This window comes from Micromonospora sp. NPDC047644 (genome assembly GCF_040704315.1).
Lineage (GTDB): Bacteria > Actinomycetota > Actinomycetes > Mycobacteriales > Micromonosporaceae > Micromonospora.
On the sequence record NZ_JBEYSY010000009.1, the window covers coordinates 54,441 to 112,111 of the forward strand.

A 57,671-nucleotide genomic window follows, 5' to 3' on the forward strand; every position below is an offset into this window, starting at 1 on the left:
CCGGGCCGGGACCTGCCGCACGTAGCGGCCCTGCGCCTCGGCCTGCCGGTACGCGGCGTCGAACCGCTCCCCCCACAGGTCGGGCAGCTCTGGCACCTCGTGCGGGTCGAACAGCGACCACGGCTCGTCGGCCTCGACCCGACGCATGAACTCGTCCGGCACCCAGTTGGCCAGGTTCAGGTTGTGGGTGCGGCGGGCGTCCTCGCCGGTGTTGTCCCGCAGTTGCAGGAACTCCTCGATGTCCGGGTGCCACGGCTCCAGGTAGACGCAGGCAGCGCCCTTGCGTCGGCCACCCTGGTTGACCGCGGCGACGCTCGCGTCCAACGTGCGCAGCCACGGCACGATCCCGTTGGACTGCCCGTTCGTGCCCCGGATCAGCGCGCCCCGGGAGCGGACCCGGGAGTACGCGATGCCGATGCCCCCGGCGAACTTGGACAGGTTGGCGACCTGGGCGTACCGGGCGTAGATCGAGTCCAGCTCGTCGAGCGGGGAGTCGACCAGGTAGCAGGAGGACATCTGGGTGTGCCGGGTGCCGGAGTTGAACAAGGTCGGTGAGCTGGGCAGGTAGGCCAGGCTGGACATCAGCCGGTAGAAGTCGACCGCCTCGTCCGCCGTCCGGGACAGGCCGCAGGCCACCCGCAGCAGCCAGTACTGCGGGGTTTCCAGCACCAGCCTGCTGGTGGGGTGGCGCAACAGATAGCGGTCGTACACCGTGCGGAGGCCGAAGTACTCGAACCGGCGGTCGCCGTCCGGGTCGATGGCGTCATCGAGCGTCGCGGCGTGTGCGGCGACGAACGCGGCGGTGTCGTCACCGATCAGGCCCTCGGCGTGGCCGACCCGGATCGCCGCGCTGAACGAGGTGATGCCCTGTCGACGCACCTCCTTGTCGACGTAGCCGGCCAGCAGCCGCGCGGCCAGACGCGAGTACTGCGGCTCCTCACCGATCATCTCGGCGGCGGTCTGGATGGACAGCCGGTCGAGTTCGGCAGTGGTCGCGCCGTCGTAGAGGCCGCTGATGGTGCGGGTAGCCACCCGCAACGGGTCGACGTCGGTCAGGTCGTCGGCCCACCGCTCGACCGCCCGGACGATTCTGTTCACGTCCACGGGTTCGGTGCCGCCGTCGCGCTTGCGGACCTGCATCGGCGTCCGCCGCACTGTCGCGTCGCCGCTGGCCGGGACTACCTCGGTGACTGTCACCACTCGCTCCTCGGAGTTCGAGACCTGGTGGCCCGGACGCGAGGAGACAGACACCGATGGACGCGCGCCGGCAGCGGCGTGGGTCAGGTGGCGTCAGCCGTCCCACGCGGCCTCGGACCGCCGCCCACCCGGGTGCGGGTACGCGGCGCGCTGGCAGGTCTTCGGACTCGCGGGCACGACCGGGCTCGCCGGTCTCCTACTGGCCGTCGCTTCCCAGGCCGAACTGGTGGCCCAGTGCTCATGACGGCTGTCGTTCCCACTCACCGCTGCGGGACAGTCCCGGATTTCCACCGGGTTCCCTGTTGCCTCGACCGCACTGGATGAGCGGCCGAACCAGCTGCGCTCGACACCATATATAGGGACGCAGCCGTTGTCACACCCCACATGTCGGTCTCGGGCGTGTCGACGGCGATGCGGTGACCACCGTCACCAACCCTCGGGAGCACGCAGCGGCCGACCGACGCCGGGCACCGGAGACGGGGCTCTGCGCACGGGTGTCGACATTCGACAAAGATGTGACGTATCGAGGCCGTGGCACTGGAGGCCACGCCTATACGTCGCCGTCGATACGTTGCGGCGAGGTGGAACATCCAATCTCCGGGATCCGCCGCGCGCGTCGAGTTGGCCTGCCAACCGGCATGATCGGCATCAAGGCGGATCGGCGAGAGCGGGAAAACATCATATGTCTGCACGCCAGAAGTGATCGACAACGTTGACGCGCTGGAGCAGCCCTCCGTATACTCCCAGTGATCATCTGATCTTTAGCCTAGCTGGGCGAGGAGCGCATGCCGCAGATCACTGCCGTCACCGTCGAAGACGTCCGCTTCCCCACCTCCCTGACCGCTGACGGGTCAGACGCCATGAACAAGGACGGCGACTACTCGGCGGCCTACGTCGTCCTGCACACCGACGGCGTCGACGGCGTGGGCGCGCCACTCGCGGGGCACGGCCTGACCTTCACCATCGGCCGAGGCAACGACATCGTCGCGGCGGCGGCAGTCCACCAGGCACAGCTCCTCGTCGGCCAGGACGTGGCAACGATGGCAGCGGACATGGGCGCGGTCTACCGCCTGCTCACCTCCGACTCGCAACTGCGGTGGCTCGGCCCCGAGAAGGGCGTCGTCCACCTGTCCCTCGCCGCCGTGCTGAACGCGTCATGGGACCTGGTCGCCCGGGTCGCCGACAAACCGCTGTGGCGGCTGCTCGTCGACATGACCCCCGAGCAACTCGTCGACATCGCGGACCTGCGCTACCTCTCCGACGCGCTGACCCGCGACGAGGCACTGGCCATCCTGCGGGCCAAGGAGAGCACGAAGGCCGCCCGCCTCGCCGAGCTCGACCGGACCGGCTACCCCGCCTACACCACCTCGGCCGGCTGGCTCGGCTACGGCGACGACAAGCTGCGCCGACTGTGCCAGGAGGCGGTCGACACCGGCTACGGCTACGTCAAGCTCAAGGTGGGCGCCAACCTCGAGGACGACATCCGCCGATGCGCCATCGCGCGGGAGATCCTCGGGCCGGATCGCAACCTCATGATCGACGCCAACCAGGTGTGGGACGTCGGTCAGGCCATCGACTGGGTCACCGCTCTCGCCCGCTTCACGCCACTGTGGATCGAGGAGCCGACCAGCCCCGACGACATCCTGGGCCACGCTGCCGTCCGACGCGCCGTCGCTCCGATCGGCGTCGCCACCGGCGAACACTGCCACAACCGGGTGATGTTCAAGCAGCTCTTCCAGGCCGAGGCCATCGACTTCTGCCAGCTCGACACCGGCAGGTTGGCCAGCATCAACGAGATCGTCGCCGTGCTGCTGCTGGCCGCGAAGTTCGACGTCCCCGTGTGCCCGCACGCCGGCGGTGTCGGGCTGTGCGAGATGGTCCAACACGTGTCGGTGCTCGACTACGTCGCGATCTCGGGGGACCTCACCAACCGGGTCACCGAGTTCGTCGACCACCTGCACGAGCACTTCACCGATCCCTGCATCATCCGCGACACCGGTTCCGGCAGCGGATACGTCCTGCCCAGCCAGCCCGGCTACTCCACCCGGATGCGTCCGGAGTCGGTGGCGCTCTACCGTTTCCCCGACGGCCACTACTGGGCGGCGACAGACCCGACTACCGTGTCATCTCCGGAGGCGGCGTACGTGATCGCGGGTGGGAAGGCCACCCCCGCCGGCCGTTAGGGGGGACATGTCTCGCACCGACGAAGTGGTCAACGGCATCAAACGGATGATCCTCGAAGGGCAGTTCCGGCCCGGGGACCGGCTGCCCATCGAGAAGGACCTCGCCGAGCAGCTCGGTGTCTCGCGGGGCTCCCTGCGCGAGGGGATGTCGGCCCTGTCGATCCTGGGGATCGTCAACATCCGGCAGGGCGACGGCACCTACGTCACCAACCTCGACGCGCCGCAACTGCTGGCCCCAATGAACTTCGTGGTGGACTTCCAGGGCCAGGGCGACCCTCGGCACATCCACACCGTCCGCCGGCTGCTGGAGTGCGAAGCCGCCTGCCTGGCCGCGACCAGGATCACCGACGAGGCCCTGGCCCAGGCGGGTGACCTGCTCGACGAGGCGGCCCGGTTGGTCGGCCAGTCACCGCCGGACCACGAGCGGATCATGGAGATCGACATCGCCTTCCACCGGATCATCGCGGTACACGCCGAGAATCCGGTGCTCGTCGGTCTGATCGAAGCCTTCGCCGGGCGCACCCTCCGTGGCCGGCTCTGGCGGAGTCTGCACGAGGAGGGCGCGGACCTGCGCACCCATGACGAGCACGTGGCGATCCTGAAGGCCCTCGTGGCACGGGACCCGGAGCGGGCGCGCACCCGGATGGCCAACCACCTGATCGGTGTGGAGGAGTCGTTGCAGGGGTTACCCGACGACGCTGACGCCAGCATCGAGACGGCCCGGTCGTGACCGACCCTCACGGCTGGACGTCGAGCAGCCCCTCGTCGTACAGCGCCGTCCAGAGTTGATCCGGGACGTCGACACCGGACCGACGCAGGGTCTCGGTCACCTGGGCGTCGTCGCGCATGCCGACAACGGTCGAGACCACGGCCGGGTGGCGACGGACGAACGCCAACGCCGCCTGGGGCAGCGTGACGCCGTACGTCTGACAGACCCGCGCTATCAGGCGGGCGTGGTCGATCACCTCTGCCTGCGCCTGCCGGTAGTCGTAGACGGCGTCGGTCGACGGCATGTCCCGGGCCAGCAGCCCCGAGTTGTAGACACCGGCGACCACCACACCGACGTGGCGGGCCTGCGCGGCGGGTAGCAGGTCGGTCAGCGCGCCCTGCTCCAGGAGGGTGTACCGGCCGGCGCACATCACCATGTCCACGTCGGTCTCCGCCACGAAGCGGGCCAGCATCGCCGACTGGTTCATTCCCGCACCGACGGCGCCGATCACGCCCTGCTCCCGTAGCTCCACCAGGGCCGGGATCGCCTCGTTCGCCGCCTGTTGCCAGTGCTCGTCCGGGTCATGCAGATACACCACGTCGATCCGGTCCAGGCCGGTGCGCCGAAGGCTCGCCTCCAGCGAACGGCGGACGCCGTCGCGGCTGAAGTCCCAGACCCGGCGGTGGTCGGCGGGAACGTCGAACCCCTCCGGATCCCGCTGGTGCGCCGTCTCCGGTGACGGCACGAGCAGCCGGCCGACCTTCGTCGACACCACGTACTCGCCGCGGGGGCGGGAGCGCAGGGCCGCGCCCAGCCGTCGTTCGGACAGGCCCAGCCCGTAGTGCGGTGCGGTGTCGAAGTATCGGATGCCGCCTGCCCACGCGGTGTCCACGGCGGCGGCGAACTGCTCGTCGGACGTCGCCCGGTAGAGATTGCCGCCCTGGGAGGCGCCGAAGCCCAGTGGGCTCAGCCGCGGCGGCGGTGCAGCGCCGCCGCGGCTCGGCGGACCCGCGGGACCCCGGGCACCTCCCTGGACGGCCGCCGTCACCGCTCGTCCCGACCCACGCTGGTGCTGCCGGTCATCGCGGCGACCAGATCGTCGGTGGTGGCCTCGTCGGCGCGGAGTTGGGCCGCGCGCCGGCCGAGGCGCAGCACCTCGACCCGGTCGGCGATCTCGAGGACCTGCGGCATGTTGTGGCTCACCAGCACCACCGACATGCCGGCGTCGCGGGCCCGCCGGACGACGTCGAGCACCCGCCCGGTCTGGACCACCCCCAGGGCCGCGGTGGGCTCGTCGAGGATGACCACGTTGGTCGCCCAGATGATGGCCCGGGCCACCGCCACGCACTGCCGCTGCCCACCGGACAGCATCGCGATGGGGGTGGTGACCCGGGGGATCCGTACGCCCAGTTCGTCCAGGGCGGCGGCGGCGCCGTGGCGCATGGCGCGCTTGTCCAGCAGCCCGAGCCGGCCGAGTGGTCCGGAGCGCAGGATCTCCCGGCCGAGATACAGGTTGGCGGCGACGCTGAGGTCGTCGGCGACGGCGAGGTCCTGGTAGACGGTCTCCACTCCGGCGCGTCGGGCGTCGACCGGGGTGTTGAACTGGACCGGACGGCCGCCGACGCGGATCTCGCCCTCGTCCGGCGGGTGCACACCGGACAGGGTCTTGATCAGAGTGCTCTTGCCGGCGCCGTTGTCGCCGATCAGCGCGACGACCTCGCCCCGGCGGACCGTGAAGTCGGCGCCGCGCAACGCCTCGACGTGCCCGAACCGCTTGACGATGCCGCGGGCTTCGAGGACCGGCGGCTCCGCGTCGGTGGGCTGCTGGTCGCTGTCCGCGGTGGCCGTGGGGATCGCGCCCATCACTGCACCGGCGGGTTGGCGCAGCTGGGCTCGAGCACCGCCTTGATCTCCGCCGAGTCGATGTTCTCCTTGGTGACGAACGTGACGCCGGTGTCGGCCGACGCGAGCGGCGCCTTGTCCCGCAGGTGCTTGACCATCTTGTCGACGCCGAAGTAGCCCATCTTGAACGGGTTCTGCACGACCAGCGCCGAGATCTGGCCGCTGCGTACGCCGGCGATCTCGTCGGGGGCGGCGTCCCACCCGATGATGACCACCTTGCCGGACTTGCCGGCGGCCTGGATGGCCTGCGCGGCGCCCAGCACGCTCGGCTCGTTGGCCGCGAAGACACCCTTCAGGTTGGGGTTCGCGGTGAGGATGTTCTCGGTGACCCGTCGGGCCTCGTTCACGTCGCTCTTGCTCGGCTGCTGGCCGACCAGCTTCAGGTTCGGGTACTGGGCGAGGCCGGCCTTGAAGCCGTCGACCCGCTCGGTGTTGGTCTGCGATCCGGGCTGGAACTCGACCAGCGCCACCTCGTGGTTGCCGGGGCCGAGTTCGGTGGCCAGCAGCTTCGCCGCCTCGGTCGCCGACGCACGGTTGTCGGTGGCGAAGAGGGGCACGTTCGACGGTTGCGGGCTGGTGCCGGAGTCGATCATGGCGACCGGGATGTTGGCGCTGAGCGCCTTGTCGGTCGCCGGCGCCAGCGCGCTGGAGTCGGTCGCCGCGTAGACGATGCCGTCGACCTTCTTGGTCACGAAGTTCTGGATCAGGTTGACCTGGCCCTCGACGTCGGTCTCGGCGGTCACGCCGTCCCACTGGACGGTGACGTCCCCCGCGCGCTGAGCAGCGCACTCGGCGCCCGCCTTGACGGTGTTCCAGTAGTCGGCGCCGACCGCCTTGGGGACGACGGCGAGCTTCAACGGGCCGCTCGCGTCCTTGGCCGCGCCGTCGCCGCCGCCGTCACGGACCTCGACCCCGCCGCAGGCGCTGAGCAGGGCGGTCGCCGCGGCCGCGGCCAGGATCGCCTGCGCGCGCAGGAGTCGTCCTCGCGTCCGCCGGCTGGTGGTGGTGTGTGCCATGGTGTGTGTCCTTCCTCGTTCGGACTCTCGGAATGGCATGTCAACCCCGTGATTCCAGCCGCCGGCGGCGGTACTGGTCGAAGTAGACGGCGGCCCAGATGATCACGCCGACGATCACCTGCTGGTAGTGGATGCTGATGTCGAGCAGGACGGCGCCGTTGCGGACCAGGGCGATGAGGAACGCGCCGATGATGGTCCCGACGATCCGGCCCTGCCCGCCGAACAGGCTGGCTCCGCCGATGACGGCGGCGGCGATGACGTCGAGTTCCAGTGAGATCCCGTAGTTGGGCTGGCCGGAGTTGACCCGGGACGCGGCGATCATGCCGCCCAGCCCGACCAGCACGCCGGCCAGCACGTACACCCCGGTCAGGTGCCGCCCTACCCGGATGCCGGAGCGGCGGGCCGCCTCCAGGTTGGAGCCCATGGCGTAGGTGTACTGACCGAAGCGGGTCTGGGACAGCAGGAAGGCGACCCCGACGGCGACCAGGACCGTGATCACCACGGCGAACGGAATGCCGAGGATCTGCCCGTTGCCGAGCAGTTGGAAGGACCGGGGCAGGCCGTAGACGCCGACCGCGCCGGTGATGATGAAGACCAGGCCGCGGCCCACGGACATCGTCCCCAGCGTCGCGATGAACGGCGGGATCCGGGCCACCGTCACCAGCAGTCCGTTCAACAGCCCGGCCAGCGCGCCGACGCCGATCGCGACCGCCGTCGCCGCCCAGAGTGAGAAGCCGAGGTCGCGCACGACCATCGCGCCCAACACGCCGGCGAGCGCGGCGACCGATCCCACGGACAGGTCGATGCCCTTCGTGATGATGACCATCGTCTGGGCGGTGGCGATGATGGCGATCACCGCCGTCTGGGCCCCGATGTTGAAGAGGTTGTCCGCGGTCAGGAAGTAGGGACTCGCGAAGGTCAAGGCGATGAACAGGACGACCAACGCGGTCGCGGCGGTGAATTCGGAGACGGCGTGGGAGATCCGTTCCCGGAACCAGTCGCTGAGTTCGCCGCGCTGCGTGCCGGCGGTTGCCTCGGCGCTACTCATCGTCGGACCTGACCTCCCCAAGCGTGGCGCCGGCATCCGACGGGGACCCGCCGACGAGCCGAACGTCTGTGAGCGACCGACCCGCTCGGCCGGCGGTGCGGCAAGGTGCCCGCACAACCCTTGGAGATAGGTCGGATGTTTCCCGCGATCAGGCGTTACCTTGCCACGCATTCACGTATGTTGCCAAGGTCTTGCGGGCATGTTTTGCCATCGTTACCTGTGCCGCCGAAGCCATAGGTCTGACCAAATCGACATCGACTGCCACCGCCAGCATGTTATCGATAACATGCTATGTCCCGAGGTCGAAAGGCGCTGCCGTCTCAGGACGGAGCCAGCCGGTAGACACGGCCGGCGGTCCGGCGCCAGATCCCGGCCCGCTCGTCCTCCGACAGCGGGTCCAGCAGGTCACCGAGGACGGTGACCCAGCGGGTGTACGAGGTGGCCAGCAGGCACACCGGCCAGTCAGAGCCGAACATCAGCCGATCCGGCCCGAACACGTCAAGGGCGTGCTCGACGGCGGGCCGCAGGTCCGCCGCGGTCCAGGACGCACGGTCCACCTCGGTCACCAGGCCGGAGAGCTTCGCGGTGGTGTTGGCCTCAGCCGCGAACGCCCGCAGGTCGCGCTGCCAGTCAGCGAGATCGGCGCGCCCCAGCGGAGGCTTGCCGAGGTGGTTCAGGACGAAGCGCACCTGGGGCAGGTCGCGGACGAGCCGGACGGCCGCCGGCAGCTGGTGGTGGCGCACCAGGAGGTCGAAGGCGAGACCGGCGGCACCGACCGCGGCGATGCCGTGCCGCACCTCGGGGCGGTCGAGATAGGTCGGGTCGGGTTCGGACTGGACCAGGTGCCGGATCCCGACCAGCCGTTCGCCGCCGCGCGCCGCGCGTAGTCGGGCGAGGCGACGGTCGACATCGGCCGCGGTGAGGTCGACCCAGCCGACGACCCCGGCGACGAGCGGGTCGTCGGCCGCGATGCCGAGCAGCTCGGGCGTCTCGGACCGAACGGCGACGGACTGGACGACCACGGTCTGGGTGACCCCGGCGGCCCGGGTCGCCGGGGCGAGCTCGACCGGCGTGAAGTCGTCGTCGATCGCGGCCATGGTGTGCGGATCGATCCAGGACTGTGGGTGCCGCGCCCGGACCCAGAGGTGGTGGTGCGCGTCGACGATGCCCGATCGCCGCGCGACCTCGCCGGTCGTCACCGGACCCGCCCCAGCGCGTTCTCGCCCACCGCACACCCCGCCCAGCCGCTGATCGAACCCTCCGGGTCGACCCGGAGCCACGGAGCCGATCTGGCAGATTGACCATGTTAGCGGTAACAGTGTGTTGCCGAGTCCCGAACGCGCGCCACCACCGGCTTGCGACAGTGTCGCCTTTTGGTCTGACGAATCCGCCGGCACCCGCGGCCGGTCGGCCGAGTCGGCGTCCCGGTGTGTGGACGGGTCCGGGGCACGGGTCCGGGTTGACCGCCCGAGGCGGCACCGATACCGTCGACGCACTATCTGCGGCGACGCGAGGGAAGCCGGTGTGAATCCGGCGCGGTCGCGCCACTGTGAGCGGTTCCCCAACCGGGGTCCGCGAGCCAGGACGCTCGGTCGTCCGCAGCCTTGCGATGGGGACGCGTCATCCCTGGGGAGGTTCGTGTATTCATGTCTAGCTCCGCTACCAGCCAGCCGGTGGTGCACCCCGCCGGCAGTGCCCGTCTCCTGTGGACTGCCCTGGCGACCGTTGCCGCGCTCGCCCTGCTGACGTATCTCGTCGCCTTCGACCAGGGCGCGGTGTCGCGCAGTGGGATGTACCTGCACGAGCTGATGCACGACGGCCGGCACCTGCTGGGCGTCCCGTGCCACTGACCACCACCACCCGCACTCCCCCGTTCCTCGCCGTCCTCGTCCGCGGGCTGCTGGCCGGCCTGATCGCCGGCCTGCTGGCCGGGGCGTTCGCGTACGTCGCCGGCGAACCGCACGTCGAGGCGGCCATCGCCATCGAGGAGGCGGCGACCCACGCGGAGCCTGCCGCTGGTGCGCACGATCACGAGGACGCCCTGGTCAGCCGGACGGGTCAGCGTGGCGGCCTGTTCCTGGCCACCGCCCTGTTCGGGGCCGCGATGGGTGGCCTGCTGGCCACGGCGTACGTCCTGCTGGCCCGGCGGCGGCGCGGCGACGACGACGGGCGGTGGGGTCTGCTGCTGGCCGGCGCGGCGCTGCTCGGCGCGGTGATCGTGCCGTTCCTCAAGTACCCGGCGAACCCGCCGGCGGTGGGCGACCCGGCCACCATCAACCAACGGACCGTCACCTACCTGTTGATGGTGGTGCTCGGGCTGGTGGCGGTGTGGGCCGGCTCGCTGGGCTACCGGTCGGTCGGTGCGCACGCGCCGACGTGGCTGCGCGCCGCCGCGGCCGTGGGCGGGTTCCTCCTGGTCACGGCAGTGTCATACGTGGTGATGCCGTCCTTCCAGGAGGTTCCGGCGGACTTCCCCGCGGCCCTGCTGTGGGAGTTCCGGCTGGCCTCGCTGGGCACCCAGGTCGTGCTCTGGACCGGCATCGGCCTGCTGTTCGCGGCCCTGATGCACCACGAGCGGCGTCGCCGGGCCGGCACCGCGCTACCGAGCACGTGAGGGGCACCAGCCTCCGGCTGGTCGCCCACGGTCACACCGCCGCGCTGCGCCGGGCCCGCTTCGGTGGTGCCGACGACGGCCTGGACGAGGGTGGCCTGCGTGCCGCGCTCGCTCAGGCCGGCGCGGGTGCGGACCGGTCTTGGCACCTCGGGGCGTACGACGCCTGCCTGTCCAGCCCCGCGGTGGCCGCCCGACAGACGGCCGACGCCTTCGGCCTGCTGCCGACGATCGAGACGGCGTTGGCCGACTGTGACTACGGGGGCTGGTCCGGGCGGTCGCTCGAGGAGGTCGCCGAATCGCAGCCGCAGGCGCTGCACGACTGGTTGTCCGCCCCGGATCGCGCGCCGCACGGCGGTGAGTCCGTCGTGGACGTGCGGGATCGGGTCGGCGGCTGGCTGGACGCGCGGCACCGGACCGGTGGTCGAGTGGTCGCGGTCACCCACCCGCTGGTGATCCGGGTCGCGGTGGTGCACGCCCTCGGCCTTCCGGTGGCGACGTACCGGCAGGTGGACGTGGAGCCGTTGGCTGTCGTCCGGCTCACCAGCCAGGGTGCGCGCTGGCACCTTCGACTGGGCGGTTAGGCAGCAGGTCGAGGTCACACCGAACGGCACAGGCCGTGCCCACTCGTCGTGGGCACGGCCTGCGTGTGTCAGCCGCCTGCTCAGTGCTGCCGGGTGGGCAGGCGCAGCTCCACCGGCTCGGGCGGGAGGTCGTCGACACCGGCGGCGACGGCCTGTTCGTGGCGGCGGCGCGCCGAGGGCAGGGCGAGTGCCGCGAAGACGGCCAGGACCGCCACGCCGGCGCACACCCAGAAGCCGGCGGTGAACGCCGTGTCGGTGGGTAGCCCCTGTGGAGTGCTGTTCGAGGTGATGACAGCCGCCACGACCGCCGCGCCGATGCTGCTGCCGATGGTGCGGGCGATGGTGTTGACGCCGCTCGCCTCGCCGGTCTGCCCGGCCGGGACGCTCTCGATGATGGCGTTGGACATCGCCGCGAACGCCAGGCCGATGCCGGCGCCGGTGAGCACCCCGGAGAGCAGCACCTGCCAGGTCGCGCCGTGCGCGAGCGCCGGCAGCACGAACGCGACGACGACCGCGACCGTGCCGAGGAACATCGGCACCTTGGGGCCGAAGCGTCGGTCCAGCAGACCCGCGAGGGGACCGAAGACCACCATCATCAGGACGGTGGGCAGCAGGAACAGGCCCGCCTGGGACACCGTCTTGCCGAACCCGTACCCGGTGGCTGCGGGGAGTTGCAGCAGGGTCGGCACCAGCACGAAGGTCCCGAACATCGCGAAGCCGAGGATCAGGGCGACGAGGTCGGTGGCCCAGACGCCGCGGATCCGCATCAGGCGCATGTCGATGAGCGGCTCGCGTACCCGTAGCTCGACCCGGACGAACACCACCATCGCGACCACGCCGAGCAGGAACAGGCCGATGGTCTTCGGCTCGGTCCAGCCCCAGCCCTGTCCCTTGCTCACGGCCAGCAGCAGCGAGACCAGCGACACCGACAGGATGGCCGCGCCGAGCATGTCGAGCCGTCCGGGCGTGCGGACCCGGGACTCGGGCATCCCGAAGATGGTTCCGAGCAGCGCGACGACGACGAGGACCAGTGGCAGCCAGAACAGCCAGTGCCACGACAGGTGCTCCACGATCGGGCCCGCGGCCACGATGCCGACACCGGCGCCGACCCCGAAGATCGCGGACAGCAGGCCGACGGTGACGCCGACCTTCTCCCGGGGCAGTTGGTCGCGGACGATGCCGATCGACAGCGGCAGGATCGCTCCGGCGGCTCCCTGGAGCGCCCGCGCGACGATCAGCACGGTCAGGTTGGGGGCCAGAGCGGCGAGCAGGGTGCCCGCGGCGAGGGCGGCGAGGACGCCGATGAGGACCCGGCGCTTGCCGATCATGTCACCGAGACGTCCGAGAATGGGCGTCAACACCGAGGCGGCCAACAGGTACGCCGTGAGCACCCAACTGATGTCTCCGGTCGAGACGCCCAGTTCCCTTCCGATGGTCGACAGCGCGGGCGCCACCAGCGACTGGAGCACCGCGAACGCCAGGCCGCCCAGCGACAGGTACAGCACCAGGAGACCGCTGTTGGCGCGCGGGGCGGCGCCGGACGCGAAGTCGAGGTCCGTCGACTCCTCGATGGTGTGGGTCATGAGATCCTCGAACTAGATGTAAACGTTTGCTGACTTAGCCAGTATGCGCTGCTCGGCACTCATGTCAACAGTCGTTTACGTCACTCTGAACCCGTAGCGGACCTTGCGGTCCACGCAAAGTCAACGTATGTTTACTTGCTGGGTTCGACCGAGCCGGCCGGGTGGTCGGCAACCCACCGACTCCCGCGCCCGAACGACAGGAAGGACGCGTCGTGACAGCAGAACCGCCCGTCCCCACGACCGGCGACACCGCCGACGAACCGGCCCAGCGTCGCCGTCGGGACGCGGCCGAGACCCGGCAGTTGCTGCTCGACGCCGCCCGCCAACGCTTCGCCCGGGACGGCTACGCGGCCACCACCGTCCGGGACATCGCCGACGACGCGGGCGTCAACGTGGCGCTCATCAGCCGCTACTTCACGTCCAAGGAGGGCCTGTTCGAGGCGTGCCTGCGCGCCGCAGGCGACGAACTGGGTCGAACCACCGGTCAGACACCCGCCGACCGGGTGCCCGAAGCCATCGCCCGGCACATCGCCGGACTCGGCGCGGCGGGCCTGTCGAGCCAGCTCGCACTGCTGTTGCGGTCCTCCGGGGACGCGCAGGCCGACGAGATCCGGCGTGGTGTGCTGGTCCGCTCCAGCGAACAACTCGCAGCGGCTCGCGGGTGGCGTCCTGGCGAACCGGACAGCCACCAGCTCCTGCTGCGCGCCCAGATGGCCCTCGCCGCCGGCATCGGAGTCGCGGTGCTGCGGTCGTCGATCCGGCTGGAACCGCTGAGTTCAGCCACCGAGCATGACCTGGTCGGGCCGCTGCGCGACCTGGTCGACGCGCTGCTACCACCGCACTGAGCGCTGGTCACTGCGATAGCGCGTGGGGCGGGCCGTGACCACGGCCCGCCCCACACTGCGTTGTCCCCGCCTCGGTGCTAGCCGGTGACGGTGAACGGTCGGGACACCGTGGTGCCCGACGCGGCGCCGTTCAGCGTGACGCTGGTCGCGCCCGCCTTCGCCGGGCCAGGAACGCTGACCGTCGCGCCGGAGATGACGCCGTCACCGTTCGCGCGCACGGTGCTGACCGCCAGTCCCGTCCCGAAGGCGATCGTGACCACCTCGTTCGTCGCGAACCCGGAACCGTCGACCATGATCGACGTACCGCGCGGACCCGAGGTGGTCAACAGCGACACCCGGGGCTGGTAGGTCCGCGCCTGCGGCTCCCCGGTGACCTGGACGGTGGCCGTGGCCGGCGTACGCGAGGACGCGCCCGTCGCGGTCACGGCGTACCGACCGGGTTGCGCGTCACCGGCGGTCGGCACCGAAACGCGGACCGTTCCCGTCGCGGAGGCCGCGACCTTCATGGGCCGGGCCGGGTCGGTCCCGACGTTGACGGTCACCTGCTCGCCGGCGGCGAAACCGCTGCCGGTCACGGTGATCGCGCCGCCGGTGGTGACGGCGCCGGACGAGGACAGCGCGATCGCCGGCTGCGATGCGCTCCGAGCCACGGTCACGGTGAAGGATTCGGTGCTGCTCGACAGCGTGTCCCACGCGGTGACGCGCACCGTGTAGGTGCCCTCCCGTGCGTAGGTGTGCTGGCCACTCATCGCACCCGACGCGCCGATCGTCACGTCGTCCGGAACCGTGCCGTCACCCCACTGCACGCGGGCGCGGTAGCCCGTCGTACCGGGAACGCCGCCGGTCACCGCACCGAGGTTCGCCGCGAGGGCCTGGCCGGCGGTGGCCGTCTGGCTCTTCGGGGCGGCGGTCGTCAGCGCCGGGGCGGGCGTGCCGTCGTTGGCCACGGCGAACACGTGGATCCGACCCGCCGAGCGAGGGTCACCGGTCTGCGTCGGCAGGGTCACCGACACCAGCGTCTTGCCTGCCGGGATCTGGTACGGCGCGGTGGCGAAGAGGAACGGCTGGGCGGCGTCGCGGCTCGTGCCCTGCAACCGGTACGCCGTCCGGGTGACGATGATGTTGCCGTAGGACGGGGTGCCGTTGGCGTTGCCGCCCAGCGTCCAGTCACTCAACTGGATCGGGATGCTGGCCGTGCTGCCGTCGCTGAACGTCGCCGTGCCGGTGGTGCTCTGGTTGCCCTGCGTTCCGGCGCCGATGAAGGAGATGCTCGTCGCGTCCTGCGGAAGGTCGAGGACGACCGTCGCCCCGTTGCCGGTGGCGTTGTCCGGCTGCCCGGCCGGGATCACCGGCAGGGTGAACCGCAGCGCCGTTCCGGGCACCTGCTGGCCCTGGCCCTGGGTGGCACCACCGGCCGCCAGGGCGGCCCGGGAGTACGCCCAGGACTTGGCGTCACAGTCCGCGGCCAGGGCCCCTTCGTCGCCGACGCAGACGCTGTCGAAGGCGGCGGTGAGACCCGAGGCCGGGGCGTACGCCACCTCGACGCCGACCGTCGTGGCGCTCTGGGTCTCGCCGTCGGTCACCGTGACGGTCGCCTGGTGGTAGCCGGGCGTGGTGTAGGTGTGCGACCCACCGATGCGGTAGACGGCCCGCGAGCTCAACGTCACGGTGCCCTCGGTGGCCGGCGTGCCGTCGCCCCAGTCGATGGTGGCCTGGTAGCCGCCGGCGTCGCCGCCGGTGACGGTGGCCAGCGGAGACGGGTGCGCCGGTGCTCGCGTGCACGCCGTCCGCCGCGGTGACGGTGATGTCGCCGCCCCCGAGGTCGAGGTCTCCCCCGGCCAGCAGCTCAACCTCGGCGAGGTTTGTCTGCGCGGCGCCGACGGTCTTCGCGACGGCGAGGCGGAACTGTGCGAACCGTCCGGGCTTGTCGATCGAGTACGGGCGGGTCTGGTTACGCCACGGGAACACCTGACCGCTGCGGGAGTCCACTGTGGTCCAGGTGAGGCCGTCGTTGGAGCCCTGCAGACGCCAGTCCGCCGGATCGCCGGCAGCGGCCCCGGACGTGACCGTGTAGTACTTCGGCTTCTGCTTGCCACCACGGAAGGCCCAGGTGATCTGCGGGGTCGCCGAGGCGAAGGTCAGCTGCGTGGTCGACGAGTCGTCGAACAGCTTCGACGCGTCCTGACCGCCGGTCGCGGTCGCGGTGCCGAGACCGGGGCCGGTGACGTCCTGCAACGGCTTCGGCGCCTCGTCACCCTTGGTGAGCGACGGTGGGGCGTCGTTCTTGCCAGTGCCCCACGACGACGCCTTGGACCCCATCTGGAAGTCGATGGTGCCGCCCTTGGCGAGCGTCGCGACGTCCAGGGACAGGCCGCGCTGCTTCTTGCCGTTGACCGAGACGCCCTGCACGTAGATGTTCGACGCGCTGTTGTTCGGCGCGTTGACGACGATGTCGCCGCTGCTGCGGCGCACGGTCATCCTGGTGAACTGCGGCGAGCCGATCGCCCACTCGGACGACCCGGCCTGCAACGGGTAGATGCCCAGCGAGCTGAGGATGTACCACGACGACATCTCGCCGTTGTCCTCGTCGCCCAGGTAGCCCTGGCCGATCTCACTGCCGACGTAGAGTCGCCGCAGGATCTCCCGCACCGTCTCCTGGGTCCTGGCGGGCGCGCCCGCCACGTTGTACATGTACGGGATGTGGTGCGACGGCTGGTTGCTCATGCCGAGCTGACCCATCCGTACCGCGCGCGCTTCGAGCATCTCGTGGATGACGCCGCCGTACCCACCGGGACGGTCGGCGTTCTCCGGAGTCGTGAAGAACGCGTCGAGCTTGTCCCGCAGCGCCTTCTGCCCGCCATACAGGTTGATCAGGCCCTGGCCGTCCTGCTGGGCGGTGAACGCGAAGTTCCACCCGTTGGTCTCGGTGTAGACGCCACCCCAGTCCAGCGGGTCACCGGCGAGGAAGTTGCCGGCGGCGTCGCGGCCCTGGAAGAGCTTCGTCTTCGGGTCGAAGAGGTGGACGTAGTTGCGGGCCCGCTCCAGGAAGTACCGCGATTCCTCGGTGAGCCGGGCACGCTCCGACTTCGGCGTGGCCGGGTCCTTGGCGAGCGCCGCGCCCATGGTGCCGATGCCGAAGTCGTTGATGTAGCCCTCCAGCGCCCAGGACACCGACTCCCCGGTGGACGTCGGCGTGTAGCCGAGGAACAGGGAGCTCTCGATGCCCTTGCGTCCGACCGCGCTGCGCCCGGACGCGACGGTCGCGTCCTTGACGGCCGCGTCGTACGCGGCGAGCGGGTCGGGCAGCTTGACCCCGGTGAGGTACGCCTGGGCCAGCGCCACGTTCGCGCTGGTGCCGGTCATCAGGTCGGCGTAGCCGGGGGACGACCAGCGGGCGATCCAGCCACCGTCGCGGTAGTGCTGGACGAACCCGTCGGAGATCCTGGCGGCGACGTCCGGGTACAGCAGCGCGTAGGCGGGCCACACGGTGCGGTAGGTGTCCCAGAAGCCGTTGTTGACGTAGATCTGCCCGTCGACGATCTTCGCGCCGGTCTGGGTGGCTGTCGACGCGCCGGTCGGCGCCGAGACCGGGCTCGCGTACTGCCAGCGCGGCGCGGCGGCGGTGCCGGTGTTCTCCGACTGCGAGTTCGGGTAGAGGTTCAGCCGGTACAGGTTCGAGTACATGGTGACGAGTTGCGCCTCGGTGGCGCCCCGCACCTCGACCCGGCCGAGCCGGTCCTTCCAGGCGGCCGTCGCGGCGGCGTGGATCTGGTCGAAGCTCTTGCCGGTGACCTCAAGGTCGAGGTTGCGGCGGGCCTGGTCGACGGAGAGGAACGACGTGGCGAGGCGCATCGTCACCTCCCGGGACCCGGAGATGTCGAAGGTGGCCGAGGTCGCGGCGGACGCCGTGGGCGCCCGGTCGAAGGTGCCGGAGACGAACATCCGGCTCCGACCGGCCGACAGGCCGCTGCCGTTGTCGACCCAACCGGTGAACGTGCCGTCCGTGCCGATGGTGAACGTGCCGTTGTGGAAGACGAGGCTTCCGGTCGGCTGCCCGGTGGGGAAGGTGAACTGCATGATCCCGGCGTGGTCGGTGGGCGACATCTCCGCGATCAGGCCGTTCTGGAGCGTGACCCGGTAGAGGTCCGGCTGTGCCGTCTCGTCGTCGTGGGTGAAGGCGAGCGCACGACTGGCCGGCTGACCGGTGAGCGGCCCGCCACCGACCACCGGCATGACCGACATCTGGTTGCGGTCACCCATCCAGGGGCTGGGCTCGTGGGAGATCGCGAGGCCCTGGAGCATGGGCAGGTTGGCCTCGTTGTTCTTCCGGTGGTACTCGTACTCCCACGAGTCGGAGGTCGCGTCGGTCACCGGGGTGAAGAAGTTGAACCCGTTCGGTACGGCGGTGATCGGCAGGTTGTTGCCGCGCGAGAAGCCGCCCGTCGAGTTGGTGCCCCGCCGGGTGTCGACGTAGTTGGTGAGCGTCGAGCCGTCGATCGACGCCGGCGCGGCCGTCAGCTCGATGTCGTCGAGCCAACCCTGGAACCGGGTCTCCCCGGTGGCCTGCGGGTTGTCGTACGCGAGCAGGATGCGGTCGATCGTCTTGCCGCGCGCGACGGTGCCCAGGTCGGCCTGCACCAGGTTCCACTGGTCGGCGAAGAGCACCTTCGAGGCGCCCTGACCGGCGCCGCTGAGCGGGTAGCCGTGTTGGTCGGCGGCCGAGCGGCCACTCAGGTAGCTGCCGTCGGTGAAGCGCAGGTCGACGGCGGTGTAGGTGGACGGGTACCGGCCGTCCCCGCCGGTGAACTCGGGGAAGATCTTGTACGACAGTCGGGTCTTCGGCCCGACCGGGATGCTGACGTCGAAGAGCTTGTTGGTCGCGTACGACCGGCCGTTGCCCTCGGCGCCGCCGGAATAGCGCAGCGCGGCCAGTCCGGTGAACCCGACGTCCGGCTTCGTGGTGTAGCCGCCGTTCGGGCCGGCGGTCGCCTCGCTGACCATCGGGGTGGCCGGCGGGCGGATGTCGGAGCCGTCGCTGATGTTCCAGTCGGCGAGCTGCACGAGCGAGTCACCGGAGTTCGCGGTGACGTTGAGCCGGTAGAAGCCGTAGGCGTTCGGGTTGGTGAAGCTGTACGTGTTGGTGGCGAAGCGTCCGCTGAACTTTTCGCCGGCGCGCTTGTCCAGGTCGGTCCAGGTGGTGCCGTCGTTCGACCCCTGGACGACGAAGTCCTTCGGGTCGCGGGTCGGCGCGTCGTTGGCAGTGGTCAGCGAGTAACGCCGCACTGTCGCCGGCTTGGCGAGCTGGTAGGTCACCCAGCCGGTGGACGCGAACACGAGCCACTTGGTCGACGGGTCGTCGTCGGCGAGGTTCGCGGCGACCTCGCGCGGCGTGTTCTCGTCGCTCGCGGTCACGGCGCTGACCTGGGCGAGCAGGCTGCCGGGGAGGGTGGCGACCTTACCGCTGAGGTTGGCCTGGACGGGCTTTCCGTTCGGGCCGATCTCGACGGTGCTGGTGGCCGGCTGTGGGTCGGCGGCCTCGAAGGATGAGGTGAAGGTGCCGGGGGTGGCGGGGGCGGCGTTCGCCAGGGGCGCGGCGACGAGCAGGCCCAGCGGTAGCAGGGCGGTTGTCGTCGCCGCGATCAGGCGGCGCGAGAGTGGACGCGCAAGGGGGGTGTGCGACATGAGGGACGGAGCCTTTCGACTCGAACCGGGTCGAGTACGTCGAACGTCTGGGCAGTGTGGAGCGGGTGGTGGGCCGAGCCCTGACATCGTTGTCATGAAAGTACGTGAGCAACGGGAGCCGGGCTGTGGACTGCCGCTGATAGTTCCGGGCGCAGCACGGCCGTGTCAACGGGTCGGCCGCGCGGAAACCGCGACCGCCCGCACCGGGGCCCGGCCGCCGACGCACCGGGCCCCGACGCCGCCGGATGACGTACGTCGAGGCCCGGACACGGATCAGCAGTAGAGGTTGGCTCCGGCGGACACGCCGAGGATGCCGACGAACTGCTGGTACCGGGTGACGCGGCTCTGCACCTGGGCGGGGTTTCCGCCGTTGCACTCGATCGAGCCGTTGATGCTGCGGATGGTCTGACCGAACCCGGCGCCGTTGACCATCGCATTGTGGGCGGTCATGGTGCCCGGCCCGTTCTGGGTCATCCAGTACCAGATACCGGTCTTCCAGGCCACCGCGGCGTCGGTCTGCACCAGCCACGGGTTGGTCAGCAGTGGCAGGTTGAGCGCGTTGCCCGCGGCGTTGTAGTTGAAGTTCCAACTGAGCTGGATCGGCCCCCGCCCGTAGTAGGCGGCCTGCCCGGCGGGACACCCGTAGGGCTGGCCGGGGTCGCAGTAGTGCGGGTAGTTGGCGGTGTTCTGCTCGACGATGTGCACGAGCCCGCCGGTCTCGTGGTAGACGTTCGCCAGGAACGCGGCAGCCTCCTGCCGCTGGACGGTGGCACTGCCGCTCTTCGCGAACGCCGGGTAGGCGCTGAGCGCGGCGACGAGACCGGAGTAGGTGTAGAAGGAGTTGCGACCCGGGAACATCTGGTTGAACTGGGCCTCGGTGACCACGAAGCCCCCCGGGTTGGTGGGCGGCGGGGTGGTCGGTGGTTGACCACCACAGGTGTACGGCTCCCAGTACCAGGTGCTGACAACGGGGTCGTACCCGGGATTGTCGTGCTCGGCGATGTAGTAGAGACCGTTGGTGTACCGCACGATCGCCCCGGTGGCGTACCACGTTCCGGCGGCCCAGTTCGGGTAGGCGCAGGTCCCCCCGGTGGGCGGCGTGGTGCCGCCTCCACACGCGCCGAGGTCCTCCCAGACGCCGGTCGTGCCCGGCGGGGCCTCGTTCTGGGTCCACCACTTCGCCCGGTAGTTGCGGCCGTTGTGGGAGACCTGGGCGTCTCCCCAGTAGACGGCCGAGGCCTGCCACGACGCTGAGCAGGCCGCCGCCGACGCGGCGGTGGCCGGGATGATCGCGACCAGTCCGCCGGCGACGATCAGCGCCGCCAGCGCGACCAGCGCGCGGAGTCTTGTCATGTGGTTGCTCCCTTCTCGGGGCTCCAGGGGCCGAAACCCGAGGCGGATATCGACACGAGTGACTGTAACATCTTCTGTTCACAGTCTTTACTAATTGGCCCCCTCGGTCGGCCACAACGACCTGACCGGCGGCCGATACTTCCGATGAATTTCCGGATCATGCCGCTCTCCCACGCTGCGATCGGCGTCGATGGAGTCGGCGGCAGATCGACCTGAACGACGTCCCAACTGGCCACGGCATGTGCCCGCCCCACAAGCCGCCCTGCGCTGTTCCGGAGTGATTCCGGAACTTGTTGACGTGTTCAAATTCTCGCTGTAATACTCCGATCCACTGAGATCGATGCGACAGCAGGCCGCGATCCACCCACCACCACACCTGTCCGGACTGCGCCGTCCGCCGTCCGGGTCTGCGAGAAGGGGCACCAGATGAGCCGACTCCTCCCCCGCACGGCCCTGTGGTCGAGGCGGTTGCGCGCGGCGCTCGCCGTCCTCGCCACCGCGGTCGCCATGTGCGGCGTCGTCCTCGCCGCCACCTCGACCCCGTCGAGCGCCGCCACCTGCAACGGCTACGTCGGCCTCACCTTCGACGACGGCCCGACCGGCAGCACCAACTCGCTGCTCACCGTGCTGCGCAACAACGGCGTACGGGCCACGATGTTCAACGTCGGGCAGAACGTCCAGAACAACAGGTCGGCCGCACAGGCACAGGTGGCCGCCGGCATGTGGGTCGCCAACCACAGCTGGAACCACGCCCACATGACCTCGATGAGCCAGTCCCAGATGCAGTCGGACCTGTCCCAGACCAGCTCGGCGATCCAGTCGGCGACCGGCAGCCGGCCGGTGCTGTTCCGGCCCCCGTACGGCGAGACCAACTCCACCCTGCAGTCGGTGGCGTCGTCGCTGGGCATGCGCCAGATCCTCTGGGACGTGGACTCGCAGGACTGGAACGGCGCCAGCGTCAGTCAGATCGTGTCCAACGCGAGCCGACTCCAGGCCGGTCAGGTCATCCTGATGCACGACGGGATCCAGAACACCCGCGACGCCATCCCCCAGATCATGGCCAACCTGACCAGCCGCAACCTGTGCCCCGGCATGATCTCGCCGTCCACCGGCCGCGCGGTCGCGCCCGACGGCACGACCCCGCCGACCACCCCGCCGCCGACCACCCCGCCGCCCTCCGGCGGCACCTGCACCGCGACCGCCACCACCCCCAACGTCTGGGGCGACAGGTACAACACGTCGGTGACGGTCAGCGGCGCCAGCACGTGGACCGTGGTCGTGGCCCTCACCTCGCCGCAGCGGGTCTCCACCATCTGGAACGGCACCGCCACCTGGGACAGCAGCGGGACAGTCATGACCATGCGGTCCAACGGCAGTGGCAACACCTTCGGCTTCACCACGATGACCAACGGCAACAGCAGCGCCCGCCCACAGATCCGCTCCTGCACCTCGGGTTGACATCGCCCAGGTTGAGTCGTGCGCGGTGGGTGCGCCCGGCACCCACCGCGCACCTGGCGAGCCGGCACGCGGACCAACTGCCACTAGCCTGCACTGATGCGACACACCCTCACCCCGGGGAAGGACAGCCTGCACGGCCACTTCTCCCCCGATCTCCCGCCCGTACTCACCATCGACCCCGGCGACACCGTCACCTGTCGCACCCTGGACTGCTGGTGGTCCGCCGGCCCGTACCCCGGCGGGGCGAACCGGGACCGGCCCCGGGTGCCGCAGCACCGCCCCGATGACGGACACGCGTTGATCGGTCCGGTCGCGGTCCGCGGTGCGCGCGCTGGTCAGACCCTCGCGGTACGCATCGACGCGGTCGTCCCGGGCCGCTGGGGAACCACAGTGGCCGGCGGCTGGCCGAGCGGGTTCAACAAGCACTACGGCGTGCAGGATCACCAGGTGGTGCACGCCTGGACGCTGGACCCGGTCACGATGACCGGCCGCAACCAGCACGGGCACACCGTTGCGCTGCGGCCCTTCATGGGGGTGCTCGGCATGCCGCCCGCGGAGCCGGGGCTGCACTCGACGACCCCACCGCGCCCGTGGGGCGGCAATCTGGACTGCCGAGACCTCACCGCCGGCACCACCCTCCTGCTGCCGATCCCGGTGGACGACGCGCTCTTCTCCGTCGGGGACGGGCACGCCGCACAGGGTGACGGCGAGGTCGGCGGCACCGCGATCGAGTGTCCGATGGACGAGGTGACGTTGACCATCGACGTCCGCGACGACTTCCCGGTCAGCGGCCCGGTGGCCCGTACCCCCGACGCGTGGTTGACCATGGGCGTCGGCGCCACCCTCGACGACGCCACGTTCACCGCCCTGGACTCGATGCTGACGCTGATGCAGCGACTGCACGGCCTCAGCCGCCCGGACGCGGTGGCGCTGGCCAGCATCGCGGTCGACGTGCGGGTGACGCAGATCGTCAACCAGAGCGTCGGCGCGCACGCGGTGCTCCGCGACGACGCGCTGCGCTGGCCGGACGGTTCTGTCGGGGGTCGCCGTTAACGTGTGGTCACTGTCGCCGCGCCGGCCGGATCGCGCCGCTCGCTGACCCTCGGAGGCCCCCCATGTCCCAGGAGACGACCTACCTCGAACTGTCCGAAGTGGACGGTGCCCACAAGTTCTACGAGGTCATCGTCGACAACGCCACGCTGACGGTGCGCTACGGCCGGATCGGCGACCAGGGGCAGGTCAAGGCCAGCGCCTACCCGGACAACGCCCGGGCGCGGGCCGCCGCGGCGAAGAAGATCGGAGAGAAGGTCCGCAAGGGCTACGCGCCGGCGGTCCCCGGCGTCCGCCAGAAACGCACCGTGTCGCGGCGGCAGATCGTCAGCACCCGCTCCACCGCCCACACCGCCCCGGTGCTCTGGCGCTACGACTCCGGCGCCCCCGCCTTCGGCATCTTCGTCGACGGGCAGCACTGCATGGTCGGCAACGAGCACGGAGTCATCACCACGCTCGACCACAATGCCCAGGTGCGCAGCCAGGTCCGCCTTCCCGACGGGGTCAAGTGCATCGTCGCCGACGACGCCTGGATCTACGCTGGCTGCGACGATGGCAACGTCTACGATTTGTCCGGCAAGGTGCCTCGCGTGGCGTACGCGATCGCCCCGGAGATCGACATCTACTGGTTGGACATCCACGACGGCGTCCTCGGCGTCTCCGACGCCGACGGCGGGATCACCGCCGTGGACCACGAGGACGAGTTCCTGTGGCGTCGCCCCGGTCGCGGGCGTTCGGCCTGGATGGTGCGGTGCGACGACGACGCCATCTACCACGGCCACTCGCAGGGCGTGACCGGCTACGAGTGGCGTACCGGCAGCGAACTGTGGCACACCAGCACCGGTTCGGTGCTCTTCGGCTGGCAGGAGCACGGCAGTGTGTTCGCCGGGACGGGCACCCGTGAGGTGGTGCGGCTGTCCAAGTCGGGGCGGCTCGAACGCACCTACCGCTGCGACGCCCCGGTCTTCTCCTGCGCCACCGCCGAGGGCGGGGAGTACGTCTTCGCCGGTGACAGCCAGTCCTCGATCTACTGCTTCGACGCGGCGGGCACCCGGCTGTGGAAGCTCGGCACCGGCTGCGGCTCGGCGTACTCGATGCAGTACCACGACGACCGGCTCTACGTCGTCACCACCGGCGGCCATCTGGCCTGCATCGACGCCAGCGAGCCGGCGATCCGCGCGGCGCAGGCCGGAAACGTGCCCGAGGTACGCGACATCAAGGCCCCCCGCCAGACGCCCCAGCCGGTGCAACCGACGATCGTCGAGGTGACCAGCGACTCGGGCGCGGGCGTTGTCGTGCAGTGCCGTGACGATCGGGGGCGGCTGCGGGTTCAGGTGCTCTCCGACGGCTACCGGCGGGACTGGTCCGTGCAGTTCCCCAAGGGCATTCGCGAGCCGGGTGCCCGCTACCTGGTGACCGAGGTGCGCGAGTCCAGCCGCGGTGGTTACTACCGCGCCTACGGCGACATCCGCCGGCTGCGCTGAGCGGCGGGGGCACCGCCTCGCCACCGAGGGTCCCCGGCCGCGCCCGTCGCTGTCGTAGGGTGCCGCCATGGCACACCCCGTCCGGGCCGACGGCGACGCCAGCGCGGCCTGGTGGGCTGCCCCGCCGATGGGGCGAGTCAGTCACCTGCCGGGCATCGACCCGGAACTGCTGCGGGTGGCGCTCGACCCGTTGCCCCCGGCAGCCCCCGCGATCGTGCACTACCGGCCCACGGTGACGGGTCCTCTCGGTGACCTCGTGGACACTTTGCTCGACCAACTGGACACCGTCGCCCTCGCGATGTTCCCCCGCTGGCTGACGGGGGCCGACCATCTCGACAGTGGGGGCACGCTCGGGGTGGCGGCGGTGCGGGCACTCGCGGCCCGTACCGCCGCCCACTCCCGGCACTTCGGCCCGTTCCTGGCCGACCTCGCCGAGCGAGGGCTGCGCGGCCCGCGCCACCCCGCGAGCCGGTCCCGCTTCGCCCCGGGGGTACGCGCGGCCGGGCTCGCCCGGGTGATCTCCGGCGCGTACGACCGGGAGAGCTGCGTGCTGGTCGTGGCCCTGCCGGACCTGGACGCCGACGCCGAGCGGACGCTGGTGGCCGCCGCCGAGTGGTTCGTGCGCCACGGTGGCTTCACCGTGTGGTTGGCCGGCGGGCCGTTGCGTCACGCCGACCGGGTGCGCGCGGTGCCGATGCCGGTGCCGGCACGGTTCACCGGTCTGACCGGCGCTACCGAACTTTTCCCGGTCACCGCCGCCGAGCCGGACTCGGCGGTGCTGGCCTGGCCGCCGATCGCCGGCGTACCTCGCGGTGACAGCCCCGCCGAACAGGCGTTGGAACGCGCGCTCGCGCCGCACGACTGGGCGCGGGGCCGGCGGTGGAACCAGACCTACGAGTGGCACGTCCTGGCCACGGCGTACCGACTGGATCTGTTTTGGCCCACGGAGGGTCTTGCGGTCGAGGTGGACGGCCCGGAGCATCGTGGGCGAATCGCTTTCGCCAACGACCGGCGGAGAGACGTGCAGCTGCAACTCCTCGGGCTGGACGTGCTCCGCTTCACCAACGAGCAGGTGCTCACCGACGCGCCGGCGGTGGTCGACGGGATCCGTCGGCTGCTGGCCCGGCGACGCGCGGGCGGCACGCACCCCCACGGAGATGAGACATCATGACGAGCCCGGCGGACGTCCCGCACCTGACGCCGAACCAGATCAACGCCCTCGTGGTGCTGATGGTCGAGGCACGCCGACTCACCAACGTCGAGCTGAAAGAGCTGGCCGGTTTCACACTGACCGGCAAGGACAACACGAAGCTCGTCGACCTGGGCCTGGTCGACACCGATCGGACCCACCGGCCGTTCGCCCACGAGCTGACCGAGCAGGGCTGGCGGGTGGCACGTCAGCTGCACACCGCCCCGCCGCCGAAGGCGGGTGGCTCGACGACCCGTTCCCTCTTCGTCGTTCTGTCCAACCTGCACCGTTCGCTGGACCGGCTCCGGGTCAGCCACGGGGACTTCTTCAAGCAGACCGGGGCGACGGCCGCCCCCAGCGAGCCACGACCCGAAGCACCGGCCCCCGCTGTGACAGCGGCGAAGGCCGCACCGGCGGCACCGGCGGAGGTGGAGGCGCTGGTCCGCTCGGCGTACCGGGATCTGGCCACCGCTCCGGGCGCGTGGGTCGGCCTCGCCGACGTCCGCGACCGACTCGCCGACACCGACCGGGCCGCCCTCGACGCGGCGTTGCGGGCGATGGTCGGCCAGGACGACGTCCGCATCATCCCGGTGGCGAACACCAAGTCACTGACCGCACGGGACCGGGCTGCGGCCGTGCGCATCGGGAACGAGGACAACCACGCCCTGGCGATCGGCCCGGCATGATCTCGGAGGACCAGCGGGTCGCGCTGGACGCGGTCAGTCTCAACCCGGCGGTCACCCCGGACGACGTCTGGCGACCCAGCCCACACAACGTGCCGGAGCTGCACGAGAAGGTGGCCGCGGAGATCCTGCGCGGGGTGGCGCGGGCCCGCACCGACGACACGAGCATGCCGCTCGGCGTGGCCATGCAGGGCCGCGCGGGCGCCGGCAAGACGCACCTGCTCGGGGCGGTCCGCGAACGGATCCAGGGCGACGGCGGCTACTTCTTCCTGGTCGACATGGTCAGTGGCAAGACGTTCTGGGAGAGCGTGGCCCTGGCCATGGTGGAGGGGATGGGCCGCCCCCACGTCGGCTGGGGCACCCAGTTGAAGACCTTCCTGCGTCGACTCACCCCCCAGCTCGGCCTACCGGTGGAGGTACGCGACGCGGTCGCCGGCACCCGACCGGTGACCCGTGCGCAGCTCGACACCTTCATCTGGGCGCTTCGCGAGCGTGATCGGGAGGTCGGGCGGGACGCCCAGGACACCGCTCGGGCGCTCGTCCTGCACGGCGCCATCGACTTCGAGGCCCAGGACGTCGGCTACGCCCACCTGATCTCCGAACCGGGTGACCCGGCCGCACGGGCGGCGTGGGGGTTGAGCGCCGCGATCCGCACCCCCCAGCAGGTCGTCCAGGACATCTCCCGGCTGATGGCCCTGACCCTGGACCCCACGGTCATCGCCGTGGACCAGCTCGACACGCTGTTCGCCCAGACCAGCACCTCACTGCTCAACCAGCATCAGGGTCTGGAGGACGGCCAGGCCAGGATGCTCGGCCCGATCGCCGATGGCCTGCTCAAGCTCCGCGACATCACCCGCCGCACGCTGGTCGTCGTCTCGTGCCTGCCGGACACCTGGGTGCTGATGACCCGCGCCGCGCCCACCCCGGTCGCTGACCGCTTCCGTACGGCGACCCTGCCGGACCGGATTCCCAATCCGGAGATCGGGCAGGCCATCGTGGCGAAGCGCCTCGCCACCGCCTACGCGGGCATGTACTTCGGGCCACCGCACCCCACCTGGCCGATCGCCCCCGCCGCCTTCGCCGACGCACCCACCCTGACGCCACGCGCCCTGCTCCGCCGGGTGGACCGCCACATCGCCTGGTGCCGTGATCGCGACGACGTGATCGAGCTGGATCGGCTCATCGACGGCGTCGACTCGACGCCGACCGTCAGCGCCGTCCGTGGCGTCTCCACCGATCCGACGACGGACGAGCGCCGCCTGCACGAGTTGGACGCACGGTTCGCCGAACTGGTCGAGGCCGCGGACGTGTCGACCGCGGTCGACCCGACGGGCGAGGACGAGCACATGCCGCCGCTGCTCGCGGCCGGCCTCGCCGCCTGGATCGCCGAGCAGGCGCCGACCGGCGCCACCTACAAGTACGATCCGCCGCCCGGCCGTAAGCCCGCGCTGCACGGGCGGCTCATCGAGGTGCTCGACGAGGCCACCGAGAACGAGGCGCACTGGTGCTTCCGGGCCATCGCGCACCCCAACGCCATCGCCGTCACCGCCCGGGTCAAGGCCGCCTGCACCCTCGCCGGGTTGGACCGGGACCTGCCACAACGGCGGCTGATCCTGCTGCGCAACGGTCCGTGGCCGACCGGGAAGCGTACGACCGAGGTGTTGACCGGCTTCGACGCGGCCGGCGGCCTGCGGTGTGCCGTGTCGGAGGCGGACCTGCGGGTCTTCGCGGCGCTGCGGGTGATGGCGGGCGAACCGTCCGCGGCCCTGCAGGAGTGGCTGCTGGCCCGCCGCCCGGCCAGCGGCACCGACCTGTTCCGCGCGGTCCTGCCCGGGCCCGACGGGACGCGCGGCGGTGCCCAGCCGCCGACGCCCGACGACGAGCCACCGTCCGGTGGCCCCGAAGCCGACCCGTCGCAGGTGTCGGAAGCCGACGCTCCCGCCGATGTGTCCGGTGCGGCGGCCGGGCTGCCCGTACCCGCTGACCAGGCCGACCCCGTCGTCGGCGAGGGCGCTCGCGCGGTCGGGCTGGGGCGGACCGTCGACGGCGCCCATCCCTTCACGGTTGCCCTGGAGTCGCTGCGTCGCCACGCCGTCGTGTTCGCCGGGTCCGGCTCGGGCAAGACCGTGCTGATCCGCCGGCTGGTCGAGGAGTGCGCCCGCGAGGGGGTCTCCGCGATCGTGCTCGACCCCAACAACGACCTGGCCCGGCTCGGCGACCCGTGGCCCGACCCGCCGGGCGGCTGGGGCCCCGGCGACGCCGAACGCGCCGCCGACTACCTCGCACACACCGAGGTGGTGGTGTGGACGCCCCGGGTCACCGCCGGTCGGCCGCTGAGCTTCCAGCCGCTGCCCGACTTCACCTCCCTGCGGGACTGGCCCGACGAGTTCGACCAGGCCGTGCGCTCGGCCGTGGAGGCACTCGCGCCGCGGGCGGGCGTGGACCGCTCCGGCCGGCTCGCCCAGCAGGGCAAGGCCGTCCTCACCGAGGCACTCCAGGCGTACGCGCGCAGCGGGATGGTCGGCCTGCCCGGCTTCACCGAGTTCCTCACCGATCTGCCCGAGGGGGTCAGTCGGCTGGCCCGCGCCGGGAAGCTCGCCGAGGAGTTGGCCGAGGCGCTCAAGGCGGCGATGGTCACCGATCCGCTCTTCGGCGGGGTCGGCGCGCCGGCCGACCCGGGGCTGCTGCTGACGCCGTCGGCGGGGCGACGGGCCCGGGTTTCGGTGATCAGCTTCGTCGGTCTCACCTCCGACCAGGAGCGGCAGAGCTTCGTCAACCAGTTGCAGATGGCGCTCTTCGCGTGGATCAAGCGGCACCCCGCCGGTGACCGGCCGCTGGGTGGGCTGTTCGTGATGGACGAGGCGCAGACGCTCGCGCCCTCGACCGGCACCACCGCCTGCACCGCCAGTTCGATCGCGCTGGCCTCGCAGGCCCGCAAGTACGGGCTCGGGCTGGTCTTCGCCACCCAGGCGCCCAAGGGTCTGCACAACCAGATCTCCGGCAACGCGACGACGCAGTTCTTCGGGCTGCTCAACGCGCCGGCGCAGATCGACGCGGCCCGCCAACTCGCCGAGGCCAAGGGCGGGCGGCTGCCGGACATCGGCCTGCTCAACAGTGGCGAGTTCTATGCCGCCGGGGAGGGGTTCTCGTTCGTGAAGGTCCGTACCCCGCTGTGCCTGACACACCACCCGAAGGCGCCGTTGACACCCGAGGAGGTCGTCGCCCGTGCCCGCCCGGCTGGGTAGCCTGGGGCCATGATCTTCATTACCGCCAAGTTCCGGGTCCTGGCCGAGCACGCCGACCGGTGGCCGCAGATCGCCGCCGAGTTCACCGAGGCGACCCGGTCGGAGCCGGGCTGCCTGTGGTTCGACTGGTCCCGCAGCGTCGACGATCCCACCGAGTACGTGCTGGTCGAGGCGTTCCGCGACGACCAGGCCGGCGGGGCTCACGTGCAGTCCGCGCATTTCCGCACGGCCCAGGAGACCCTGCCGCCGTACCTGGCCGAGACCCCGCGGATCGTGAACGCCTCGGTGCCGCAGGAGGACTGGTCGCTGCTCGGCGAGATGGCCGTTCCCGAGGGTCGCTGACCGCCACCGCTCAGCGGCCCGCGACTGTCGGCGACGCAGCCGGTCCGGGACCGGCCGTCAGCGCAGCCGGTCCGGGATCCGCCGTCAGCGCAGCCGGCGGGCGGTGAACCGGGCCGGCGGGTCGGCGATCACGTCCTGCGCCGCGATCAGCTGGATCTCCCGGGTGCCCGCCGCGAGAGTGGCCTCGAGGACGGCGTAGACGGAGGCGATGGTGCGTTCCAGCGCGGTCGCGGGTGAGCCGGTCGTCCACAGGTGGGCGAGGTACAGCGCCGCGGTGACGTCGCCGCCACCGTTGGGGTTGATCGGCAGCAGCGGCGTGGTCACCGCCCAGGCGCCCTCGTCGGAGACCGCCACCACCTCCAGCGAGTCCGGGGGCAGGTCCCCGTGGAGCACGCTGGTGACCAGGACGTGCCGTGGCCCGGTCGCCCGCACCACGTCGACCGCGTCCAGCACCTCGGCGAGCGAGTTCGTGGTGCGACCGGCGAGGAAGTCCAGCTCGAAGTGGTTCGGCGTGATGATGTCCGCACGGGGCACGACGGTGTCCCGTAGGTACTCCGGAATTCCCGGCCGGACGAACATGCCGCGGCCGGCGTCGCCCATCACCGGGTCGCAGCAGTACACCGCGGCCGGGTTGGTCGCCTTCACCGTCGCCACCGCGTCGAGGATCACCGCGCCCACGGCCGGGTCGCCCTGGTAGCCGGAGAGCACCGCGTCGGCGCTGCCGAGGACCCCACGGTCCTCGATGCCCGCGATCACCTCGGCCACGTCCGTCGCCGGGAGCAGCGGGCCCCGCCACGCGCCGTAGCCGGTGTGGTTGGAGAAGTGCACGGTCAGGACCGGCCAGACCTCGTGCCCGAGGCGTTGCAGCGGAAAGGCCGCCGCCGAGTTGCCGACGTGGCCGTAGGCGACCGACGACTGGATGGACAGGATCTTCACCGGCCCATCATCGCCGCTGCGACCGGAGGCGCACCGACGGCCCGCCGTTTCTGTCGGGTGGCCCACTCGCCGCCCGTGCGTCGGGACGCCACGAACGGGCGACCCGGACCGTGCCGTCCGGGCCGCCCGAGCGGTGGCGGGGCGGCCGCCGCGCTGGGTGGCCGTCCCGTCGTACGGTCAGCCGCCGAGGCTCGCCGCGGCCGAGGCGATGGACGAGGCGAAGTAGCTCACCTGGGTGTAGACACCCGGGTAGTTGGGCCGGGCGCAGCCGTTGCCCCAGCTGACGATGCCGACCTGGATCCAGGCGTTGGAGGCGTCGCGGCGGAACATCGGGCCGCCCGAGTCGCCCTGGCAGGTGTCCGTGCCGCCGCTGGCATAGCCGGCGCAGATCTCCTGGGCGGGGATGAGATCGCCGCCGTAGTTGGCGTTGCAGGTGGAGTCGCTGACGAACGGCACCGTCGCCTTGAGCAGGTACCGCTGCTGGCCGCCGCCCTCGCGCGCGGCGCCCCAGCCGGCCACGGTGAAGGTGCCGCTGTCGTACGCGGTGGTGCTGGCGATCGGCAGCGTGCTCAGTCCGGTGACGGGGCTGGCCAGCCGGATCAGCGCCCAGTCGCGGCCGGCGCCGTTGTAGCCGGGGGCGCGGTAGACGTAGTTGGACCGGACGGTGATCCGGCTGGACGACTGGAGGTCGACCGTCCCGAGCGTCGCGGTGATGCTGGTGTTGGTGCCGGTCGCGCCCACGCAGTGCGCCGCGGTGAGCACCAGCCGGGGGCTGTACAGCGCCCCGCCGCAGCCCATCGAGAGACGGACCATGAACGGGAACTCGCCCTGCGCGGCGCGGGTGCCACCGACGACGTTCGGCGTCATGGGGCTGTCGGCCGCGGCGGCCGGCGCGGTGAGGGTGAGGCTGGCCGCGGTCACCGCGGCCAACGCGGTGGCCAGCAGGCCAGTGAGGGTACGCCAGCGAACCATGCATTCCTCCGCATCAGGATGGCACGCCTCGTGAGCGCACCGCAGTCGAGATAGCGGTCATCATATTGAGGTCTATGGATCTAGCGGGTCATCCTCTCTGGGTCGTACCACCGGCGGTATGGATCTCGCACGGAGCGCGGGCCACCGGCGGTCAGAGGTCCGGCGTGCCGGTGCTCTCCCGGCGGAGAAGCCGGAACGGTGTCTGCACGGTCAGCGGCCCCGCGACCTGCGCGCCCTCGATGCGGGCGACGAGGCGGCGCACCGCGAGACGGCCGATCTCCCTCTTGTCGGGGGCGATCGTGGTGAGGGTCGGGGCAGTGAACCGTCCCTCCTCGATGTCGTCGATTCCGACCACCGCGACGTCCTCGGGCACCCGGTGACCGGCCTCGGCCAGCGCCCGCAACGCGCCGATGGCGACCAGGTCGTTGTAACCGAACACCGCGTCCGGCGGGTCGCCGAGAGCGAGCAGGTCACGCATGGCGCGCATGCCGTCGAGCCGGCCGAACGCGTCGGTGCGGGCCACCAGCCGTTGTCGGTACGGCAGGCCGGCGGCCGCCAGGGCCTCCCGGTAACCCCGGACCCGCAGGTGGGCCGACTGCCGGTCACCTCCCGGGGTGGCCCCGATGAACGCGATCCGGCGGCGGCCGATCGCCACGAGGTGCCGGATCGCCGCGTGGCTGGCGGCGACGTTGTCGATGGCGATGTGGTCGTGTGGCACGTCGAAGACGCCCTCGCCGATCAGCACGAGCGGGTTGCCGGCCGTCCGGGCCAGCACCTCCTCCCGGCCGACGCGCACCGGGCTGAGGATCAGGCCGTCGATGATGCGCTGCCGTGAACCGTCGAGGAGCGCCAGCTCCGCTCCCCGGTCCGCCGCGGTGTTCTCCATGACGAGCGTGTAGCCGAGCACGGCGGCCTCGGCGATGGCGATCTCGGCGAGCTCGGCGAAGTACGGGTTGGTCAGTTCCGGGACAGCAAGGGCGATCAGGCCGGTACGGCCCCGACGGAGGTGCCGGGCGCCGAGGTTCGGGCTGTAGCCGAGTTCGTCGATCGCCTGCTGCACCCGTTGTCGGGTCCGCTCCCCCACCGGCCGGTACCCGTTCACCACGTTGGAGACCGTGGCCAGCGAGACACCGGCGCGCTGGGCGATGTCCTTCAGGTTGACGCCCATCCCCAACCTTTCGCGAATTCGACGGCCGGGCCGACCGGACAGTGATGAACAAGCATTGACGGGAGGGTCGACGCGGCTCTATAACGTTATACAGGTGATGATGGATGTCAATATTTCCGTCGCCCTTGGCGCGTGAAGATCACACCGACATCCGTCGCTGACGCCCGTCCCCCGTCAATGACCACCCGACGCCCACCACCCACGCGCTTCGGGCCTGGCTGCACCGCCCGCGGCGACTCGCCCCCCTCGGAGACGGCATGACACGTCACGTCCCCATCCGCCCCGCCCTGCCACTGCTGCTCATCCTCACCCTGATCGCCGGTGTCCTCACCGCGCCCACCTCGTCGGCGTACGCCGCACCGGCCAAGACGCCACCACTGACCACCCCCTGGACCAGCCAGGCCCTGACCGGCACCCCACTGCCCGAGTACCCGCGACCCCAGATGACGCGGCCGGACTGGCTCAACCTCAACGGCGAGTGGCAGCTACGCCAGTCGACCACCGACGACGCGCCGCAGTTCGGCACCAACCTGCCCGAGCGGGTCAACGTGCCGTTCCCGGTGGAGAGCGCGCTGTCCGGCATCCAGCGGGCCGCCAACGACAACCGCAACTACCTGTTCTATCGACGCACCGTCACCATCCCGGCGAACTGGTCGGGGCGGCGCACCCTGCTGCACTTCGGCGCCGTCGACTGGCAGAGCACCGTCTGGGTCAACGGTGTCCGCGTCGGCGCGCACACCGGCGGTTACGACGCCTTCACCTTCGACGTGACGCCCCAGCTCACCACCGGGACGAACGAGATCGTCGTCAAGGTCTGGGACCCCACCGACACCCGGCAGAACGGCAGCCTGCCCGCCATCGGCAAGCAGACCAAGACACCCAGTGGGATCTTCTACACCCCCAGCTCCGGCATCTGGCAGACGGTGTGGTTGGAGCCGGTGCCCACCGCCTCGATCAGCAGCGTGGACGTCTACCCCAACCTGGGCAACAACACCCTGCGGGTGCGGGTCTTCACCCGGGGCGACGTGAGCGGCCACAGCGTGCTCGCCGAGGCGCTGAACGGCACCACGGTGGCGGGCTCGGCCACCGGCGGCTTCACCGACTTCAGCGTGCCGGTGCCCAACGCCCGCCGCTGGTCACCCGACGACCCGTTCCTCTACAACCTCCGGGTGACTCTGCGCAACGCCGCCGGCGCCACAGTGGACCGGACGACCCACTACTTCGGGATGCGGGAGATCACCACCGGCCTGGTCAACGGGGTGCTGCGCCCCAAGCTCAACGGCCAGTTCGTGTTCCAGGTCGGCACCCTCGACCAGGGCTACTGGCCGGACGGGCTCTACACCGCGCCGACCGACGCCGCTCTCGCCTTCGACCTGCAGAAGCACAAGGACCTGGGCTTCAACATGGTGCGCAAGCACATCAAGGTCGAGCCGCAGCGCTGGTTCTACCACGCCGACCGACTCGGCCTGCTGGTCTGGCAGGACATCCCGTCGCTGACCGCGCAGAACGTCGACCCCACCGACGCCCAGCAGGCACAGTTCGAGGCCGAGGCACGCGAGATCGTCGACGAGCACCGCAGCTCACCCGCCGTGATCGCGTACACGCCCTACAACGAGGGCTGGGGTGAGCGGTCCCTCGCCGACACCCGGCGGGTCGCGCAGAACATCAAGAACCAGGACCCGACCCGTCTGGTCAACCCGCACAGCGGCCACAACTGCTGCCAGTCGCTCGGCAACCCCGGCAACGGCGACATCGACGACTGGCACATCTACCTCGGGCCGGACTCCCCGGTACCGTCGAGCAGCCGGATCGCGGTGCTCGGCGAGTTCGGCGGCCTGGGCCTGCACACGCCGGGCCACGAGTACAGCCCGAACGGCAGCTTCTTCGCCTACGAGTGGCAGTCCAGTTCGACCGCCCTCACCGACCGGTACGTGGGGCTGGTGCAGGGCACCCAGAACCTGATGCTCGGCAAGGGGCTCAGCGCCTCGATCTACACCGAGATCACCGACCTGGAGGGTGAGCTGAACGGGTTCCTCACCTATGACCGCCAGGTGATCAAAATGGATCAGGCGCGGGTACGCGCCGCCAACACCGCCCTGATCAACGCCTCGAAGACCATCGGCAGTTCGGCACCCGTCGCCCTGCCGGTCAACACCCGCCGGTCGGTGCGGGTGACCACGCCGGGATTCACCAACCGCTACCTGCGTCACCAGGACAGCCTGGCCTACACGGAGGTGGTCGACGCCGCGAGCTCCGGCCTGCTCAAGGCCGACGCGACGTACACCATCAGGCCCGGTCTGGCCGGTGCCGGTTGCTTCTCGTTCGAGTCGGTCAACTTTCCGGGGCAGTACCTGCGCCACCAGAACTCCCGGGTCCGCAACTCGCCCGACGACGGCTCCGCGCTGCTGCGCGCCGACGCCACCTGGTGCGCCCGCACCGGGCTGACCGGCACCGGCGTGTCCCTGGAGTCGTACAACTTCCGAGGCAGGTACCTGCGGCACTACAACGCGGAGGTCTGGCTGAGCAACGGCGCCGGCGGCGACGCGTACAACACGCCGACGTCGTGGACCGCCGACAGCACGTGGGACATCGCCTCCCCGTGGGCGCCCTGACCGCTGGGCGCTTACCGAGCCGTCACAGAGTAGGGCGGGGGTTCCGGCGTGGACCGGAACCCCCGCCAGGCGTGGACGGTGTCGCACGGCCGATGTCGTCGGCGCCGGGGTCTTCGGCAGCGGGCGCGACCGGACCCGGCGTCACTCGTCGTCGCGGGGGTCGTTGCCCCGGTCATGAGCGAAAGCGGCGAGTTGATTGCACCACCCGGCCGGGTCGGCCTCAGGGCAAGGACCGAGCCGCAACTTGCATCCGGCCAGGTTCACCCGGCTGTTGCAACACGCAATTATGTCGCTCAATAAATAGACGATAACCAATCTTGACTTGTACGGCCGGCCAGCGCACCGTAAAGAGCCAGAGGCAGATGCACACCATTATCGGCCAGGCTGAAGTGGATCGCCAATGGGGGCGCTGCCGGTTTCGCGCCGCGTGTACCAGGAGGCTTTCCATGCGGTTGAATCCGTTTACCGGGGTCTATCTCGCCGATCCGGCCAGCACGTGGCGGCGCATTCTCGACGATCCCGACGGAGTGCACTACGCCGAGGATCTGGGCCTGTGGCTGATCAGCCGGCACGCGGACGTCCGACGGGCCCTCGCCGACGCCACGACTTTCGCCAACGCCCTCACCCTCGCCCCGGTCTACGAGGTGTCTGCACCGGCGCTGAACGTCATCATGCAGATCGACGCCCCACCCACGACGGCCGCAGCAGACCCACCGGCGCACCCGCGCACCCGGCGGGCCCTACGCGCGACCTTCGCGAACACCGCCGAGCGGGTCGAGGCAGAGTACGGCGCGATCGTCCGACGCCGGGTCGACCAGCTGGTGTCCCGTCTCGCCGCCCACCAGGGCGACCAGATCGACCTGATCGCGGAGTTCGCGACCGAGCTTCCCCTGCTGGTGGTCCTGGACATCCTCGGGGTGCCCGACGCCGACATCGGGCGGATCCGGAGTTGGGCGGACGGGCAGATAGCCCTCATCTGGGGGCAGCCGGACCCGGCCGAGCAGGTACGCCTGGCCCAGGGCCTGCTCGAGTTCTGGCACTACTGCGAGGACCTGGTCCGCCAGCGGGTGGACAGTGGACACCGGGGCGAGGACTTCATCAGCCGCGCCCTGGACTACCGGGACGACGACGACAGCGTGCTGACGGTGCCCGAGGTAGCGAGCCTTGCCTTCAACCTCCTGGTCGCGGGCCACGAGACCACCGCCGGGTTGCTCGCGCACGCGCTCGACCAGGCCCTGTCCGCTCCCCAGCGCTGGTCGGCGATCACCGCGGACCCGGAGCTCGTCCCCGCCTTCGTGGACGAGACGCTCCGCTTCGCGCCCGCCATCGACGGCTGGCTGCGGGTGACCACCCGCGACGTCACGGTGGGGGCGGTGACGATCCCCGCCGGGGCGCGTTGCCTGCTGTTGATCGGCGCGGCGAACCGGGACGCGGCGACGTTCCATGACCCGGACCGGTTCGACCCACACCGGACCGACGTGGGCAATCACCTGTCGTTCGGCCACGGTCCACATTTCTGCATCGGCGCGGGACTGGCGCGACTTGAAGCCGCAATCGCCCTCAGTCGGCTCGCCGAATCCATTCCCGAGCTGAGGTTGTCACCGGAGCAACATCGGTCGTACAAACCGAATGTCGCGTTTCGCGCGCACCGCACGCTGCTCGCGATAATCGACGTCCCGGCGGCCACCGACGTGCCGGCGGCACGGGACGCCGCGACGGCCGAAGTGCGCGCGGCCTGAGCGCCCACTGGCCCCAGCGGTGCTGACCTGCGGACGGATCGAGGGTGGGGTGGGCCGGCGTCGACCCGTTCCACCCGGCGCACCCGAGCGCCGGCACCGGGTCCGGCGAGAACCTTTTCCACTTTCCGCGACGATCCATGCCGGTGAACGTCTTCACACCCATCGCTTCCTGGGTTAAGAATTGCCCTCTGTGAATGTTCGGCTCATCGGCCAATCTCGATCTGGCGTCCGCCGCTGAATGTCCGTTCCACGAAGGTGAGCGCATGGAGCACACGTCCCCGTCGAGCTCGGCTCACTCTGCGGCCAGTCAGCGGTTCCGACGGGAGTTGCGCGACTGCCGCGTCCAACGGGGTCTGACCCAACGAGCCCTGGCGGACCTGGTGCGGTTCAGCCGGGAGACGGTCGCGGCGGTCGAGTCAGGTCGCCGGTTCGGCAGTCACGAGTTCGCACTGCGCTGCGACGATGTGCTCGGCACCGGTGGTCGCCTGGCCGCGCTGTGGCCGCAGGTCGCGGCCGAGCAGTTGGCGGCCGACGGTCGCCGAGGCCCCCGCGCGCCGGAGCCGGCCCGACTGGATCGGCAGGTGCCGCGTCAGCGCGGCCGGCGTGACGCGCGCGACCCGGGCGCCGTGGTGGACGCGATCGACGAGCTGCGTGAGCTGATCGGCCAGGTGCTCAACGGTCAACCCGAACCGGATGAACCGGAGCGGCGGCACCCGTCGGCCGAACCCCTCGACAACCAGCGCTGACCCGACGACCCGGCCCGACGCCGCGGCGTCACCGGCCGCTGACGTTGGGTACAGATACTGGTACGGGCAGTTTGTACCACGGCCAGGTCTGGCCTATGAGCGCGGCTTCCGGCCGAATGGGACTTGCATTCGGCAACGTGCGGATAGACCGTCATCGACGAGTCGTGGGAGTCAATCTTGGCGTCGAGCACCCGGTCCCACGCGGCCAGACCCTACCCGACCCGCCGACGCGGTTGGAAGATAGCCGGCCGGATGCGGCTCATCGTCGCGGCCCCGCTCGTCGCCGTGATCGGCTTCGCCGGTCTCGCACTGACCGAGAGCGCACGCCAGACGGCCCGCGCCAGTGACCTGCAGATCCTGGCCCAGGTCGGTGCCGAGGCCGGCAACCTGGCCTACCGCCTGCAACGCGAACGCATCGCCGCCGCCGACCTGCTCACCTACGCCCAGCCGGAGCAGCAGGACGCCTTCGGCGTGGAGCTGGCCGCCACCGATGACGCCGTCGCCCGCTACCGCGAGAAGCGTGACCGACTGACCACCGACAACGGCACCAGCTCGACTCTCCTGCGGCGCATCGACGACGCCCTGAACGGCCTCGCCCCGCTGCGCACCCAGGTGCGCACCGCCACGCACGCGTCGGTGTCGGCGATGACCTTCAGCTACCGCATCGCGATCGCCGACCTCATCACCTTCCGCGAGAACGTCTCACACGGCGTGGTGGACGCCCCACTCGCCGACGGGATCCGGGCCTCGGCGGCGCTGTCGAAGACGGCCGAGGCCATCGGTCAGCAACAGGTGGCCGTGCTGCGCGCCGTCGCGGGCGGCGATCTGACCCCGGCCATGCAACAGGACATCACCGCCGCCCGCACCAGCTACACCGAGTCGAGCCTGTCGTTCCTGGCCCTGGCCCCGCCCGACTGGAGCGTCTGGTGGGAGCAGGCCGGCACCGGCAAGGAGGCGCTGGCCCTGCAACGGATGCAGGACGAGGTCGCCCGGGCCCAGCCGGGGTCGCGACTGAAACTGGAGACCGACGACTGGGTGTCCACCACCCAGACGCGCGCCGCCCGGCTGGCCGACCTGCGCGCCCGGGTCGACGACGCGGTCCGCGACGACGTCCGGGCCGCGCACGCCGACCAGCGCCGCCGCGCCGTGGCCGAGGCGGCCAGCGTCCTCCTGGCCCTGATCCTCACCGCATTGGTGACCTGGGCCGTCGCACGGCAGATCACCCGACGGCTGCGCCGGCTGCGGGACGCGGCCAACGCCGTTGCCTTCGAACAACTCCCCGCCGTGGTGGCCCAGCTCCAACAGCCCGGCAGCGCCGCCGTCGACCCACACAAGCTGGCCCACCAGCAGTCCAGTGCCGCCCTCGAACCGTCCAGCGACGACGAGATCGGCGAACTGGGGCAGGCGTTCAGCGCCGTGCACCAGGCCGCCGTGCGGACAGCCGCCGAACAGGCCGTCATGCGCGCCAACACCGCCGACATCTTCATTCACCTGAGCCGCCGCGAACAACGACTGGTCGACGCGGTCCTGGCCCAGGTCGACCTGGTCGAGCGGGACGAAACCGACCCCGACCGGCTCGACCAGCTCTACACACTGGACAACCTGGCGACCCGGATGGGCCGGATCAACGCCAGCCTGCTGGTGCTCGGCGGGGTCGGCGTGGGGCGCGTACGCCAGCGCGACGTTCCGCTGCAACAGGTGCTCCAGGCCGCGCTGTCCCAGATCGAGCACTACGCACGGGTCCGGCTCGGCATGATCGACGGGGACGTCGCGGTGGCCGCCAAGACCGTCGACGAGGTCGTGCACCTGCTGGCCGAACTCATGGACAACGCCACGACGTACTCGCCGCCGGGCAGCGAGACCTGGGTGAGCGGCCGAAGCCTGGGAGACCGCGTCATCGTCCAGATCAGCGACGAGGGCGTGGGGCTGTCCACGCAGCGGATGCAGCAACTCAACGAGCTGCTGGCGCACCCTCCGGCCATCGACGTGGCCGCCGTACGGGCGATGGGGCTGGTCGTCGTGGGCCAGCTCGCGGCGCGGCTGGGCATCACCGTCCAACTGCGACGCGGCCCCCGACGCGGCATCCTCGCCGAGGCGACACTGCCCGCGGCGATCATCCGGTCGCTGCCACCGGAGGAGTACCTGCTCGCCCCCGGCCGGCTGTCGCGGCGGGCAGCTCGCACGCCCAGCCCGCCGCCGCCCTACCAGCCGCGCCCCGAGCCCACCGCCGGACGCCCGCCGACCGAACGGACCCTGCCGGCCGCGCCGGTCTTCCGACCAGCTCCCCCACCCCCGGACCGGGGTGACGCGCCCACCGAGGAGCTGCTCATCTTCGAACAGGTCAACCACTGGTTCCAGAACGATGTCGTCGACGGTCACAACGGCCAGAACGGCCAGCAGTGGTCCAGCCCCGCCGACGACGCCTGGCGTACCGCCGCCCAGGCGCACACCCCCGAGGTGTCCACGACCACCAATTCCGGCCTGCCCAAACGCCAGCCGCAACGGCACCTCGTGCCCGGCGGCGTGACAGTGCCCCAGCAGCAGCAACGGTCCGAGTACCGCGACCCGGCGCAGGTGGCCACGGCGATGGCCGCGTACGCGCGGGGCGTGGCCAACCGACGGCGCACCCCGATCAACCTCGGTAACAAATGACGCGACAGGAGAGCACGTGACCGACCAACAGGATCTCGGCTGGCTGCTGGACAATTTCGCGGCGCGCGCGACCGAGGTCAGCCACGCGATCGCCATTTCCAGCGACGGCCTGATGGTGGCCGCCACCCGGGACCTGCCACCGGACCGGGCCGACCAGTTGGCCGCCACGGGCAGCGGGCTGGTCAGCCTGCTGCGGGGGGCGGCGGCCTTCTTCGACGCCGGCGCGGTGATCTCCAACGTCACCCAGCTCGAGGGCGGGTTCATGTTCTCCATGGCCTTCAACGACGGCGCCTCGCTGCTGGTGCTCGCCGCGCCCGAGTGTGACGTCGGCAAGGTCTCCTACGAAATGACCGAGCTGGCCAACCGCATCGGGGACGCGCTGACCCCCGCTGCCCGGGCGGCGCTCGCCCGCAGCCGCTGACCACCCGGCGCCCCCACGCCGGAGACCCCTTCCCCTTCCTCTGGAGTTAGACATGCCTCTCACCACGCCTTGGCGCAGCCGTGCCCTCACCGCCGCGCTGCTCGCCGCCGTGCTGACCACCAGCACCGCCTGCGGCGACGACGCTCCGGGCACCAGCGCCGGCGGCTCGATAAAGATCGGTCTGCTCGCGTCGCTGTCCGGGACGTACCAGGCTGTTGGCACGGAGATCCGCGACGGCTTCCAGCTCTACCTGGACACCCACGACGGCAAGCTGGGCGGCCGGCAGGTCGAGCTCGTCGTCGCGGACGAGGGCAACGGCGCGCAGACCGCTGTCCCGGCGGCGACCAAGCTGCTCAAGCAGGACCGGGTGTCCGCGCTCACCGGCATCGTCGGTGGCGGCTCGGTCGCCGGCGTCACCCCGCTGCTCAACGAGACGAAGGTGCCCCTGGTCGGCTCCAACGGCCGGCCGGAGCTCAAGGACGTCTCCCGGGTCTGGCACACCTCGTACCTCTCCGACGAGCCCGGGGCGGCGATCGCCCAGCACGTCCGCGACAACGTGAAGGGCTCCGTGTACGCGATCGGCCCGGACTACCAGGGCGGTTGGGACGAGCTGCGCGGCTTCACCGACGCGTTCGGCAAGATCGGCGGGAAGCTCGCGAACGCCGACGGCAAGACGACCTTCACGCCGTTCCCGGCCACCACCAACTTCCTGCCGTACTTCGCCCGCATCAAGGCCTCCGGCGCGGCGGCCGTCTACACCTTCTACGCCGGCAGCGCCGCAGTCGACTTCGTCAAGCAGTACGCGCAGTCCGAGATCAAGGACATCCCGTTGTACGCGGCCGGGTTCCTCACCGAGGGCGGCGTGCTCAACGCGCAGGGCGAGGCCGCGCGGGACATCTACTCGGTGCTCAACTACTCGCCCGACCTCGACAACGCCGAGAACCGCGCCTTCGTGGCCGCGTGGAAGGCGAAGCACGACGGTTCGCCGACGACCTACGCGCTGGCCTCGTACGACGCGGCGGCGGTGCTCGACCGGGCGATCGGCGCGGCCGGGAACGACCCGACCCCCGAGGCCATCAACACGGCCATCGGTCAACTCGGCCAGATCGCCAGCCCGCGCGGCACCTGGCAGTTCTCCACCACCACGCACTCCCCGGTGCAGAAGTGGTACCTGCGGCAGGTCCGCCAGGACGGCCGGGCCCTGTCCAACACCGTCGTGGGTGACCTCGCGACCGTCGGCCGGTGATAGTGGTGGCGGCCGGCACGAACCGGATCGACCCGTACCTGATCCCGGCCCTGGACGGAGTCGCCTACGGGCTGCTCGTGTTCGTCGCCGCGTCGGGCCTGGTCTTCTGTTTCGGCGTCGCCAACATCCTCAACCTGGCGCACGGCCTGCTCTACGCGATCGGCGGGTACACCGCAGCGGCGCTGCTCGACGGCGGCTGGGTGAGCCTCGCGTTGGCGCTGACGGTCGGTGTGCTGGCCGCCGCCGCGACGGGGGTGCTCCTGGCCGGCCTGCTCACACCGGTCGCCACCGGCAACCATCTGAGTCAGGCGCTGCTGACGTTCGGGGTGGCGCTGGCCGGCGGCAGCCTGCTCGTCGCCGGCTTCGGACCCGACAACCCGCAGGTCCAGGTGCCCGCAGCCCTGGAGGGGTCGGTGATGGTCGCCGGTCACCGCTACGCCGCGTACCGGCTGGTCTTCATCGTCGTCGCGGCGGTGCTCGCCGCCGCCCTCTACCTGGTGGTGCGACGCACCAGGGCCGGGATGCTGGTCCGGGCGGCGGTCGACGACCCGGAGATGGTCGCCTGCCTGGGCGTGAGTCCGGCCCGGATCCGGGCCGGTGTCCTCGCCGCCGCCGGCGCGCTGGCCGGCGCGGCCGGAGTCCTGGGCGCGCCCATCATCGGCCCCGGCACCGGCACCGCCGACACGGTGCTGCTGCTCTCCCTCGTGGTGGTCGTCCTCGGCGGTCTCGGGTCGATGGCGGGCACCCTGCTGGCCGCGCTCGCGATCGGCGAGATCCAGACGTTGGGAGTGGCGCTGCTGCCGTCCGCCGCACCGTTTCTGCTGTTCGCCGCCATGGCGGCCGTGCTGGCCGTGCGGGCGCGTGGCCTGGCCGGCAGGTGGAGGGCGGCATGAGGGATGAGGTGATCCGGCGAGTTCGTGGCGGCGTCGCCGCGCTCGTCCTGGTCGGCCTGGTCGTGGCGCCCTGGGTGGTCGACGACTACACCACGGCGATCCTCGCCCGGACGCTGGCGCTGGCCCTGGTCGGGGTGAGCGTGGCCCTGCTCACCGGCGTCGCCGGCATGCCCACCCTCGGCCAGACCGCACCGTACGCGGCCGGCGCCTACGCCTGCGCCGTGGTCGGCAGCCGAGTCTCCGACGTCGGCGTCGTGCAGCTCGTCGTCGCGGCGGCCGCCGGGGCGCTGCTGGCCGCGCTGACCGTGCCGCTCGTCGTACACGCCCGAGGGGTGATCGTCCTGATGATCACCCTGGCCATCGGTGAACTCGTCGTCATCGTCCTGGGCCGGTGGCGGTCGGTGACCGGCGGCACGGACGGGCTGGCCGGCATTCCCGCGGTCCGCCCGTTCTGGGGGCTTCCGGCCCTCGCCAACGACCATGCCCGTTACCTGTACGCCCTGGTCGTCGTGGCCACGCTGATCGGCGCGGTGCTGGTGCTGCTGCGTACCCGGGCCGGGTTGGTGCTGCGGGCCGGCCGCGACGACGAGACGCGGTTGCGGGCCAGCGGTCACCGGGTGGCGTGGCACCTGTCCGGCGCGCACATCGCCGCCGGGGCGATCGCCGGAGCCGCCGGCTCGCTCCTGGTCGTCGCCCAGCAGTACATCTCCCCCGCCGACTTCGGCTTCGACACCTCCGCGCTGCTGCTGCTCGGTGTCGTCATCGGTGGCACCGCCTCGGTGGGTGGCGCCCTGGTGGGTGCGGCGTTGGTCATCGCCGTGCGGGACTGGCTGTTCGGGGTGCTGCCCGGCCACGCGCCACTGGTGCTGGGCGCGCTGTTCGTGGCGACGGTCTACCTGCTGCCCAGCGGCGTCAACCGGGCCCGGGGTCGGTTGCGCCCGCCGGGAGCCGCGACGTCACAGCCGGACCAGCCAGCCGCCCGTGACCAGGCCGACGTCGCGGAGCTGCGCCGATGACCGGGCTGTTGGAAGCCGAGAAGATCAGCGTGCGGTACGGCTCGCTGGCCGCACTCGACGGCGTGGACCTGTGCATCCACGACGGCCAGCGGCACGCCGTGATCGGCCCGAACGGGGCCGGCAAGACGACCCTGCTCAACGTCCTCGGCGGGTCCATCCGGCCGCACCGCGGCACGGTGCGGTTCAACGGACGGGACGTCGGTCGACTCGGCCCGGCGGCCCGGGCCCGACGGGGCATCAACCGCATCCACCAACGACCCGCGGTCTTCCCGACGCTCACCGCGACGGAGAACGTCGTGGTGGCGGCGCTGCCACGGGCCATTCCCGGCGGCCGGTGGTGGCCGGGTGGACGCCGACGCGCGGCACAGCGCCTGGCCGGTCCGCTGCTGGACCAGATGGGGCTCAGTGCCGTCGCGGCGGTGCCCGCCGGACACCTCGCACACGGGCAACGACGCCAGTTGGAGATCGCGATGGCCATGGCCGGTCGCCCCCGCCTGCTGCTCCTCGACGAACCGGCGGCCGGGCTCTCCGCCGTCGAGGTCGGTCGGCTGGTCGAGGTGCTCCAGGCACTGCCCAGGGCGGTCGCCGTGTTGCTGGTCGAACACCGACTGGACCTGGTGTACGCCCTGTCCGACGCGGTAACGGTGTTGCGCGACGGTCGGACGTTGGCCGCCGGCACACCGGACGAGATCCGTACCTCGCCGCTGGTGCGGCAGGCCTACGCCGACGGGGTGGCCTGATGCTCACTGTGGATCGTCTCTGCGCCGGCTACGGCGGCGGAATCGTCCTGCACGAGGTCAGCCTGCGGGTACGACCGGGCAGCATCCAGGCCGTGGTGGGCCGCAACGGGGCGGGCAAGAGCACGCTCGTGCACACCATCGCCGGGCTGGTGCGGGCGTCCAGCGGTCGCATCGAGATCGGCGGTGTGCACGTCGCCGGCCGACAACCGCATCGCATCGCCCAGTCCGGCGTCGGCCTCGTCCCGCAGGGCCGACGGGTCTTCTCCCGGTTGACGGTGGCCGAGCACCTGCACCTGGCGGCCGCGCCGTGGCGGGCCCCCACCTCCGGCGGCGAAGGCTGGACGGTCGCCCGCACCCTGGAGTTGCTGCCGAGGCTGGCGGCGCGGCTGCGCCACCGGGGCTGCGAACTCTCCGGGGGCGAGCAGCAGATGCTGGCGATAGCCCGTGCGCTGCTCGGGCAACCCCGGGTGCTGCTGCTCGACGAACCATGTGAGGGGCTCTCGCCCGATCTGGCGGCGCGGGTCCGCGAACTCGTCAACGGTCTCGCCGCGGACGGCCTGACAGTGCTGCTCGTGGAACAGCAACTCCAGCACGCCATCGAGCTCGCGGACCGGGTGGCGGTGCTGGAGTACGGCCGGGTGGTCTACGACCGGCCGACCGCGGAGGCCCGCCGCGATCCGGCCCCTCTGGCGGCGATGGTGAGCGTCGCCGCCGTCGCGCCGCGCCCGGCCAACAGAGCGACCCCTCGGCTCTGGGCCGACACCCCGTAGTCACCCGACCTTCTCGAGTCACCCGACCCTGCACGGAGAGGTAGACACCGATGACAACCGTTGCCAGCAACGACACGTACACCTTCGACAACGGCGCGCCGGACGCCGTTCCCCAGATGCACGCGCTGGAGTCCTTCCTGGATCCGATCACGACGCGTCGGCTGGCCCGCCCGGTGCTGGAGCCCGGCGCGACCTGCTGGGAGGTCGGGGCCGGCGGCGGCTCGATGGCCCGGCGGATGGCCCGCGCGGTCGGCAACGACGGGCACGTGCTGGCCACCGACATCGACCCCACACACCTGGTGGCCGAGGGCAACCTGCACGTACGCCAGCACGACGTGCGCACCGAACCCCCGCCCGGGGACGCGTTCGACCTGATCCACGCCCGGCTGGTGCTGCTGCACCTTCCCGATCGACGACGGGTCCTACGCACCCTCACCGGCGCGCTGAAGCCCGGCGGGTGGCTGGTGGTCGAAGAGTTCGACTGCACCGCGCCGCAGCGGGTGCTGACCGCGCCCAGCGACGACGCCGCGAAGCTCTTCGCGCAGGTCATGGACGCCATGATGGGTGTCCTGGAAGACCACGGCGCCGACCTGGGATGGGCGCAGGACGTCCACACCGAGATGGCCCTCGCCGGTCTGACCGACCTGGACACCATCACCCACTCGCAGAGCTGGGCCGGCGGGTCGACCGGAACGTCGCTCTACGAGACCAACTCCCGCCAGTTGGAACCGGACCTGCTGGCTGCCGGGGTGTCGTCCCAGCAACTGAACGCCTTCCGCCGGCTGCTCCGTGACCCCGGGTTCGCCGTCATGTCGTACCACTTCGTCTCCACGCGGGGTCGCCTGCCGAGCTGAGCAGACGGACCACCGCGCGGAGCGCGGTCACGCCAGCCGTACCTCTCCCGTGCGCAGCACCTCCCCCCGCTTCGCTCCGGACAGCGCTACGACGGCGCCGACCGCACCGGCCGGGCTCCCCCACAAGGGAGCCCGGCCACCCCACTTCCCACGCCCCACGCCCTCGCGCGCCCACGCCCCTGCCACGCCCACGCCCACGCCCACGCCCACGCCCACGCCCGTCGATCTTGCAGTTTCGGTTGTCGATAGGTGTGGAATGACCCTTATGCCACGACAGAAAGTGCAAGATCGCGGCGCGGGGTCACGGTTGGCCTCGTGGATCATGGAGTTGTGGTGCCTGGATTGCTGCTGTTGAGGGCTTTTGTTGCCCACCACAACTCCATGATCGACGACGGTGGCGCGGGGGGTGCTGTCAGACTGGTTGGGTGTTCGTCAGGCTTGCCGAGGAGCGGGACTTCGACGGCTTTCTCCGCCTTGCGGCCCAGGTCGAGTGTTGGTTCGGCCCCATGGTTGAGGATCGCGGCTTCCATGACGCGGTGCGCCGGCACATTCGTCGGTCCACAGCGCTCGTTGCTGTCTCCTCCGGATCCGATCTCCTGGGTGGGTTGATGTTCACGGCGAAAGCTCCGACCCACCACGTCCACTGGCTTGTCGTTGCTGAGCAGTCGCGCGGAAAGGGCGTCGGTCGTGCACTGATGACAGCGGCTGCGCGCAGGTTCGTGCCGGGCCCAGGCTCCGTCGAAGTGGTCACCTTCGGCGCCGATCACCCTGGCGCTGGCGTCAGCGGCGCGCGCGCCTTCTACGAGCGCCTCGGCTTCACCGCGGCCGAGGCCGTCGATCCCGGCCCGGAGGGCGGTTCCCGGCAGGTGTTCCGCCTGACCGTCGCCTGACCCACGCGACGGTGGTCCAGACAACGAAGCTGCTCAGGAGGATCTGACCGAGCTCGGGAGGGCCGATGGGGGCAACCGCCCCTGCTCAGCGCGGGATGGTCTCCTGATTGGCCAGAACGATCAAATCGTCGGGACGGGCCGACAGCGACGCCGTCGCCCCGTCGAGCCACACGAGATAACCCACCGGTGGACCGGACGCACCCCAGCGGGCACCGATGATGGTGGCGGACCGCCCGTCGTGCGGCGGCGTGAGCAGGCGTACCCGGGTGCCGGGCGCGTGCCCGTCGTCGGCGACGATCAGCAGCGCGTCGAGGATCTGCCGGGCCCCGACGACGGGCAACCCCGCAACGTACGGCTCGCCCGCGTACCCCAGACGCGGGGTCATCATCGTGCCCAACAGCGCGGTCTGCCGGATGGCCTCCTGACGGACCTGCCCGTCCACGCTGCGTCCGGCCACGGTCAGCGCCTTCTGGATGCGCGACCAGAGGGCCAGTGGTTCCTGGTCGAGCAGGCGGCGGGCCTCTCGGTCGACTTCGGCGCAGGCCGTGTCGAGTGCGGTGTCCTCGCCGAGTTCCGCGATCCAGGCGAGGTCGCCCACTTCCGGCAGCAACCCCGGCGACTCGGCCACGATGACGATGAACAGCATCGCGAGCAGTTCCGCGCGGCCCTCGCCGTGATAGAGCGAGCCGACCCCGCTGCCGGTACGCCCACGGCTGGGCGGAAATCGCTCGACGAGGTGCTGCGCCCGGCCATGAGGAAGGGCCGCGGCCCGTCTGGTGTCCGTCACCCGTTCCTCGAACGAGCGCCGTTCACGGTGTTCGACGAGCAGCTGACGATGCGGGTCGAACCCGATCGGATAGATCGTCCGCCCGTACCTGGAAAGGGTTTCGCCGGGCCGAAGGCCGACCGACTCGAGTTGCCGGGCCGCCTCCGAGTAGGCAACGCCGGCCCGCGCCGCGTGCTCTCGGATGGCGCGTTTGCGGGCGCGTCCCGGGGCTGGGGTCCGTCGGGGGGTGGGATCAGACATGACGCCTCCGGCGCAGCCCCACGCACTTCACCGAACGGGCGACGTGACCGGCACGCCGAGAGTCGACACATCGGCGCGGAGTCGGAGACTCTTGGCCCCAGGCATGTGGTCGGGCGTGGGCCACCACATCGGGCGCTGGCAGGCGCTCTGCCGTGGCCAGCATATCGTGGCGCCGGCCGTCGGTGTGGGGCGTGCACACCCGGGTCGCCCTTCGCCTCGACGACTGCGGTGTCAGCCCGTGTCAGCCGATGTCGGTGGCGTGTCGGGGCGGTGTCAGCGGGCCCGCGCATGCTGTACGTATGACAAGTGACCTGGTGATCGAGGCCGAGGGTCTCGTGAAGACGTTCGGGAAGACGAGGGCGCTGCAGGGCGTGGACCTCGCCGTGTCCCGGGGGACGGTGCTCGGGGTGCTCGGCCCCAACGGCGCCGGTAAGACCACCGCCGTTCGCATCCTCTCCACCCTGCTGACCCCGGACGGCGGAACCGCCCGGATCGGTGGTTTCGACGTGGTACGGGACGCCGAACGCGTTCGGCAGAGCATCGGACTGACCGGCCAGTACGCCTCGGTCGACGAGGACCTGACCGGTCGGCAGAACCTGGAGTTGTTCGGCACCCTGCTGGACCTGGGGCGCGGCGGTGCTCGTCGGCGGGCCGCCGAGCTGCTCGACTGGTTCGACCTGACCGATGCCGCGAACCGTCAGGCCAAGACCTACTCCGGCGGCATGCGGCGACGGCTCGACCTGGCCGCCAGCCTCGTCGGCTCGCCTGACGTGATCTTCCTCGACGAGCCGACGACCGGGCTCGACCCGGCCAAGCGCGAGGACATGTGGGACGTGGTCCGAACGCTGGTGAACAACGGCTCGACGGTGCTGCTGACCACGCAGTACCTGGAGGAGGCTGACGCGCTCGCCGACGCGATCACGGTGATCGACCACGGTCGGGTGATCGCACACGACACACCCGACGGGCTCAAGCGGGTGGTCGGCGGGCAGACCCTGGAGGTCCGGCCGTCCGACCCGGCGCACCTGCCGCGTACCGCGGAGATCCTGACCCAGGTCGGCTCCGGCGCGCAGGCCGACGAGATCCGCAAGGGGGTCCTCGCGGTGCCGGTCACCGACGACACGGCCCTGACCGAGAGCGTCGCGCGCTTCGCCACGGCCGGGATCGCGGTCACCGAACTCTCCCTGCACCTGCCGAGCCTCGACGAGGTGTTCTTCACCCTCACCGGGCGTACGGCATCGGAAGACGACACCACCCGCCCCACGGAGGTCGCGGCATGAGCACTCTGACCGACGCACCGTCCACCCGGAACCGGGCGCTGTCGACGATCACCGCCAACCCGCGACCGTTCCGACTGGTCCGGCACTCGTTGGCGCTCGCCAAACGCAGCCTCATCAAGACCTGGCGGACGCCCGAGGCGCTCATCGACGTCACCCTGCAACCGGTGCTGTTCCTCATCATCTTCGTGTACGTCTTCGGCGGGGCGGTCGCCGGCTCGACCCACGACTACCTGCAGTTCCTGCTGCCCGGCATCCTGGCGCAGACGATCGCGACCGGCGCCATCGCGATCGGTGTCAACCTCAACACCGACATCGCCAAGGGCATCTTCGACCGGTTCCGGTCGTTGCCGATCCCCCGTTCCGCCCCCCTGGTCGGCGCGGTCCTCGGCGATGTCGTCCGGTACGTGATCGTCACCGTGTCGACCCTCGCGATCGGCTACGTGATGGGTTTCCGGATCGAGACCGACCTGTTCCGGGCCATCGCCGGGTGTCTGCTCGCGGTGCTGTTCGCGCTCTGCCTGAGCTGGCTGCCGGTGCTGGTGTCGATGAAGGTGCGGACCGCGGGTGCCGTGCAGGGTGTGATGTTCGCGTTGATCATGCCGCTGAGCTTCGCGTCCAACGTGTTCGTCGGCGCGGACACCCTGCCGGGCTGGATGCAGACGTTCGTGGACGTCAACCCGATGACCCACCTGGTGGCGTCGGTACGCGGCCTGTTCCTCGGCGCCCCACTGGGCAACCACGTGTGGTGGACGCTCGCCTGGTGCGCCGGCTTCGTCGCGGTGTTCATGCCGCTGGCGCTGCGGGCGTACCGTAAGAAGATCTGACCTGGTCACGGCGTCGGCACCCGGAGGGGCCGGCGCCGTGGCCGAATGCCGGTCGGCATCCATTGACCGCCGTCGCTATGTGCGACATGATTTCCCCACCATGGCGGAGTTGCGGGTGCGGTCGGTCGAGGACCACCCGCCGCGGAATCACCGCCGACCGACAGTGGCACGTCGCCGCCTGCTCACCGCTGGCGCGATCGTCGCCGCAGCGACCAGTTGGCCGCGCGGATCGTGCACCTGGTCCGTGACACCTCCGCCGGCCCGCGCACCGCGTGCAGCCTCGACTACCAGGTTGTCAGCGGGAAGGGCTGCCGTCCGTCGAAGCGCACGTGCCTGTCCGGACGGCTCGTACACCGGGCGGCGAACCCGCGCCGCTCTGTTCGGCGGCAGCCCGGACCTCCACCTGCTGTGGGCCGGCAACGAAGTTGTCGCCAACCCGACATCGGTCACCCCCTTCGTCTCAGCCTCTGGAGGTCCACGTGTTACGTCGACTCATCGCCTCGTCCATCACGGTCATGGCACTGCTCCTGGCCTCGACGGCGGCACCGGCGGTCGCGGCCGGGTACATGTTCAAGCCGGGGCACCCGATGTTCCTCGGGAAGAAGAACAACCTCAATGACTACTGCACCGGCGGTTACGCCGTTCGGGGCACGTCCGGCATGTTCATCGCCACCGCTGGGCACTGTTTCGGCATCGCCGGTCTACCGCCGGCGGCGCAGCGCATCGTCTACGGCACCGACGCGCGCTTCGGATACGCGATCAGGAACGACAACGTCGGCGACTACTGGGGCGACAACAGTTTCGACGGAGCATTGGTCCAGCTCGACTCGGGCAACGACGCCCAGCAGATCGTTGTCGACCCGCTGACGGGCCGGTCGCCAGGGAACGGGCGGGTGACCGGCTACTACCGCAACAGCGCTCTCTCCCAGGGCTTCGTCATCGGCAAGATGGGGCGGACCACCGGGTGGACCGAAGGCACCGTGACGAGCTGGCAGGTGCTGACCTACGACGACGGTATGCGCGACTATCTCCTGTGCTCCACCGTGCCGGCGGCTGGTGGCGACAGCGGTGGGCCGGTCTGGCGACAGGACGCCAACGGGGTCATGGCGATCGGGATCGTGGTCGCCTCGACGAACGGGAGGATGTGTTTCAACCCCATCGAGAACGTCCTCTCCCGGTTCGGGGCCTGGCTGCCGGTGTTCGCCGCGAGTAGCGCCACGACCTCGACGTCAGCCGCCCAGCCTCGCGTCGTGAGCGAGCGCCGCGGGCCGGCGGTTCCGGTCAACCTCACGCCGGTCATGGCCGAGCGCCTCTGAGGCCTGTCTCGGACGTGCCGGCTGGCATCGCCGAGCTCTAGAACAGCAGGTCGTTCATCAACTCGCGGATCCGGGCGGCCGCGGCGGCGACCGGGCGGCCGCGCCACGCGACAAGCAACGACTCGCGCCGCTCCTCGTCAGCGAGGGCGGCGTCGAGTCGTTCGGCCCGCCCGGGTGGGAAGAACATTCCGACGTGGGTGCCGACCCGGGTGGCGAGCGTGAACAGTTCCCGCGCGGTCGCCTCGTCACCGCGGTACGCCGCGAGCTCAGCGCCGCCCTGGGCCCACGCGCCGATGATGGGCAGGTCCTTCGAGGCGAGTGCGTCTTCCCGGGCGCGGGTCAACAGGGCGACCGCGTGCGCGTCGGGGTTGTCCCCCGGCACCGGCCGCGCCTGCGCCACCCGCAGGTCGAGGACCGCCACGGCGACGCGCAGCATGGCCTGCGGCTGTGGCTGCGGGCTCGTCCAGCCGCGCAGGATCCGGGTCACCCGGGCACCGCACGCGCGGGCCTCGTCGTACTGCTGACGCTGCCACGCCAGGTGGGCCAGCCCGAGGCAGGCGACCGCGGCGTCCACCGCCTCACCGTCGCCGGGGGCGGCCGTCTCCACCAGTCGTCGTTCGGCCGTGCCGTCGCCGGTCAGGGCGAGCTGCACGTCCAGCCGTACCCGGATCGACCGGGCGTCCTGGGTGGCACCGATCATCTCCATGTGGCGGACGCTGCGCGCCAGCCACTCGGCCGATCCGGTGTCCGCGCTGGGATTGAGGAACTGCCCGACGGCACCCGCCGCCATCGCCATCCCCCAATGGTCACCGGCGACCGCGAAGCGGTGGTATGCCTGCTCGGCATCGGCGACCGACGCCTCGGGCATGCCGCCGTTCTCGCGGACGGCGGCGCGGGCGAACAAGCCGAGTGCCTGCACGTACGGGTCGGGGTGCGCGATCATCTCGTCGGCCGCCTTCACGCTGCGATCCGCGTCGGACGTGTCGAACTGGGGCAGCGCGGCCGCGAGGATCGTCAACCGGGACGACACCTCGTCGGGGCGCTCGGCGAGGAGCGTCCGCAGTGCCCGCCGGGCGAGCACCGCGAGCCGCAGTTCACCGCTGATGCCGGAGTTCACCCCGGTCAGCAGGCACAGCCAGGCGAGGCGGTCGGCGTCGGGTAGCGGTCGGCCGGTACCACGCCCGTGCAGGATCGCCGAGTGGCGTCGTCGGACCGGGTCGTCGACCCCCATCATCCCGCGCGCCCACCCGAGGACCTCCAGGTGCAGGCCGCGCACCGTCCAGAGGTGGAGCAGCGCCGTCGCGACGTCGACGGTGGCCGGCTCGTCGTCCTCGGCGAGCGCCCAACGCAGGGCCGCGAGCAGGTTGTCCTGCTCGGCGGCGCAGTGGTGCAGCGCCTCGACCTGGCCGGGGCCGACGAATCGGCCGGCGAGCGCGACGGCCCGTTCGCGGGCCCACGCGACCATCCCGGTCATGGCCGCCCCTCGGGCACCGGCCGCGTCGAGCCGGGCTTCGCCGTACTCACGGACCGTTTCGAGCATGCGGTAGCGCGGCGGACCGTCCCCCTCGACCAGGGTCAACAGGGACTGCTCGACGAGTGTCGCCAGGCCACGACGGACGTCCGGGGTCTGTGCGACGGCGGCGGCGAGGTCAGCGCTGAAGGGCGCGGGGATGACCGCGACCCGCTGCAGCAGGTCGCGGTCGTCCTCGGCGAGCAGTTCCCTGCTCCAGTCGACGAGCGCCCACAGGCTCGCGTGCCGCTCGGGCAGGCCGCGCAGGGCGTCGTCGAGCAGCGCGAACCGGTCGGTCAACCCGGCGAGCACGTCGTCGATCGGCATGTGTCGCAGTCGTGCGGCGGCCAGTTCGAGGGCCAACGGCAGGTTGTCGAGCCGGTGGCACAGGGCGAGCGCCCGCTCGGTGTCCCACGTCGGTACGGCGCCACCGGCCCGCGCCCGGGACTCGACCAGCGCGAGCGCGTCGGCGTCCGGCAACGCGGTCAGCCGGTGCACCAGCTCGCCGACCAGGCCCAGTGGCGCACGGCTCGTCGCGAGCACCGCGACCTCCGGCGAGGCCGCCGCGACCAGGTCCGCGACGACGACGGCCACCGCGTCGAGCACGTGCTCGCAGTTGTCCAGCACCACCAGCCCGTCGAGGTCCGGCGCCACGGCGCGCAGCCGCTCCTCGGGGCTGAGGACCCGCCGCTCCAGACCCAGGTTGCCGCCGGTCGCCGTGGTGTCCGCACCGCCGAACGCGGCGAGCACAGTGGGCAGCACCTCGTCGGGCGAGCGCAGACCGGCGAGTTCGATCACGCGGACCGCCCGCCCACCCGCCGCCGTACGCCTGGCCACCTCGGCGGCGAGCCGCGTCTTGCCCGCCCCGCCCGTTGCCACGACCGTCACAAGCGGCGCCTGGACGAGCGCGTCGGTGACGGTCTTGACGTCGCGCTCCCGCCCGACGAGGGCGGCCATGGGGCGGCGCCATGCGGCGGGCAGCGTGATCCGCGCCTGTTGCCGAGGCGGTGCCGCGACGGGTGGCGCGGTGAGTTCGCCGCGCAACAACGCCAGGTGGACGCTTGTGATCACGGGTGACGGGTCGGTGCCGTAACGGTCGGCCAGGTCGGCGCGCAGCCGCTCGACCACCTCCAGCGCCTCCGCCTCCCGGCCCTGGGCGGCGAGCACCCGGACGAGCAGGGCGGCGGACGGCTCGTCCGGCGGTGTCCGCGCGGCGAGTCGACCGAGGTCCGCCTCGTCGAACGGGCCGGCGCCGGCGAGTGCCGCCTGCGCGCGCAGCGCGGCGACCTCCGCGAACAGGCGGGTGTCCTCGGCGCTGACCAACTCGGGCACCTCGGGGAACAGGGCCCGCGCCTGATCGGCCAGGCCGCGGGCGGCACCGACGTCACCGCACTGGAACACCGTGCCGGCCCGATCGACGAGCGCGCGCGCCTCGACCGCGTCGACGGTGATCTCCTCGGCGGGCAGCCGGTATCCGCCCGGCACCGCGAGCACGGGCAGGCCGAGGCGGCGTACCCGGGACACGAGCGCCTGGACGGCGCCGGTCGCGTCGTCGGGCGGCACGCCGTCCCACACGGCGTCCACGAGCAGACCCACCGAGACCGCCCGCCCGCGCGCCTGCACGAGCGCGCGGAGCACCGCCGCGAGCCGTTCACCCCGAACGGGCTTGCCGTCGACGGCGAGTGGGCCGAGGGTCGCGATGTGCACGGACCCAGCATCCCCCACGTGTGCACGGAGCCGACGAGCACCGGTCCGTCCGGCAGGTCACCGGCCGCGACCGGCTTGACAGGCCGTCACTCGGTTAGGTTAGCCTAACCTCATGCAGAACGAGTTGGCGTCGGTCAACGGGGAGCGCAGCCTGTCCGGCGTCGACCTCCGTCTGGGCTACCACGGTGTGCCGGTCGTGCACGGTGCGGCGATCAGCCTCCGCGCGGGTGCCGTCACCGCACTGGTGGGGCCCAACGGCAGCGGGAAGTCCACACTGCTGCGGGCCCTGGCCCGGCTGCACCCGATCGAGGCCGGAATCGTGCACCTCGCCGACGGCGTCGCGGCCGCCAGCCTCCCGTCCCGGGAGTTCGCCCGTCGGGTCACCCTGCTCGCCCAGAGCCGTCCGGTGCCCAGCGGGGTCACCGTCCACGACGTCGTCGGCTACGGGCGGCACCCCTACCGGGGGCGCTGGCGCACCGAGGACCCGGACGGTCCCGCCGCCATCGCCCGCGCCATGGACGTCACCGGCGTCGCCACGATGGCCGACCGTCCCGTCGACGAACTCTCCGGCGGCGAGTTGCAGCGGGTCTGGTTGGCCACCTGCCTGGCCCAGAACACCCCGGTGCTGCTCCTCGACGAACCCACCACGTTCCTCGACCTGCGCTACCAGGTGGAGATCCTCGACCTGGTCCGTGACCTCGCCGACGACCACGGCGTCGCCGTCGGCGTCGTGCTGCACGACCTCAACCAGGCCGCCGCCGTGGCGGACGAGGTGGTCCTGTTGCAGCAGGGCCGGGTCCGCGCCACCGGCACCCCGGCCACCGTGTTCACCGAGGAAGCCCTCACCGAAACCTACGGAATCCGCATCGAGGTGACCACCGATCCGATCAGCGGACTGGTCACCACCCGCCCCGTCGGGCGGCACGCGGTCCGCGCTCTGGTCTGAAACACCCTTCATCCCCAGCAGAGAAAGACCGTCATGACCCGTACCCGTTTCACAGCCCTCGTCGCCGTCGTGGCCGCCCTGACACTCGGCGCCTGCGGCACCACCGAGAAGACCGCCACTCCCGAAACCTCCGCCTCGGCCTCCGGCGGGCCGGTCACCATCACCGACAGCCGCGGCAAGGACATCACCCTCAAGGCCCCGGCGACGAAGGTCGTCGGGCTGGAGTGGGGCGAGGTCGAGATGCTGGTCAGCCTGGGCGTCATGCCGGTCGGTGTGGCCGACCCGAAGGGCTACGGCACCTGGGTCACCTCCGCGAAGCTCGACCCGAGCGTCAAGGACGTCGGCGCCCGCGGCGAGCCCAGCATCGACTCGATCGTCGCCCTCCAGCCCGACCTCGTCGTGATGGAGGACGACCGGGGCGGCACCATCGTCAGTCAGCTGGAGAAGTTCGTCCCCGTCGTGGTCGCCAAGGCCAGTGACGCCACCGACAACCTCGGCCGGATGCGCGCGGACCTCAACATGATCGCGAAGGCCGTCGGCAGGACCGCGCAGGCGGAGAAGCTGCTGGCCGACTTCGACACGGCCATCGCCGACGGCAAGAAGAAGATCGCCGACGCGGGCGCCGCCGGCCAGCCGTTCGCCATCGCCGACGGCTGGAAGGAGGGCAGCACCGTCAGCATCCGGATGTTCGGCAAGGGCGCGCTCGTCTCCCAGATCGGTATCCAGCTCGGCCTCACCAACGCCTGGACCGGCAAGACCGATGAGGTGTGGGGCCTGGGCCAGACCGACGTCGAGGGCATGACCGTGCTCAAGGACCCGAACATGCGTCTCTTCTACAACGCCTCCGACGGCGACGACGTGTTCGCCGACGGGCTCGCCAGCAACGCCATCTGGAAGTCGCTGCCCTTCGTGCAGAAGGGCAACCTGCACAAGATGCCCAACGGCATCTGGACCTTCGGCGGGCCGCTCTCCGGCAAGCAGTACATCGACGAACTCGTCAAGACGTACGCGGTGTGAGCGTGCTGAACGCACCCCCACGTCCGGAGCCGGCCACCCGGCCGGCTCCGGACGGGCACCGGGCCGTACCCCGCGTCGCCGGGGTCTTCGTCGCGGCGCTCCTGCTGCTGCTCGTGGTCGGCGCGGTGCACCTCACCCAGGGCACCTCGACCGTCGGGGCCCTCGACCTGCTGCGGTTGGCGACCGGCGGCGACGACGAGGCGGCCCGGGTCCTGATCGCGTCCC

General features: G+C 71.2%; 46 protein-coding genes and 2 riboswitches (2 of these 48 cut by a window edge). Of the genes, 31 read left to right on the top strand and 15 right to left on the bottom strand.

Annotated elements, in window-relative coordinates; genetic code table 11:
* Positions 1 to 1,140: the 5' portion of a ribonucleoside-diphosphate reductase subunit alpha gene (locus AB0877_RS16305; protein WP_366609853.1), read on the bottom strand. Its footprint begins 1,212 nt before the window's first position; the window shows 1,140 of its 2,352 coding nt (coding positions 1-1,140); the start codon lies at positions 1,138 to 1,140; the stop codon falls past the left edge of the window.
* A gap of 191 nt (positions 1,141 to 1,331) precedes the next feature.
* Positions 1,332 to 1,550, bottom strand: a riboswitch (cobalamin riboswitch).
* Positions 1,551 to 1,982: 432 nt separating this feature from the next.
* Here AB0877_RS16305 and AB0877_RS16310 point away from each other — a divergent pair.
* Both AB0877_RS16310 and AB0877_RS16315 read left to right on the top strand, forming a co-directional pair.
* Entirely contained in the window at positions 1,983 to 3,380 is a 1,398-nt protein-coding gene (locus AB0877_RS16310) for an enolase C-terminal domain-like protein (protein ID WP_366609493.1), read from the top strand.
* 7 nt (positions 3,381 to 3,387) lie between these two features.
* Positions 3,388 to 4,110, top strand: coding sequence for a FadR/GntR family transcriptional regulator (locus AB0877_RS16315; protein ID WP_366609495.1), 723 nt, complete (start codon positions 3,388 to 3,390; stop codon positions 4,108 to 4,110).
* A 7-nt stretch (positions 4,111 to 4,117) separates the two neighbouring features.
* On the opposite strand, the gene AB0877_RS16320 is transcribed toward AB0877_RS16315, so the two are convergent.
* The 5 genes from AB0877_RS16320 to AB0877_RS16340 form a co-directional block, all read right to left on the bottom strand.
* Positions 4,118 to 5,137 carry an aldo/keto reductase gene (locus AB0877_RS16320; RefSeq protein WP_366609496.1) on the bottom strand — a complete coding sequence of 340 codons (1,020 nt, stop codon included), beginning with the start codon at positions 5,135 to 5,137 and terminating at the stop codon, positions 4,118 to 4,120.
* Positions 5,134 to 5,952, bottom strand: coding sequence for an ATP-binding cassette domain-containing protein (locus AB0877_RS16325; protein ID WP_366609498.1), 819 nt, complete (start codon positions 5,950 to 5,952; stop codon positions 5,134 to 5,136). Before AB0877_RS16325 ends, AB0877_RS16320 begins: the two co-directional genes overlap by 4 nt.
* Complete coding sequence (locus AB0877_RS16330; protein ID WP_366609500.1) at positions 5,952 to 7,007, bottom strand: ABC transporter substrate-binding protein; 1,056 nt, start codon at positions 7,005 to 7,007, stop codon at positions 5,952 to 5,954. Before AB0877_RS16330 ends, AB0877_RS16325 begins: the two co-directional genes overlap by 1 nt.
* Positions 7,008 to 7,047: 40 nt before the next feature.
* Positions 7,048 to 8,055 carry an ABC transporter permease gene (locus tag AB0877_RS16335; protein WP_091406814.1) on the bottom strand — a complete coding sequence of 336 codons (1,008 nt, stop codon included), beginning with the start codon at positions 8,053 to 8,055 and terminating at the stop codon, positions 7,048 to 7,050.
* A 320-nt stretch (positions 8,056 to 8,375) separates the two neighbouring features.
* Complete coding sequence (locus AB0877_RS16340; protein ID WP_366609502.1) at positions 8,376 to 9,254, bottom strand: amidohydrolase family protein; 879 nt, start codon at positions 9,252 to 9,254, stop codon at positions 8,376 to 8,378.
* Between the two features lie 315 nt (positions 9,255 to 9,569).
* A riboswitch (cobalamin riboswitch) is annotated at positions 9,570 to 9,643 on the top strand.
* 58 nt (positions 9,644 to 9,701) lie between these two features.
* Here AB0877_RS16340 and AB0877_RS16345 point away from each other — a divergent pair.
* Genes AB0877_RS16345 through AB0877_RS16355 form a run of 3 tightly spaced genes read left to right on the top strand, consistent with a single transcriptional unit; the run spans position 9,702 to position 11,250 of the window.
* Positions 9,702 to 9,905 (top strand): CbtB-domain containing protein, encoded by a 204-nt coding sequence (locus AB0877_RS16345; protein WP_355010105.1) that lies wholly within the window; start codon positions 9,702 to 9,704, stop codon positions 9,903 to 9,905.
* Positions 9,896 to 10,669 (top strand): CbtA family protein, encoded by a 774-nt coding sequence (locus AB0877_RS16350; RefSeq protein ID WP_366609503.1) that lies wholly within the window; start codon positions 9,896 to 9,898, stop codon positions 10,667 to 10,669. The genes AB0877_RS16345 and AB0877_RS16350 overlap by 10 nt, the downstream gene beginning before the upstream one ends.
* Entirely contained in the window at positions 10,666 to 11,250 is a 585-nt protein-coding gene (locus AB0877_RS16355) for a histidine phosphatase family protein (protein ID WP_366609504.1), read from the top strand. Before AB0877_RS16350 ends, AB0877_RS16355 begins: the two co-directional genes overlap by 4 nt.
* An 80-nt stretch (positions 11,251 to 11,330) precedes the next feature.
* On the opposite strand, the gene AB0877_RS16360 is transcribed toward AB0877_RS16355, so the two are convergent.
* Positions 11,331 to 12,833 (bottom strand): MFS transporter, encoded by a 1,503-nt coding sequence (locus AB0877_RS16360; RefSeq protein ID WP_366609506.1) that lies wholly within the window; start codon positions 12,831 to 12,833, stop codon positions 11,331 to 11,333.
* 212 nt (positions 12,834 to 13,045) lie between these two features.
* Here AB0877_RS16360 and AB0877_RS16365 point away from each other — a divergent pair, with 212 nt between their 5' ends.
* Positions 13,046 to 13,678 (top strand): TetR family transcriptional regulator, encoded by a 633-nt coding sequence (locus AB0877_RS16365; protein ID WP_366609507.1) that lies wholly within the window; start codon positions 13,046 to 13,048, stop codon positions 13,676 to 13,678.
* A 77-nt stretch (positions 13,679 to 13,755) separates the two neighbouring features.
* On the opposite strand, the gene AB0877_RS16370 is transcribed toward AB0877_RS16365, so the two are convergent.
* The 3 genes from AB0877_RS16370 to AB0877_RS16380 form a co-directional block, all read right to left on the bottom strand.
* Positions 13,756 to 15,216, bottom strand: a complete 1,461-nt coding sequence (locus AB0877_RS16370) for a PKD domain-containing protein (RefSeq protein ID WP_366609855.1) — start codon at positions 15,214 to 15,216, stop codon at positions 13,756 to 13,758.
* Complete coding sequence (locus AB0877_RS16375; protein WP_366609508.1) at positions 15,131 to 19,360, bottom strand: GH92 family glycosyl hydrolase; 4,230 nt, start codon at positions 19,358 to 19,360, stop codon at positions 15,131 to 15,133. The genes AB0877_RS16370 and AB0877_RS16375 overlap by 86 nt, the downstream gene beginning before the upstream one ends.
* Before the next feature lie 273 nt (positions 19,361 to 19,633).
* Positions 19,634 to 20,713, bottom strand: coding sequence for a glycoside hydrolase family 19 protein (locus tag AB0877_RS16380; RefSeq protein WP_366609510.1), 1,080 nt, complete (start codon positions 20,711 to 20,713; stop codon positions 19,634 to 19,636).
* A gap of 426 nt (positions 20,714 to 21,139) precedes the next feature.
* Here AB0877_RS16380 and AB0877_RS16385 point away from each other — a divergent pair, with 426 nt between their 5' ends.
* The 7 genes from AB0877_RS16385 (at position 21,140) to AB0877_RS16415 (ending at position 30,164) form a co-directional block, all read left to right on the top strand.
* Positions 21,140 to 22,171, top strand: a complete 1,032-nt coding sequence (locus AB0877_RS16385) for a polysaccharide deacetylase family protein (RefSeq protein WP_366609511.1) — start codon at positions 21,140 to 21,142, stop codon at positions 22,169 to 22,171.
* A 96-nt stretch (positions 22,172 to 22,267) separates the two neighbouring features.
* Complete coding sequence (locus AB0877_RS16390; RefSeq protein ID WP_366609513.1) at positions 22,268 to 23,224, top strand: acetamidase/formamidase family protein; 957 nt, start codon at positions 22,268 to 22,270, stop codon at positions 23,222 to 23,224.
* Positions 23,225 to 23,286: 62 nt separating this feature from the next.
* A complete protein-coding gene (locus AB0877_RS16395) occupies positions 23,287 to 24,705 on the top strand; it encodes a PQQ-binding-like beta-propeller repeat protein (RefSeq protein ID WP_366609515.1) in 1,419 nt (472 codons plus the stop codon).
* A gap of 67 nt (positions 24,706 to 24,772) precedes the next feature.
* Complete coding sequence (locus AB0877_RS16400; RefSeq protein WP_366609517.1) at positions 24,773 to 25,876, top strand: DUF559 domain-containing protein; 1,104 nt, start codon at positions 24,773 to 24,775, stop codon at positions 25,874 to 25,876.
* A complete protein-coding gene (locus AB0877_RS16405) occupies positions 25,873 to 26,580 on the top strand; it encodes a hypothetical protein (RefSeq protein WP_366609519.1) in 708 nt (235 codons plus the stop codon). The genes AB0877_RS16400 and AB0877_RS16405 overlap by 4 nt, the downstream gene beginning before the upstream one ends.
* Positions 26,577 to 29,822: a DUF87 domain-containing protein gene (locus AB0877_RS16410; RefSeq protein WP_366609520.1), complete on the top strand. Its 3,246-nt coding sequence runs from the start codon at positions 26,577 to 26,579 to the stop codon at positions 29,820 to 29,822. Before AB0877_RS16405 ends, AB0877_RS16410 begins: the two co-directional genes overlap by 4 nt.
* 9 nt (positions 29,823 to 29,831) lie before the next feature.
* Positions 29,832 to 30,164: a putative quinol monooxygenase gene (locus tag AB0877_RS16415; protein WP_366609521.1), complete on the top strand. Its 333-nt coding sequence runs from the start codon at positions 29,832 to 29,834 to the stop codon at positions 30,162 to 30,164.
* Positions 30,165 to 30,248: 84 nt separating this feature from the next.
* On the opposite strand, the gene pdxY is transcribed toward AB0877_RS16415, so the two are convergent.
* The 3 genes from pdxY to AB0877_RS16430 form a co-directional block, all read right to left on the bottom strand.
* Positions 30,249 to 31,100 carry a pyridoxal kinase PdxY gene (gene pdxY, locus AB0877_RS16420; protein ID WP_366609522.1) on the bottom strand — a complete coding sequence of 284 codons (852 nt, stop codon included), beginning with the start codon at positions 31,098 to 31,100 and terminating at the stop codon, positions 30,249 to 30,251.
* A 177-nt stretch (positions 31,101 to 31,277) separates the two neighbouring features.
* Entirely contained in the window at positions 31,278 to 32,072 is a 795-nt protein-coding gene (locus AB0877_RS16425; protein ID WP_355010089.1) for a serine protease, read from the bottom strand.
* A 151-nt stretch (positions 32,073 to 32,223) separates the two neighbouring features.
* Positions 32,224 to 33,240, bottom strand: a complete 1,017-nt coding sequence (locus tag AB0877_RS16430) for a LacI family DNA-binding transcriptional regulator (protein WP_366609523.1) — start codon at positions 33,238 to 33,240, stop codon at positions 32,224 to 32,226.
* Positions 33,241 to 33,497: 257 nt separating this feature from the next.
* On the opposite strand from AB0877_RS16430, the gene AB0877_RS16435 reads away from it, so the two are divergent.
* From AB0877_RS16435 to AB0877_RS16490, 12 genes are all read left to right on the top strand, one after another.
* Positions 33,498 to 35,852, top strand: coding sequence for an AbfB domain-containing protein (locus AB0877_RS16435; RefSeq protein ID WP_366609525.1), 2,355 nt, complete (start codon positions 33,498 to 33,500; stop codon positions 35,850 to 35,852).
* Positions 35,853 to 36,298: 446 nt separating this feature from the next.
* Positions 36,299 to 37,591, top strand: coding sequence for a cytochrome P450 (locus AB0877_RS16440; RefSeq protein ID WP_366609526.1), 1,293 nt, complete (start codon positions 36,299 to 36,301; stop codon positions 37,589 to 37,591).
* 263 nt (positions 37,592 to 37,854) lie between these two features.
* A complete protein-coding gene (locus tag AB0877_RS16445) occupies positions 37,855 to 38,337 on the top strand; it encodes a helix-turn-helix transcriptional regulator (RefSeq protein ID WP_366609528.1) in 483 nt (160 codons plus the stop codon).
* Between the two features lie 252 nt (positions 38,338 to 38,589).
* Positions 38,590 to 40,989: a nitrate- and nitrite sensing domain-containing protein gene (locus AB0877_RS16450; RefSeq protein ID WP_366609530.1), complete on the top strand. Its 2,400-nt coding sequence runs from the start codon at positions 38,590 to 38,592 to the stop codon at positions 40,987 to 40,989.
* Between the two features lie 16 nt (positions 40,990 to 41,005).
* Entirely contained in the window at positions 41,006 to 41,410 is a 405-nt protein-coding gene (locus tag AB0877_RS16455; protein WP_030490280.1) for a roadblock/LC7 domain-containing protein, read from the top strand.
* A 52-nt stretch (positions 41,411 to 41,462) separates the two neighbouring features.
* Complete coding sequence (locus AB0877_RS16460; RefSeq protein ID WP_366609532.1) at positions 41,463 to 42,656, top strand: ABC transporter substrate-binding protein; 1,194 nt, start codon at positions 41,463 to 41,465, stop codon at positions 42,654 to 42,656.
* On the top strand, positions 42,653 to 43,549 hold the full coding sequence (locus tag AB0877_RS16465) for a branched-chain amino acid ABC transporter permease (RefSeq protein WP_366609533.1): 897 nt from the start codon (positions 42,653 to 42,655) through the stop codon (positions 43,547 to 43,549). Before AB0877_RS16460 ends, AB0877_RS16465 begins: the two co-directional genes overlap by 4 nt.
* Entirely contained in the window at positions 43,546 to 44,565 is a 1,020-nt protein-coding gene (locus tag AB0877_RS16470) for a branched-chain amino acid ABC transporter permease (protein ID WP_366609535.1), read from the top strand. Before AB0877_RS16465 ends, AB0877_RS16470 begins: the two co-directional genes overlap by 4 nt.
* Positions 44,562 to 45,305, top strand: coding sequence for an ABC transporter ATP-binding protein (locus tag AB0877_RS16475; RefSeq protein ID WP_366609536.1), 744 nt, complete (start codon positions 44,562 to 44,564; stop codon positions 45,303 to 45,305). The genes AB0877_RS16470 and AB0877_RS16475 overlap by 4 nt, the downstream gene beginning before the upstream one ends.
* Positions 45,305 to 46,075: an ABC transporter ATP-binding protein gene (locus AB0877_RS16480; protein WP_366609537.1), complete on the top strand. Its 771-nt coding sequence runs from the start codon at positions 45,305 to 45,307 to the stop codon at positions 46,073 to 46,075. The genes AB0877_RS16475 and AB0877_RS16480 overlap by 1 nt, the downstream gene beginning before the upstream one ends.
* Before the next feature lie 50 nt (positions 46,076 to 46,125).
* Positions 46,126 to 46,929, top strand: a complete 804-nt coding sequence (locus AB0877_RS16485) for a methyltransferase domain-containing protein (RefSeq protein ID WP_366609539.1) — start codon at positions 46,126 to 46,128, stop codon at positions 46,927 to 46,929.
* Positions 46,930 to 47,354: 425 nt separating this feature from the next.
* Positions 47,355 to 47,819 carry a GNAT family N-acetyltransferase gene (locus AB0877_RS16490; protein ID WP_366609540.1) on the top strand — a complete coding sequence of 155 codons (465 nt, stop codon included), beginning with the start codon at positions 47,355 to 47,357 and terminating at the stop codon, positions 47,817 to 47,819.
* A gap of 85 nt (positions 47,820 to 47,904) precedes the next feature.
* Here AB0877_RS16490 and AB0877_RS16495 read toward each other — a convergent pair whose 3' ends face one another.
* Positions 47,905 to 48,846, bottom strand: coding sequence for a hypothetical protein (locus AB0877_RS16495; protein WP_366609542.1), 942 nt, complete (start codon positions 48,844 to 48,846; stop codon positions 47,905 to 47,907).
* A 299-nt stretch (positions 48,847 to 49,145) separates the two neighbouring features.
* Here AB0877_RS16495 and AB0877_RS16500 point away from each other — a divergent pair, with 299 nt between their 5' ends.
* The 3 genes from AB0877_RS16500 (at position 49,146) to AB0877_RS16510 (ending at position 52,266) form a co-directional block, all read left to right on the top strand.
* A complete protein-coding gene (locus AB0877_RS16500; protein WP_366609543.1) occupies positions 49,146 to 50,126 on the top strand; it encodes an ATP-binding cassette domain-containing protein in 981 nt (326 codons plus the stop codon).
* The gene (locus AB0877_RS16505; RefSeq protein WP_366609544.1) at positions 50,123 to 50,950 is read left to right on the top strand and encodes an ABC transporter permease; all 828 of its coding nucleotides are present in this window, start codon (positions 50,123 to 50,125) and stop codon (positions 50,948 to 50,950) included. The genes AB0877_RS16500 and AB0877_RS16505 overlap by 4 nt, the downstream gene beginning before the upstream one ends.
* A 515-nt stretch (positions 50,951 to 51,465) precedes the next feature.
* Positions 51,466 to 52,266, top strand: a complete 801-nt coding sequence (locus AB0877_RS16510) for a trypsin-like serine protease (protein ID WP_366609546.1) — start codon at positions 51,466 to 51,468, stop codon at positions 52,264 to 52,266.
* A 37-nt stretch (positions 52,267 to 52,303) separates the two neighbouring features.
* Here the strand turns inward: AB0877_RS16510 and AB0877_RS16515 are convergent, their stop codons facing one another.
* Positions 52,304 to 55,483 carry a BTAD domain-containing putative transcriptional regulator gene (locus AB0877_RS16515; protein ID WP_366609548.1) on the bottom strand — a complete coding sequence of 1,060 codons (3,180 nt, stop codon included), beginning with the start codon at positions 55,481 to 55,483 and terminating at the stop codon, positions 52,304 to 52,306.
* Positions 55,484 to 55,595: 112 nt separating this feature from the next.
* Between AB0877_RS16515 and AB0877_RS16520 the strand changes: the two genes are divergently transcribed.
* The 3 genes in view from AB0877_RS16520 to AB0877_RS16530 are tightly spaced (at most 33 nt apart) and all read left to right on the top strand, a layout consistent with a single transcriptional unit that may run on beyond the window.
* Positions 55,596 to 56,429, top strand: a complete 834-nt coding sequence (locus tag AB0877_RS16520; protein WP_366609550.1) for an ABC transporter ATP-binding protein — start codon at positions 55,596 to 55,598, stop codon at positions 56,427 to 56,429.
* Between the two features lie 33 nt (positions 56,430 to 56,462).
* Positions 56,463 to 57,446 carry an iron-siderophore ABC transporter substrate-binding protein gene (locus tag AB0877_RS16525; RefSeq protein WP_366609552.1) on the top strand — a complete coding sequence of 328 codons (984 nt, stop codon included), beginning with the start codon at positions 56,463 to 56,465 and terminating at the stop codon, positions 57,444 to 57,446.
* Between the two features lie 5 nt (positions 57,447 to 57,451).
* A protein-coding gene (locus AB0877_RS16530; protein WP_366609856.1) for an iron ABC transporter permease crosses the window boundary here: on the top strand, positions 57,452 to 57,671 show its 5' portion. It continues 1,880 nt past the right edge of the window; the window shows 220 of its 2,100 coding nt (coding positions 1-220); the start codon lies at positions 57,452 to 57,454; the stop codon falls past the right edge of the window.

Excerpts from the sequence above, each read along its gene's own strand:
- AB0877_RS16310 (WP_366609493.1), top strand. The coding sequence starts at position 1,983 with ATGCCGCAGATCACTGCCGTCACCGTCGAAGACGTCCGCTTCCCCACC.
- AB0877_RS16315 (WP_366609495.1), top strand. The coding sequence starts at position 3,388 with ATGTCTCGCACCGACGAAGTGGTCAACGGCATCAAACGGATGATCCTC.
- AB0877_RS16325 (WP_366609498.1), bottom strand. The coding sequence starts at position 5,952 with ATGGGCGCGATCCCCACGGCCACCGCGGACAGCGACCAGCAGCCCACC.
- AB0877_RS16330 (WP_366609500.1), bottom strand. The coding sequence starts at position 7,007 with ATGGCACACACCACCACCAGCCGGCGGACGCGAGGACGACTCCTGCGC.
- AB0877_RS16335 (WP_091406814.1), bottom strand. The coding sequence starts at position 8,055 with ATGAGTAGCGCCGAGGCAACCGCCGGCACGCAGCGCGGCGAACTCAGC.
- AB0877_RS16345 (WP_355010105.1), top strand. The coding sequence starts at position 9,702 with ATGTCTAGCTCCGCTACCAGCCAGCCGGTGGTGCACCCCGCCGGCAGT.
- AB0877_RS16360 (WP_366609506.1), bottom strand. The coding sequence starts at position 12,833 with ATGACCCACACCATCGAGGAGTCGACGGACCTCGACTTCGCGTCCGGC.
- AB0877_RS16375 (WP_366609508.1), bottom strand. The coding sequence starts at position 19,360 with ATGTCGCACACCCCCCTTGCGCGTCCACTCTCGCGCCGCCTGATCGCG.
- AB0877_RS16380 (WP_366609510.1), bottom strand. The coding sequence starts at position 20,713 with ATGACAAGACTCCGCGCGCTGGTCGCGCTGGCGGCGCTGATCGTCGCC.
- AB0877_RS16385 (WP_366609511.1), top strand. The coding sequence starts at position 21,140 with ATGAGCCGACTCCTCCCCCGCACGGCCCTGTGGTCGAGGCGGTTGCGC.
- AB0877_RS16390 (WP_366609513.1), top strand. The coding sequence starts at position 22,268 with ATGCGACACACCCTCACCCCGGGGAAGGACAGCCTGCACGGCCACTTC.
- AB0877_RS16395 (WP_366609515.1), top strand. The coding sequence starts at position 23,287 with ATGTCCCAGGAGACGACCTACCTCGAACTGTCCGAAGTGGACGGTGCC.
- AB0877_RS16400 (WP_366609517.1), top strand. The coding sequence starts at position 24,773 with ATGGCACACCCCGTCCGGGCCGACGGCGACGCCAGCGCGGCCTGGTGG.
- AB0877_RS16405 (WP_366609519.1), top strand. The coding sequence starts at position 25,873 with ATGACGAGCCCGGCGGACGTCCCGCACCTGACGCCGAACCAGATCAAC.
- AB0877_RS16410 (WP_366609520.1), top strand. The coding sequence starts at position 26,577 with ATGATCTCGGAGGACCAGCGGGTCGCGCTGGACGCGGTCAGTCTCAAC.
- AB0877_RS16415 (WP_366609521.1), top strand. The coding sequence starts at position 29,832 with ATGATCTTCATTACCGCCAAGTTCCGGGTCCTGGCCGAGCACGCCGAC.
- AB0877_RS16425 (WP_355010089.1), bottom strand. The coding sequence starts at position 32,072 with ATGGTTCGCTGGCGTACCCTCACTGGCCTGCTGGCCACCGCGTTGGCC.
- AB0877_RS16430 (WP_366609523.1), bottom strand. The coding sequence starts at position 33,240 with ATGGGCGTCAACCTGAAGGACATCGCCCAGCGCGCCGGTGTCTCGCTG.
- AB0877_RS16435 (WP_366609525.1), top strand. The coding sequence starts at position 33,498 with ATGACACGTCACGTCCCCATCCGCCCCGCCCTGCCACTGCTGCTCATC.
- AB0877_RS16440 (WP_366609526.1), top strand. The coding sequence starts at position 36,299 with ATGCGGTTGAATCCGTTTACCGGGGTCTATCTCGCCGATCCGGCCAGC.
- AB0877_RS16445 (WP_366609528.1), top strand. The coding sequence starts at position 37,855 with ATGGAGCACACGTCCCCGTCGAGCTCGGCTCACTCTGCGGCCAGTCAG.
- AB0877_RS16450 (WP_366609530.1), top strand. The coding sequence starts at position 38,590 with ATGCGGCTCATCGTCGCGGCCCCGCTCGTCGCCGTGATCGGCTTCGCC.
- AB0877_RS16460 (WP_366609532.1), top strand. The coding sequence starts at position 41,463 with ATGCCTCTCACCACGCCTTGGCGCAGCCGTGCCCTCACCGCCGCGCTG.
- AB0877_RS16470 (WP_366609535.1), top strand. The coding sequence starts at position 43,546 with ATGAGGGATGAGGTGATCCGGCGAGTTCGTGGCGGCGTCGCCGCGCTC.
- AB0877_RS16475 (WP_366609536.1), top strand. The coding sequence starts at position 44,562 with ATGACCGGGCTGTTGGAAGCCGAGAAGATCAGCGTGCGGTACGGCTCG.
- AB0877_RS16480 (WP_366609537.1), top strand. The coding sequence starts at position 45,305 with ATGCTCACTGTGGATCGTCTCTGCGCCGGCTACGGCGGCGGAATCGTC.
- AB0877_RS16485 (WP_366609539.1), top strand. The coding sequence starts at position 46,126 with ATGACAACCGTTGCCAGCAACGACACGTACACCTTCGACAACGGCGCG.
- AB0877_RS16495 (WP_366609542.1), bottom strand. The coding sequence starts at position 48,846 with ATGTCTGATCCCACCCCCCGACGGACCCCAGCCCCGGGACGCGCCCGC.
- AB0877_RS16500 (WP_366609543.1), top strand. The coding sequence starts at position 49,146 with ATGACAAGTGACCTGGTGATCGAGGCCGAGGGTCTCGTGAAGACGTTC.
- AB0877_RS16505 (WP_366609544.1), top strand. The coding sequence starts at position 50,123 with ATGAGCACTCTGACCGACGCACCGTCCACCCGGAACCGGGCGCTGTCG.
- AB0877_RS16510 (WP_366609546.1), top strand. The coding sequence starts at position 51,466 with ATGGCACTGCTCCTGGCCTCGACGGCGGCACCGGCGGTCGCGGCCGGG.
- AB0877_RS16520 (WP_366609550.1), top strand. The coding sequence starts at position 55,596 with ATGCAGAACGAGTTGGCGTCGGTCAACGGGGAGCGCAGCCTGTCCGGC.
- AB0877_RS16525 (WP_366609552.1), top strand. The coding sequence starts at position 56,463 with ATGACCCGTACCCGTTTCACAGCCCTCGTCGCCGTCGTGGCCGCCCTG.